Source organism: Poriferisphaera corsica, from assembly GCF_007747445.1.
Taxonomy (GTDB): Bacteria; Planctomycetota; Phycisphaerae; order Phycisphaerales; family Phycisphaeraceae; genus Poriferisphaera; species Poriferisphaera corsica.
In genome coordinates, this window is record NZ_CP036425.1 from 692,058 (window position 1) to 749,728 (window position 57,671).

Consider the following 57,671-nt stretch of genomic DNA (forward strand, 5'->3'; position numbering starts at 1 on the left):
TCGCTGTCGGCGTCGCCACCGGCATCGTCATGGAATTCGAGTTCGGCACCAACTGGGCCAACTACTCCCGGTTTGTCGGCGATGTTTTCGGCTCAGCACTCGCCGCCGAGGGCATCTTCGCCTTCTTCCTCGAATCCGGCTTCCTCGCCGTCCTCGTCTTCGGCCGCGACCGCGTCGGCAAAAAATTCTACTACTTCGCCGCTTGGATGGTCTTCATCGGCTCCGTCTTCTCTTCCGTCTGGATCGTTGTCGCCAACTCCTGGCAGCAAACACCCAACGGCTCACTCATCCAGCAAATGACCAACCCCGCCACCGGCGAACCCTGGTTCATCGACGGTATCCCCCAGATGCGGGCCCAGATGCAAAACTTCTGGCAAGTTGTCTTTAACCCCTCATCCATCGACCGCATCACCCACGTCTGGGCCGGCTGCGCCGTCACCGGCGGCTTCTTCGTCCTCTCCATCTGCTCCTGGTACATCCTCCGCAACAAACACCTCGAATTCGCCCAGCGATGCTTCAAAGTCGCCCTCATTTTCTCCCTTCTCGGCATCCTCGGCTCCGTCCTCACCGGCGACTCAAACGCCCGTATGGTTGCCCAACAACAGCCCGCCAAGCTCGCCGCGATGGAAGGCATCTACAAAACCGGCGACGGCCCCACCCCCATCCACCTTTTCGGCATCCCCAATTCCGAAACCGGCGAAGTCGATTACTCCATCGAAATCCCCGGCGCACTCTCTATCCTCGTCTACCGCGAGTTCCCACCCAAAACCCCCGTCATCGGCCTCGACCAGTTCAAACCCGAAAACCATCCCCCAGTCTTCATCCCCTTCACCTCATTCCACATTATGGTCGGACTCGGCTTCGCCCTCCTCGGACTCATCATCATCGCCTTCTTCTTTTGGTGGCGACGGACTCTCTTCCAGCAGCGCTGGCTCATGTATCTTTTTGTTGTATCCATACTTGCAGCCATCACCGCGAATGAACTCGGCTGGGTTTCCGCCGAGGTCGGCCGTCAACCCTGGATTGTCTATCCGCCGATGCAACGCACCGAAGCTGGCGAACCATTGCGTGATGCAGACGGCATCATCCAGTTCCAGCAGGCTGAATGGCCGACCGAGTCAGGTAGCGTCAATCTTAAACCGGCTGGCCTGCGAACACGGGACGGCCACTCCCAAGCTGTCGTTCAAGGTGAAGTGCTTTTCTCCATCGTCATGTTCGGCCTCATCTATACTCTGCTCTTCTTTGTCTGGATTTTCGTCCTCAATGAGAAGATTCGTAAAGGCCCAGCTCCCGCTTCAGAAGCCGCAACAGCCCCCGAAGGTTTCCTGCGAACCGCTGGCGAGCATGCTCATGACTCCATGACCTCCATGCGGGAAGGCGATCAAGATGAAGAGGGAAACGAAGATGAAGATAACAACAAGAAAGATTCATCGTCCTAATCGATGGTTAGATGCGCATGCAATGATCGCTTGCGCTTTATCTAGCTTAAACACTAGTCCCAATCACTTTTTTCATAACAGCGAACATTTGACTGGAAAACGATATGGACCTTAACCTGCTCTGGTTCCTGCTCATCGGCGTCCTCATGACCGGCTACGCCATCCTCGACGGCTTCGATCTTGGGGTCGGCATCCTTCACCTCACCGTTAAGGACGATACCGATCGCCGGTTGCAGCTGAACTCTATCGGCCCTCTGTGGGACGGAAACGAAGTCTGGCTCGTCACCTTTGGCGGAGCTTTGTTCGCAGCGTTTCCCGAAACGTATGCCACGATCTTTGAAGCTTTTTACATACCCTTCATGTTGTTGCTTTTTGCTCTGATTTTCAGGGCTGTTTCCATCGAGTTTCGCAGTAAACAAAAGCTTTCATTGTGGCGACATTTCTGGGACTTTTGCTTCTCTGCTTCATCCGCACTCGCCACCTTCCTCTTCGGTGTCGCGGTCGGTATCTCCATGATCGGCATCCCCCTCAATGAACGATTTATCTTCACCGGCAACATCTTTCATCTGCTGCATCCATACGCTTTATGTGTCGGCGTTTTAGCGGTCGCGGTCTTTGCAATGCATGGATCGATTTATCTTTATCTGAAGACTGAAGGTGAATTGCAGAAGCACGCCCGTCGAAATTTTTGGCGAGCATTCTTCTTTTTCCTTGCGATGTACCTTGTCGTATCTATCTTTACATTAGTCTCAGTCCCTCGCGCGATTGAGAACTTCACGAACTATCCTTGGCTTTGGATTGTTGTCATCCTGAACATACTTGCCGTGGCTAATATCCCAAGAGCAATGTCTCAGGGCAGGCCACTCTATGCGTTTATTAGTAGTTGTTGTACGATTGCCGCGTTTGTGTTCTTGTTCAGTACCGCTCTGTATCCGAATCTTGTGACGAGTAGTGTGGATGAAAAGATGAACAGCCTGAATATTTATAATGCTTCATCGACACCGCTGACGTTGACGATTATGACGGTGATTGCCGTGATCGGCATGCCGATTGTGCTGTTGTATACCGCGATTGTGTACTGGACATTCAGAGGCAAAGTCGTGCTTGATGAGCACAGTTATTAAATGAATTGCCAAGTCTAATTGATAGATAGGTTCAGCCCGTGGTGATGGACGTGGGCTGTTTTAGTATGCGCATTTGTGCGCAAAAACGCGAAGGGTCCGCGCGCGCAAACGCGCATTTTTACTGCGCGCACAGAATTTCCTCAAAGCGCGCATGACGTTTGTAAATCGTTGATTGAAGTCAGCTTGCAGAGACGGATCAATGGATTCTCAGTTTTGCGAGAATTGTGCGTTTTGATGGGTTTGGGCGAAGAACAGATCAACTTTGGCAGGTAATTATGAGAAATGGTTAAGTTTTGAAACAAAAAACCTATTCACACGTCTAAGAATTAAACAATTTGTGTACGCTGGTGCTTTTCAGGTCTTAGTAGATTTAATCAATTGTCATGGGCTAACGCGCATGTCGTGAATGATGAAGATTCAATGTTTCAGTTTCCGGGAGATGATGATGCATCGATTTGCAAAAATATTCTGCTTGGGTTTATTTATTTTTTTTGGTGTGTGTAGTCAGGTTGTTTCGGAGAATGAAAAGCAAAAAGGCCGATTGAATGTTTCGGAGATGAGTTTTAGGGAGTTGGCGGATTGGATTGATACCGATGCGTCATCCTATTTTTATTACCTAGAGCAGAAGCTGATTTGGCAACGAACACATGAGGGTTCGTTTGATGATGAGATTGAGCAGTATCGCGAAAAGATGCAGGCGGGTGAGGTTGGTTCTGCTGTGGGTGTTGAGCGGTTGAAGATGTTGATTGGCTATGAGGAATATGCGTGGCTTGAAGATCTGAAAGGTATTCTTTGGCAGGTGCATGAATTTCCGGTGGCAAAGTTGAAGCAGATGGGCGGGTTGGATGAGATTGATGAGTTGATTAGGGTGCTGAATGATCTGGAAATTCAGGCCCGGTCGAAGGTGGATTGGGCATATCAGGTGGGTAAAATGGATGCTGACAAGATTCAGGATGCTTATACGTTTGTGCTTGGAAGCCGGTCGATTGCGGAATTGATCAAGAAGACGTTGCGCGTAGAGCAGGGGGTTGATGTTGACACGATGTCGGCGCGGTTTATTGCTTGGGTGAAGGGGTACGATGAGTATCGTGCTGGGATGAGGCGAGCTCATCAGAGGATGCCGGGGAGCACAATATCGTTTGGGCCTTATGATGAACTTGATTTGAAGCTGGATTTATTGGGGGAGATGAGTGGTGAGGCGATGTTGGAGCGAGGTGTTGACGAGCAATTGACGGCGATATTACGGTTTGTTTTGGATAGAAAAGAAGAGATGCCATGGCAGGCGGATTTTATGTGCTATGACATGGAGGGGCTGCTGCTGAAAATGGGGGGTGAACGCTTTAAGGATCTGTTGGCGAAGCGGATTTATGATGCTGAATATCCGATCGCAACGCGGATGACGATGTTAATGGGTGGATCGTTGGGGGCTGAAGAGATGAAGTCTTGCCTGGAGAAGAAGGAAACGGATGAGGGGTATCAAAACCAATTGTTAAAGGCTGCGGATGAGTACCGTGAGCTAAGGGATTTGATTTGGGGGCATGATGACGCATCGATTGATGTTGATTTGCGGTGTGAATGGGATCAGGTGAAGCAACAACTCGTTGTTGAGGTTGAGGCGAAGAATGTGGGGGATGAAGTGTTGAGTATTGAGGAGCGATTGGATCGGACTGTGATGCGACTGTTCATGGTGAGTGAGGATGGGGGGCAGCTTTTAGAGGGGAGCTTGGGATTGATCATTGGGGATTATGGTGTGAAGCGATTGGAGGTGGGGGATTCGGTACGAGAGCGGATAGTTTTTCAGTTGAGTGAGTTGGCTTATCGTGTGGCTGGAGAGAATCGTGTTGTGAAGTTGTTGGGTGGGAATGATAGGCAGAGTATGAGCGGAGTGGTGATGAGGCGGCCGGGCCGGTTTGGTGTATATGCGTTGCTTGCTCATGAGTATTGTGGCGTTGGTGTGGATATGCCGAATCGGCTTGGGGAGGCATATCGGGGCGATGCGTGGGTTGGCTGGGCGGTGAGTGAGCCAGTGATGGTGGAGGTGGATTGGGAGTGAGTTGTGGGGTAGGGCAAGGGGAATTCTGGATGTGGGTTGGGAGAGGTGCGTGGCCGATAAGGGGGGTGAGGGTGTGTCTGGTGGGTGGTCATTGAAAAGTTGCGAATCGATGAGATTTGGGTGCGAATTGTGAGGGAATGGGGAAAAGTGCGGGTGTCGAATGGTGTTTGAGTATGGTATTGATGTGTCGTAGCTATGTTTTAGGGGCGATTGAGTGGGCTTGAACAAAAATATGGGCGATCCTGAGTAGCTGAGAGACAAGAGGCGGGCGGCGGATTGGTATCAAAAGAGAGATGGGTATAAAATTGGTGTGCTGTCACGGTTGTCTTGAAGTGATGGCTCGCGCGGCAGAGATGGTGGTGGATTGGGGTGGCTGTGGATGAAGGGTGTGGAAGTGCTCCCAATTCCGGGGGTGGGGATGATTCTTGATATGAAAAATGAGCCTGTTCGTGGCGATATGTACGGCTGCAGTTCGGGAAAAACAGACGCTTGTCGGGGTGATCGTACAGACGCAGGCGGCTAGACTGGCTGGGGAAAGGATGTGGAAGGTTAGGGGTGAGAGGATCGGATATGCAGGGCGGGAGGCTGATGGGGGTGTGAAAGTTTGGGGAGATGGGATAGGGGGGATTGAATGTGTTGTTTGTAGGTACTTGTAAAATATTGATTTAGAGGTACTTAGGGGAATATGTCAGAAGCAGACATAACAATCAGGGGAGGGCGAGGTGGGAGCCACGATTCTGCAGGTTTGCAGAGGATGGTTGTATGTGTCAGAATAGAAGGCTCGTATCACGAGCTAGAAATACCGAAAAGGAAGATATTCAATGGCGATTCGTATCAAAGCACGCAGCGGCGAGACCGCAGAACAAATGCTTCGTCGTTTCAAAAAGCTGTGCGAAAAAGAAGGTCTGACCAAAGACATCAAGAAGCGAGCATACTTCGAGAAGCCAAGCGAGCGCAAACAGCGTGCGATGCGCAAGAACCAGAAGCGAGTGCAGCCTGCACCACGCGGCGGTCGTCGCTAAGCATTGAGCGCTTGTGTGGTACGAGGCGGGATGACTCATTCAGTGGTTCCCTCCTGTCCCGCCTGACACGGCGAGTTCATCGCTGTGTGGACAATATTGATAAATGGTTGAAGACCTGTGTTGTGCTGAACGACCTGAAGGGGGCGGTTGGTGTACGCAGGTCTTTTCGAATGTCTGTAGAGGCTGATGGTCTGGCGAAGCTGGGCGATTGGTTATGGGCATTTGGGATTGATAAATGGACTAATCCGGTTAGCGCGGGCGACAGGAGTGCTGTTGAGCCGCGCTGGTCACGTTTAGGCATGGGCTTGTTTTGTTGTGATCGTTGTGAGAGAGGATCACAAGCGAGCTGACATGCATTTTAATGGAGACGCTTGAGATGAGGGTGAAACTCCCCCAATTAATGCTTGGTGCAGCGATAACCGCAGCGCTTAGCGGGCAGGCGATGGCTCAGGATGGCAGTGCAGCCCTTCCGATGCCGTACTATTTGGCGCCGGCAGGTGCTGTTTTGGCTTTGATCATGGCATTCTTCTTCTACAAGGGCTTCATGGCTCAAGATGAAGGCGATGAAAACATGGTCCGTATCGCTCAGGCGGTGCGTGATGGTGCTTATGCCTATCTGAAGCGTCAAGCTAAAGTTGTTTATGCTGTTGTTGCAGTCTTGGTTGTGATCCTGGTGGTCATGGGCTTGGCAGGTCTTCAGTCGGAACTGACTTGGGCTGGTGTTGCGATCGCTTCACTGTTCAGTGGCCTTTGTGGTTACTTGGGCATGAAGACAGCGACCAACGCATCTGCTCGTACTGCATGTGCAGCTAAGAACAGTCTTAATGACGGTTTGAAAGTTGCTTTCCGTGCAGGTGCTGTGATGGGCATGTGTGTGACCGGCTTCGCGCTGCTTGACATTTCAATCTGGTTTGTTGTTCTGACGAAGATCTTCGGCATGGCAACTGAAACGCTGACTGAAATCACAACAATCACATTAAGCTTCGCAATGGGTGCATCACTGCAAGCATTGTTCGCTCGCGTTGGCGGTGGTATCTACACCAAGGCTGCTGACGTTGGTGCTGACCTTGTTGGTAAGGTTGAAGCAGGTATCCCGGAAGACGACGCACGTAACCCAGCAACGATCGCGGACAACGTTGGTGACAACGTTGGTGACGTAGCAGGTATGGGTGCTGACCTTTACGAGTCCTACTACGGTTCGATTCTTGCTGCGATGGCGTTGGCTGCTGCGGCTGCTTACAGCCTTGGCTTGGAATCAACTGATGCGATCAAGCTTGTCATTGCTCCTGCAGCGCTGGCGGGTCTTGGCATCATCACTTCGATCTTCTCCATCTTTATGGTGAAGGCGAAAGACAATGCAAGCTTTAATCAGCTACTCAAGTCATTGCACTTTGGTGTGTGGGTAAGCTCAGGTTTGATCATTCTTGGTTCATTCTTCTTGCTGAAAACACTGATCGGCGGGGAAGCATTCTCGGCTGTGGGTATCAGCTCACTGGGTATCTTTGGTTCGATCGTTTCCGGTCTGGTGGCTGGTCTTGTGATCGCTTGGGGTACTGAGTACTACACTTCATACGAGCATGCACCGACAAAGCGTATTTGCGAACAATCAGAAACTGGTGCTGCGACCGTTATTATTGCGGGTATCGCTGAAGGCATGATTTCAACTTGGATCCCACTGATCACGGTTGTTGTTGCCATCATGTGTGCATTTACTTTTGCGGGTGGTAGCGAACACTTCCTGATGGGTGTGTTTGGCATCGGCATCGCTGCTGTTGGTATGCTTTCAACTTTGGGTATCACGCTCGCAACTGACGCATACGGCCCGATCGCTGACAACGCTGGTGGCAACGCTGAGATGACTCATCAGCCTCCACACGTCCGCGAACGTACTGACATGCTTGATTCATTGGGTAACACGACTGCTGCGACCGGTAAGGGTTTTGCAATCGGTTCTGCTGCTTTGACCGCGATGGCTTTGCTTGCTGCATACGTCACCACCGTTCAAACGAATCTGGACAACCAGATTGTTGAGGGCAACCTGACTGTTCAAGAAGAAATTGCTTATGCAGGTAGCGGCGGCACCTTTACCATCAAGAACGGCGAAGATGTCTTCGGCGGTATTCTTGTCAGTGGTAATAACAAGCAGATCGTGAATGCGATTGAAAGTGGTGAAGCTGTTGCTTACGACGTGAACGCTGAAGTAGTTAAGGGTCATGTTGCTGGCAAAAGCTTTGAAATTGTTAAGGTTAAAGAAGCATCACTTCCAGAGCTGCTTAACTTCTACAACGTGACATTGATGAACCCACGCGTATTGTGTGGTCTGTTCATCGGTGTGATGATGGTGATGGTCTTCTGTGCGATGACGATGAATGCTGTTGGTCGTGCTGCTTACGCGATGATGCGTGAGTGCCGCCGTCAGTTCGTGATCATGAAGAGCCAGTTCAAGAAGGACGGTATGAGCGATGAAGATATCGCTGATCCAATGAAGTGGCCTTTCGAAGTGAAGGCTGATGGCCATGATTATCCTGACTACGCTAGCTGTGTGAATATCTCCACAGGTAGTGCACTCAAGGAAATGGTTATCCCTTCAGTGATGGCAGTTTTGCTTCCGATCGCTGTCGGCCTGATCCTCGGTGTTCCTGGCACAATGGGTTTGCTTGCAGGTACATTGGTTTGCGGCTTCGGCATGGCGATCTTCATGGCTAACGCTGGTGGTGCATGGGACAATGCTAAGAAGTACATCGAAACCGGTGCACATGGCGGCAAGGGTTCTGACAACCACAAAGCAACTGTCGTTGGTGACACAGTTGGTGACCCATTCAAGGACACCTCTGGTCCTTCACTGAACATTCTCATCAAGCTCGTCAGCATCGTGTCTGTCGTGTTTGCTGGTCTTGTCGTGAAGTTCTCACCATTGGTTGCTGAATGGCTGCACCTCGGCTAATTGAGCATCATCTGGTAAGATGAAAAAATCAAAGCTCGGAAGTTTTGGCTTCCGAGCTTTTTTATATTCGTTTTTCACGTTTTGAATTCAGTCATCGTGTATTACTGAAGATCGTGAAGTGAATCGCGTATAGTATAAAAAGGATCGTAATAGGGAGCAGATGACGGGGATGAAAAGCACTATTGTTCTTATTATTAAAAGCGTATATTCTTTGTACGATTCGTGATTTAAGGTGGGTGTTTTGGTTATTATCTTGAGAATTAATTGAGAACGGATTACACTTTGTCGATGTATCTCAGATAGGTTAGCTTGTTTGCAGTTTATGTAAGAGTTTATAGAGCTGCGGGACTGAGTTATTCTGAGAGGTTTGGGGATTGTTAAGAGCTGATTTAACAAAGTGTGTAATTAAAAATATATCGCTAAAATAGATTTTCGCATGTGTTGTTACTTAAATACGTTTGGATAACCAGTAAGTCTAGTGGATAGGGCTTGCGAAAAGAAAACAGATAGAAATATGTCAGATAAAGCTGTTGGATCGCCTGAAGGGGTGAAAGATAACGTGGAAAAATCAGAATCAGAAGACGTGAAGAAATTTGTCATTGAGTCTGCACGTATGCTGAAAGATACACACTGCGAAGATGTGGTGGTGTTGGATGTTTGTGGTGTGAGTCAACTGACGGATTATGTGGTTTTGGCGTCTGGCACATCGGACAGGCAGATGCGTTCGGTGGGTGATGACATTGAGCAACTTGCGAAGAAGAAATATGGGATGACGCGTTTGGGTAGTGAGCGTGATCCTTCGATTACATGGTTGGTATTGGATTTTAGTTCGGTGATGGTGCATTTGTTTGAGCCTGCGACACGGGCTCATTATGATCTTGAGTTGATGTGGGGTGATGGGAAGCGTGTTGCGTGGGAGCGTGATGCGTAGGTGTGATGTGAGTTAAATAACGATATTCTAGCGAATGCTTTGCCCAATCAATCACGTCTGTGGAGCAAAGCGAAGCAAAATATTGGGGGCTGAAAGGAAAGATAATGCCAAATATTCAGCAAATTTTGAAGGAAGAGATTTCGCGTTTAGCGAGAAAAGAAATCAAAGCTCAGATGAGCGGTACGGTCAAGCAGGTTGCTTTGTACCGTAAGGAGATCGTGGCGTTGAAGCGTGAGGTTGCTGGGTTGCAGCGACAGATCGCTTCACTTGAGAAGAGCAATAAGCGTATGAGTACGGCAAAGGTTGAGACTGCTGCCGATGGTCAAGCTGCGATGAAAGGGATTAGCGGCAAGCGTATTGCATCGAAGCGTAAAGCATTGGAAATCAGTGCTGCGGATTTTGCAAAGCTTGTGGGTGCGTCAATGCAATCCGTGTATTTCTGGGAGCAGGGGCGTACAAAGCCTCGTAATGCTCAACTGGTTAAGCTGCATGAGATTATGGGGATCGGCAAACGCGAAGCTAATCGACGATTAGAAGAGATTGGCTAGTCAGTTAATCAATCGGTCAATAAATAAACGAATAAAAAACCCGTGAGTGATCATGGGTTTTTTTGTTATCTCGTGCTGAGTAGAAAAGATGTTGCTGAGTTGCTGGCGATTATTTGCGATTTGGCTGATAGCATTAAGGAATGCATGAGGATGGTACAGAGTAAGGGAAATCTGGGGGTAAGGATTGGTTGGGAATCGGGGGTTATGTGAGAAGATTTGTGATATGATTGTGTGTTGTTTGAGAGCATCAGCCAGGCAATATAAAGACAGGGCATAGAGGCATGATCGAGCGCGTACATCCACCGATTACTGAGAAAGGGCTGCGGCCTGCGCTGCTGTGGGCGGCGTTTTTAGGGAGTAGTTGGACGTGGATTATTGGGATGGTATTGCCGGTGTTGTTGGTGGCGGATTATGGTTTTTGGGGTTGGGCGGTGTTTGCTGTGCCGAATATTTTGGGTGCGGGAGCGATGGGATTTGTGCTGTCGAATGAGGAGATGAGCCGGAAGGTAAGCGGGAAGCATCGGGATATGTGTTTGAGGTTTAGTGAAATCACGGTGGTGTTCCACTTTTTTGTGATCGGCTGGTTGTATCAGTTATTGTTTGGTTGGTGGGGTGTTGGTGCGGCATGCGGGTTTGGTGTGGTGTGTTGGTTGATGGCACAGAAACGTGCGGGAACAATGATCGCGACAGTTTTGGTGACGGCAGCGAGTTTTGTGATGGCTGGGATTGGTTTTGGTTTGAATGGTGCGTGGGAAGGATTGGTTGGTATCGGTGGTGAGGGGCTGAGGTTATCGAGTGAATCGCTGTGGTTTTTCTTGCCTGCAAGTGTGTTGGGGTTTTTGCTTTGCCCGTATTTGGATTTAACGTTTCATAGAGCGAGGCAGTCGACTTCGCCTGGCGTTGGGAAGGCGGCATTCGCGCTTGGTTTTGGTGTTGTGTTCTGCACGATGATCGTATTTACGTTGGCCTATTCGGGGCTGCTTCGGCCGGTGGTTTTGGAAAATAAAGCGATTGAATTGCCGCGGATTTGGTTGGCGATTTTAGCGGTTCATATGACACTTCAGGCAGGGTACACGATCGGGTTGCATGGGCGAGAGATGAATCTGCGGATGGGTAAAGCGGGCGTGATGCGGATGATTTTTCTTGGAGTGGTCGGCGTGTTGTTAGGGTACATGTCGATCGATAGTGGTTGGACGTTGAATGGTCTGACGAGTTCGGAGGTCGCGTATCGAACGTTCTTGATGTGTTACGGTTTAGCGTTTCCGGCTTATGTGTGGCTGTGCATGATCCCGACGTTGCGGAAAGATGTGAGTGGCAAAGGTAGGGCAGTTATTTGGCTGATCGCGACATTGGCGGGCGCGCCGCTAGTGTTCGGATTCTTTGTGATGGGTTATTTGTGGTGGATGGTATACCTTTTGGGTGTATTGGTGCTGGCAAGGGTTGTGGTGGAATTGTTGCCGATGGGGAAAGCTGTTGAAGTGGAATAATGAGATGGGGGTGATTAGTATTTTTGGCGCCTAATCAAGGGTTAGGTGTTTGTTGAATCTGAAATAGAAGTCGGCTTAAGGGCTGATTGATGATCAAGGGACGTTGGATATGGGTTTTAAGTCAGGGCGAGTGACGTATTGCCGGTTTAAAGTGATGGGCGATGGGCCGAGCAGTGTGGATGAGGCTGCGTTGTCGATTTTAAATGAGCATCGGTTCAGAGAGGTGGAGATTGGTGCGCCGGACGAGGTGGAGGTTGGGTTTGTGACGGGGGATCATATTCTTGATACTCAGTTTTCGTATGAGAAAAATGGGTTTGGGAATCTGCTCATGTTTGCGATTCGGATCGACACGCATAAGGTGCCGAGCGAGATGAAGCAGGCGTACAAGATGATGAACGAGCAGGCAGCTGCGTCGGGGAACCCGAGCGGTTTTGCGAGCAAGGCCGATAAGCGCGATGCGAAGGAGTTGGCGGAACGTCAGATCCATGAGGATTTGGCGAGCGGGAAGTATCGTAAGTCGAAGATGGTGCCTGTGCTTTGGGATTTGAAGGCGGGGTATATGTACTTGGGCGGCGCGTCTAATGCAATCATCGAGGAACTGTGTCGTGTGATGCGGCACGCGTTTGCTGTTGATCTTGAGTATGTGAGTGGTGGAACGTATGCAGGGCATAGCTTGCGGGAGAAACATTCGGGTCGGGATTTTGATGATTTTCGGCCGACGAAGTATACGAAGCCGCCTGCGGCTGCGGCGCTGATTCATGATGAAGATGATGCCAGTGGGGATGCGGCATATGGGGGATCGCAAGGGGGCGGCGAGCCGATTGTACCTTGGGTGGCGAAATCAACGGACTTGAAAGATTTTCTCGGTAATGAGTGGTTGATGTGGTTATGGTTTGTGTGCGAAAAGTTTGATGGTCTAATCAGCGCTAAGGTGGATGGGGTTGATGAAGAGATTTTTGTGGCGATTACAAAGTCGTTGCAAATGGAATGCGCGTGGGATGCGGGTGGAAAGGTGTCATTGAGCGGTGATGGGGTGCGTGTATATAAAGAGGCGGGGGAAGCGCTAGTGCAGGGAAAATGGGCGCGTAAGTTTGGGATGATTTTGTCGTCGGGTGAGGACACGTTTGAGCTTAATTTGCAGGGTGATAAATATGTGATTGGTTCAGCGTTACTGCCTGAGATCATGGAGGCAGAGACGCCGCGTGAGATTGTTGAGGCAAGGCTACTGAAGATTATGGTGTTAAGCCAATTGCTTGATGCGGTTTATGATGTGTTTTTGGAACAACGATCAAATACGGGTAAGTGGGCGAATATCAAGAATGAGATGAGTAAGTGGATCAAGGAGCGGAGGCTGGAGAAGGTGGCGGTTGCTATGAAAGAGGAAGTTGTAGCGGCGGGATGATTTGAGTACTCATTAAGAGATAGATGCCCATGATGAAGATCGTGGGTTTTTATTTGAATATTTTGTTAATAATTTTGGTGCGGTAGTTGAAGATTTTGATGAGGTCGTTTTGGATGAAGAGGTGGTTAATGAGTGGGGCGAGTAAGCCGCCGGGTGGGTAGTAGGTGACGCGGTCGTGGCAGATGCAGCCTTGTGGCGAATCCTCGAACCAGTGTTCGTGTCGCCAAAGTTTGTAGGGGCCTTTGAGTTGCTCGTCATGGATTGGCATGTCAAAAAAACAACCCCGTACCAGCGGTACGGGGCTTGAGGTTTGTTGTTCTATCTATCGTTGCGCTGCAATCCAGTTTGGAATTGCAGGTGTTTGTGACGAAGCAGGGGGGGGAGGGGGGATTTAGCGGATGTTGTGTTCTCTTAGGAGGTCTTCGAGGATGGCGCGGGAGGCGGTGGGCATTTCGCAGAGTGGGAGTCGGAGTTCACCGGTGTCGCGGCCGCAGATGGCCATGGCGGTTTTGATAGTGATGGGGTTGGTGGCGAGGGTGAGGCATGCTTTGCAGAGTGGGAAAATGTCGTTGTGGTGCTGGAGCGCTTCAGCGAAGTCGCCATTGAGTGCGGCGGCGGTGAGAGATTTGATTTTTGCGGGGATGATGTTTGAGAGAACGGAGATGACGCCGGAGGCGCCGATGGACATGAGAGGGAGGGTGAGTGAGTCGTCGCCTGAGACGATGGTGAGATCGGTGAGCTGACGGATTTCGGAGGTCATGTCGCATGAGCCGGTGGCTTCTTTGATGGCGACGATGTTGGTGTGCTTGGCGAGACGCGCGACGGTTGGCGCTTCCATGGTGATGCCGGTGCGGCCGGGGATGTTGTAGAGGATGATGGGGATATCGACATTGTCAGCGAGGTGCATGAAGTGGCGATAGAGGCCCTGCTGGTTAGGCTTGTTGTAGTATGGGTTGACGATGAGGGCGGCGTCAGCGCCGACGTCTTTGGCGTGCTTGGTGAGGTTGAGCGCTTCGGTGGTGGAGTTTGATCCAGTGCCGGCAATGATTTTGACGCGGCCGTTGGCTTGTTCGACGACGGTTTTGATGACGTCGCGGTGTTCTTCGTGTGAGAGTGTTGGGCATTCGCCGGTGGTTCCGACGGGGACGAGGCCATCAATCCCTTGGTCGATCTGGTCGTCGACGTTGGCGCGTAGGCGATCGAAATCGACTTCACCTGCACGGAAGGGGGTAATCATGGCGGTATATGCACCTTGCAGTTGCATGGCTTGGCTCCTGTGTGAGCGAGGTTAGGCGGTTACTAAGTGTCCAATCTCCGCGAAGTGAGCCAGAACAGCCGTTGCAGGCACACCACTCATTCCCATCTGTTGAAATGCGGAGAGTGATATTTTAGTCGTTGAAAGGGGGGGAGGACAAATTTTGGTGAAGCGGGAGCAGATATTGAGAGATGGGGGGTTACACGGAGCGGCGGAGGGCGAGGATGAGTTCGATTTTTCCGATGTGCTCGCCGAGGGTTTGGGCGATTTGTGCAGCAGTCTGGCCGGTATCGGCGAGCTGGTAGATGTGCGTGTGGTGGTCGGCTTCGGGTGTGGATTGAGGTTTGGCGGGCGGTTGTGGTTTGGTTGATTGTGCTGGGGTTTCAGGAGGTTGGGGCGGTGTGTGTTTGATTGCAGATGGCGTGGGGCTTGGCGTAGCAGGAGGGGGTGTGGGGGAGGAATTGAGTTGGTTGAGTTGAGCGATGCGGATTTCAGCTTCGTCGAGGAGGCGCTCGAGGGCGATGGTTTTGGCGTCGATCTGGTGGGAAAGACGTTTGCCAAGCTCTTCGATTTCGACCATGAGTGATTCGAGGTCGTTCTTGACGGCGTGTTTGTTTTTCAGACGCTCGAGGTGTTCTTGTGCGGTGACCTGGTCTGTTGTGTGGCGGGTTTTACGTTTGCGGATACTCATCATGAGTGAGGCGATGATGAGGAGTAGGCCGAGGACGAGTACGGCATTCATGACGGTTTCGGGGAGTTCGGCAAGCATGTACAGCGGCTGAATAGATAAGGTGGATATAGGGTTCATGATGGGTCACCTCCATTGGATGAATCGGAGGTGAGTGTGGACAGCAACTCGTTAGCGGCAGCATTGGCGATTTGCTGAACGCGGTTGAGCGGCATGTTGTGTTGTTTGGCAAGCTTGGCGAGTGTGTCGTGTTCGGGTTTGGCTGAGAGGGGTAAGTTATTAAGTGATGCGACTTTGATAGGGATTTGGCCGAGGGGTGAGGGGGCGTGGTGGATGACGCGGTCTAATGTAATGCGGTCACGTGTGTGATAGCGGAGGCCGATGGCGCCGGTTTCGGTGAGCAATGCGATGGCGAGGCGATCACGGTCTTGCGGTGCGCAGAGGAGGGAGAGTTGATGGGCTGGGCGGGATTTTTTCATGACGATGGGGGTTGCCCAGACATCAAGGGCGCCGAGCTCGAGAAGTTTATCGATGGTGTGGCCGAGGAGCTCGGGGGTAGCATCGTCGAGATTGACGGTGATTTCGATGACTTGCTGCGCAGGCTGATCCGCGAGGTGGGATGAATTTGTAGCGGATTGTGCTTGGCTGCTGCCCAATGGATGCTCCGTCATCGTATACTTGGGTGAGTTGTTGGAAATGAAACGTGTGGTTGTGAAAGAGGCTGAGTGAATGAAGTGGCTCAGCTTGAAGGGCATTTTAACGTAAATGCGTGAGGATGTGAGGCTTGGATTTTAAGAAGCGTGCGAAAATCTCGTATCACCCAGTTGTGAAAGCGATCGCGCGCAGTTTGAAAGCTGCTGAAGTTATTAAACCGCGAGGTGAGGTGGCGGTTGTAGTGGGGGTTAGCGGTGGCGCGGATTCGGTGGCTTTGCTATTGGGGATGCATGCGTTGAGCCAGCGGCGCGGCTGGGGAATGCGGCTTGTCGTGGGACATGTACAGCATCACTTGCGGGGTGATGAGGCAGAAGCGGATGCGTTGTTCGTTGAGGATTTGGCGAAGCATTTAGGGCTGGCGTATGAGCGACGTGATCTTGATCTACGTGAGGCAAAGAATATTGAGGAGGCGGCAAGGCGGGGGCGGTATGAAGCCTTAGGTGAGATTGCTGTGCAGGCTGATTGTGTGTGGGTTGCGACAGCCCATCATGCGGACGATCAACTAGAGACGGTATTGATGCGATTGTTGCGTGGGGCAGGGGCGCGGGGACTGCGGGGGGTGGCGAAGGTGCGGTCGTTGGTTGAGGGAGTGAAAATTGTGCGGCCGCTTTTGGGGGTAGGGAAGGAACAGATTGAGAAGTTTTTGTGTGAAACGGAGCAAGATTGGCGAGAGGATCATACTAATGCGGATGTGGAGCGGTGGCGTGCGAAGTTGCGGCATGAGGTGTTGCCGGTGCTGAAGGAAATTCGGGGTGATGCGGCGATCAAGGCGGTGCAGCTTGGTGATCGGATGCGCGGATTGGAAGGTGTACTGCAAGATGCAGTGGCTGAGGTTATCGAGAATGATGCCCGGGAGGTGGATGGTGTATTTCATCTACCACGTGATCGGGCTAGGCAATGTCGAGAGATTGTGTTGATGGGTGTTTTGCGATCGCTTGCAATGTTAAAAGGTGTGGATTCGGATCGGTGTGGTGAGCGGGAACTTGGGCCGATTACAAAATCTGTGAGAGATCAGCAAGGCGGTATGCGGCAGTTTGAACTGTATGGGGGTGTGAGAGTTGTGGTAACGCGCGACAGCGTTTTAATTTCTAATAACTAATTAGAGTGTACAGGTGTTGATTTGATAGGTGCTTTGTGTGATGCCGGTGTTGAAAGATTCGGTGTGTTTGTGTGTGAGCGAGTAGTGTTGGGAAAGGCTTGAAAACAAGGGGATACCTGATCCGAGGATAATGGGGATGCGAGTGATAATGATTTCACTGAGCAGATTGGCTTGTAGGAACCGTGAGATCGTAATGCCGCCATCAATATAAAGGTGATGGAAACCACGTTGTGCTAGAGTGTCTATGATTTGATTAGGCTCTAGTCCACACAATGTTTCGACAGTTTTTGGCAATTTTGGAGCGATTTCATAATCTGAATGTGAAGTTAGAATGATGACGGGTTTCTCGCCGTATGGCCACTGGTCGATGAGCGGAGTAATCACATCAAGGGTTTTTCTTCCCATGACCAAAGCGTCTATGCTGTTGATAAATTTATGAAAGCCGTAAATATCGGGGTCGGATGGTTGTTCAGTGATATCAGGATTGGTTGTTGAAAGAAAATCGACGCCATGTTTTGCATCTGCGATATAGTTATCGATTGAGGTTGCGATATAAGCGGTTGTTTTCATGTTAAGATTGTACGGTGCATGTTTTATTTTGGAATAAAAAAACACTGAGTTTTTAGGCTTAGTGTTTATGTTTTATATTGTTATCGTTTATTTATTTCTTCGCAGCATTCGCCCGTTTCATCCAGACATCGCGACGTTTGCGGTAGTGAGATTTTGGTGTGATGTGGAAGTGAGCGGTTGACCTACCTACGCGGCGTTGCCGTTTGTTCGATGGGTTCACCATCTGCACGATATTCATCTTGACGGTCAGATTGAACTCGTTGCCTGTTTCGATCAGTGCATCAAGGTCTTCTTCCGTGGTGATCCGATAAACCGCTGGGCCGTAGCATGGGCGGAGGAAGTCATACGAGAGGTGCTTGCATACAACCGTGTAGTCTGCGCCGCATTTCTGGAATACGTACATCCCGCCAGCGACTTCAGAGTTGGCCAACAAGGCGCCGCCAGCCATTGCCGAGTACCAGTTACGATTGTGTCGACGAAACGGCAAGATGGCTGAGAATGTGCCCACATCGCCGTGATGAATCTTGATTCCAGATCGGAATGCTAATGGTAAAAAGATCCAAGACGTCAGCCTGTGCCAAAAATTGTTCTTCGTCGAAAGCTCGGAAAGTTTGCGTTCACCTTTGGTGATCATGCGTGAGAGCCATGACCTTGAATCTTCTTCCGCACCTGGGATCTTGATTTCTGTGACGCGGTTTTGTTCTTTTTCAGCAGGCTGTTCTTCTTCTGCTTGCTTGTCGGTAGCTGCTTCGTTGTCAGTATTCGCGCAACTGCAGCAGCATGAACCTTTCTGTTCACTGTCTTGTGATTCAGCCGAACCAATCGCCTCGTTGTTTTCACTAACACAGGCTTGATCGACGGCTTGGGCTGTTGCTTCGGCTGGCTTCATGCGGCTCACTTCGTTGTACTAATCTAGGTATGAACTTCGGTTGATCGCATTTGCGATCGATACTGCTTGTGTGGTGCGTTGTCGCTGTGTGGACAGGTTTATTATCTGTATGGCATATTGGGCGAATACGATTCCTTGTCGTCATCATTTTCGCCGTCAGCTTCTTGTTTTTCCTCGTACCATCCAACCTGGATCGCTTCCAAAATCTGCTCATTGACAGATTGCCCGGGGTCAGGCTCGAATCCTTCAAGATTCTCTACCATTTCGCGTAGTTCTGGAAACGTCACCTTTAGGGGTTCAACGTCGGGAAATTTTTCATATAAGCCGAGACAGATGTCATCAATGTCTGTCCAGCTAAATGTATCAGGGGAAGGCATGGGCTGATCCCTTTGATCATTGTTCTTTGTTTACGGGTGCTCCTGCAATTTGTTCACGTAGGTATACACCTTGGCTCTATTGTAGCGAATTGGGCAGGATGGCCCAATTGTGATCTTATATCAGATCCAATTCCTTGATGAGATTGCCAAACTCCTGCTATATAAAAAAAGCTGCAGCGTAAACTGCAGCTTTCTCATGATTTGTTTATATTTTTTGCGCTACTGGAGGTTCACAGGCATGATCACGTATAAAAACTGTGGCCCAGTACGCAAAACACCCGGCTTGTTAGGGGCTTTCATGTCGATATGGACTTGAGATTCGTCCGCGACTTTAAGTGCGTCTAGTAAATACTGCGGGTTGAACCCAATCTCGACCTCATCGCCCACATATTCATCGATCTCGACCTTGATCTCGGCTTCGCCCATCTCGGGTGCTCTTGATGACAGTGTCAGGCCAGCCTGATCGAATGCCATGCGAACACCCTTGGATTCCTCATTTGTCAGCAAAGCTGCTCGGCGAACCGCGGATACAAGCACGTCCGTTGCAATCGTCACCTTCTTATCGCCATCCTTCGGAATGACATCTGCATATGGCGGGAAGTTGCCTTCGACCAGATTTGTTGACAGCGTTGCTTCCTCTGTCGCAAACATGATTTGGCCATCCTTCATCTTCACAGACACTGTCTGCTCTGCATCATCAAACAAGCGTAGCAGCAGGTTCAACGCCTTTGTCGGCACGATCGCGGACTGCGGTGTGTCGTTATGTGACGTGCACATCCCTTTTGCTAACGCCAGGCGGTGGCCGTCTGTTGCGACAACTGTTAGTTTGTTTTTTTCTCGTTCAACCAAAACCCCATTGATTGCATACCGTGAGTTTTCACGGGCAGTTGCAAAAATCGTCATCGCGATCAATCGGTGCAATTCTTCCGCAGAGACTTCAAAATCCGGGTCGCCGTCATACTCTGGGATTGGCGGATAGTCTTCGATATTGTGCCCATAAATCGTGAACTTTGAGTCTTGCCCCGTGATCTTTGCAGCTTCGTCATTCGCTTCGATCGTCAGCGTTGCATCAATTGATTCACGCACAATGGCTAACAACTTATCAGAAGGCACGAGCATGTCGCCAGACTCCGCAACCTCAACACGAGGTGTCGTCAGCTTCACAGCTACTTCCATATCTGTGCCCGACAACGTTAATGCGCCATCATTCGCGGTCACCTTAATGCAGCTCAGCACAGGCTTCGGGGTTCGGCTAACGATAACGCCGCCGACTAGATTCAGTGACTCGACAAGCGCTCCGCGATCGCAAATGACTTTCATTATGGTTGCACCTTTTATGGTCTCTGTTGGTCGTGTAAATTGCGTGAGTACTTCGCTCAGGTTTTAGTCCAGTCGTCAGACGCAGACTGATGCCATGACATACTTTTTACTTCATGACCTGCTGGTCAACGGTTCAAGTAATTTCGCAAAACACGCTAAATGCAGAGAAATTGCGTAATACTTCGTATGCTAAAAGTACCGCCTAGGGGGCCAGTGGGCAAGAAATTCGAGCTTATTCCAAGGCAACCCCCCAGCGGGTGGATTGGTTGTCCAAAACTTGGGGATAGAGATGGGGTACGCTCCGTAAATCGTGTTAAGTTAGGGTGAATATGAGGTTTGTGATGTTTTTTTGATAGCGCGACGATAGATTTCAATGATGACCAAGATCGATAGCGAATCCATCAATATCAGGCTCTATCAGCCTCAGGACGCCGATGCCTTGGCAGGCATTCTGGTTGGTGCATTCCGCGGCAAGTTCCAGCGGCTTGCGAATCTCGACGAACCCTCGATGAGGCAAATGCTCCTTGATGCCGGTTTTGTCGGCCCGCACGGACATCCCGGTTTATGGGTTGCTGAAAAAGATAATACCGTTCTTGCCGCCATGTCACTCAAGTGGCAGCAGCAAAAACGCGGTTCTGAAGGCAGCCTACGCGGTATTCTCCGTGTTTGTCTGCGTCACGGTTTCACCCGCATTGGTCGTTTTATGATCGGGATGTGGCTACTCGAAGAACAAATCCAAAAACAAGACTGCTACATCGAATACCTTGCTGTCAGCGAATCAGCACAAGGCCTCGGCCTCGGCACGCAATTACTCAAAAAAGCCCAAACTGAAGCATCAGCTCTCCGCGCACAACTTGGCTTTGAGCGAATTTCGCTCCATGTTGCGGGCGGTAACACGGGCGCTCAGCGTCTCTATCAACGATTTGGCTTCACTGTAGAACGAACGATCCAAAGCCATCTCTCGCGCCGCATCCTTGGCGAATCAATATGGCATTTTATGTCAAAATCCCTTGATTAAACTGCTAATTACTTTCAACATAACTGTTTATAATGCGAAGAAATGATGTAATAGGGACCTGTTTATCAGGAAATTCGTGTCAATAAAGTGCCGATAAATTGTACTATGAGGAGTCGAGGTCTAAAGTATGTCATATCTCGCAAACAAGGCATGATTGCTTTAACAGTCATTGCATGGTCAGCGTTGATCGCGCCGAAGATGGTGGCTGCAGATCCGCTGGCCTTTTTTCATGATTTCACGCCACTCGTCCAATCTAATGAAGCATGGTCGCTCCAAAAAGGTTCTGTTATCGCCAGCAGCGACGGCAAGCATGCCGCCGGCATCGTCGGTGAAATGTTGCACTCTGGCGTCATGATGGCTGTGATGTGCGATCAGAAAATCCTTGGTCGGCCCGCCCCGCGACCACTGATCGCCTTCGCTCCGAAAACCGATCAGCTATTTCGCTTGTACGGACAGCTCAATTATTTTCGTATCAACTTCCCAGGCATCCCGGTCAACACACGCGTTCCTGAACCGATCAGTTCTGTGCTATTCTCACCCGAAGGCAAACAGTTTGCTTACGTCGGTAAAGATGCAAACAAGCGAATGATTGTTCATAACGGTGTTGTCGGCCCCCCTATGCGACGAATAGATCATCATTCGATTCAATTTGGAAAAGACACGATCGCTTATGCCGCAAGTGACGGTTCCACATGGCGCATGATTATCGATCGTTTTGTCGACACAGATTATACCGCGGTTCGCGATAGCCTCGCCGTTTCGCCTCAAGGCAACACCGCAGCCTATCTTGCCATTAGAGATGGCAAATGGCATGTCATCAGAGATTTAGGTTTAAGCAAGGATGGCAAGCGAAATAGACTTGTTTCTCAGGGTTTTATGCTTGCCAAATCTCCGGTCATTGTTTCCGATGACGGCTCAGTCACGGCCGCATGGGTGCAAATACAAGGCGGCATATGGCAGCTTGCAATCAACGGTAAAATCAATGAGGCCTATGCAACGACCAAACCCGGCAACATCGCTATTCGTCAAGACGGTAAACAAATCGCAGCTGCGATTAAAAGCGCCGATGGCCGTTGGCAGCTCATTGTTGACGGAAAACTCATAGCTACGTGTGATGGCATCGGTGAGAACTCACTCCGATATACCCAATCTCAAAAACACCTCATCGCCGGCATGAAGTGGAACGGACTCTGGTATCTCTGCGTCGATGGTAAGCTCGGCGAACCCAGCACCGCAATGATGACCGACGCCTATCAAGAATCCCCCAACGACACCTTCCTCTATGCCGGGCGAACCTCGCTCGGCCGCTGGCGTGTCATGCAGGTCGACCTTGCCAAAAACAACCAAACCGTTTGGCGATCCAGTGAGTACGACGGTATCCAGCCAGGCAGCCTCGTTATCTCACCTGATCAGCAGCGCGTCGCTTTCGTCGGCCGCTACGACAGTCGCGCGTGCCTCGTTGTCGGCAATCAGATGCTCGCCCTTCGCCGATGGATGGGGACACCTGTTTTCTCTCCTGATTCTCAGCACGTCGCAGTTCTCGCCTCAAAAGGCCAACAATTCGAGCTGCTCATCGATGGTAAATCCGTCGGGGAGCCATTCTTTGCCGTTCTGCCCAGCGCCCAGCCTGCTTGGGATGGTGCTGACGAGGTTAATGTCGTCATTGAACGCCAACAGCACCGTTTCGCACGCCTCCGTGTCGGCGCGGCCCATCAATCTGAAGAGACCACCGTTTCAGGTAGCGAGTAATTGGCGTAAAATCTTTTTATATAACAAATTAAGGCAATATATGCCTTGTGTTTTGTTAACGCATTCCACAGTCGATACACACCTTTCTGCGTTGTATTCAGCACCCAATCCCCTTAAGTTGCATAGCAGAGTAGGGCGGGTACAATATTTGGCTCGATTGAGCTTCAGGAAAGGTACGTTATGCCCAAGCTGAAATCCCATAAAGGTTTACTTAAGCGCGTCAAGATCACTGCCAAGGGCAAAGTGAAGTGGCGTAAGCCGTTTAAGGGTCACCTCAACTCGCACATGAGTGGCGACAAGCTTCGTAAGCTTCGTGGCACCGCATTGGCGACCAAAGGCGACATTAAGCGTTTGAAGATTATGCTTCATCGTCCGCTCAAAGCAGGCGACGCTGAGTAAAGAAACCGTTTCATGAATCAGGCAGAGTGGCCCAATTTGGCCATGTCTGCGTTTCTGCGAGCCGGGAAACAAGCATCTGACATCAAGTTCAGATCTCCGTCATCGCGAAAAGGAGTACACCATGCCACGCACACAAAAAGGTGCAGCACGCCGTCAGGCGAAAGTACGTGTTTTTAAGAAGGCAAAGGGTTATCGCGGATCGCGCCGTACACAATGGCGTCGCGTCCAAGAGGCCGTTGTCCGAGCAGGCGTCATGGCCTACCGTGACCGCCGTCAAGTAAAACGCGAGTACCGTAAACTTTGGATTGTCCGTATCAACGCAGCTTGCAAGATGCGCGACATCAATTACAGCCGATTTGTTCAAGGCCTCAAAGCCGCGAATATCGTGCTCAACCGCAAAATGCTCAGTGAGATCGCTATCCACGACGAGGCCGCATTCGACGCAATCGTCGAAAAAGCCAAAGCCGCTCTGGCAGCTTAATCCACAACGCATAAAAAACTGCTGACTTTTCAGTTGTTTATACGTACAATGATACGCCGGGTCTTTGAGAATCGAAGGCCCGGTTTTTACGCGCCGAATCAAAATCGGTATGCGTAAATTCCATGTGAGTTGGGTTGTTTTTCCCTGTAAAACAAGGGAATATGTGAGAATTGCCGGAGGTTTGTTTCCGTGCCTGTGCGGTATTGAAATTAAGTGAATTGATTTATTTTTTTGTTTCTTTTTAGATCGAAGGAGTGATCTCATGCCATTAGATAGAGATGTGGCCCTGAATCGCGAGACCTGGAGACTCTTTCGAATCATCTCCGAATTTGTCGACGGCTTCGAAGTCATGTCAGAAGTCGGCCCAGCGGTATCGGTATTTGGTTCGGCACGCACAAAACCAGACGACCCCGTCTATCAACGAGCTGTGGAATGTGGCAAGAAAATCGTTGATAAGGACTTTGCCGTCATTACCGGCGGCGGCCCCGGTGTCATGGAAGCTGCTAATAAAGGCGCATTCGACGCCGGCGGTAAATCAATCGGGTTGAACATCAACCTCCCAATGGAGCAAGATCCAAACCCATTCCAAAACTACGAACTTTCTTTCCGTTACTTCTTTGTGCGCAAAGTCATGTTCGTTAAGTACGCATGCGGTTTCATCATCTTCCCAGGCGGCTTCGGCACCATGGATGAAGTTTTTGAAGCCCTCACCCTTATCCAGACTCTTAAGATCGAGCCTTTCCCTGTTGTGCTCGTTGGTACGGATTTCTGGAGCGGTCTCCTCGACTGGATCAAAGACACCATGCGTGATCGTTACAAAACAATCTCGCCTGAGGACATTGATCTTTTTCATGTTACCGATGATGTGGATGAAGCCATCGAGTATGTTACGAGCCGCTTCAGCCAGGATCAGTGGGATCAACGCACCGAACCCACCATCCCGGAGCCAATTATTCAGCAAGTTAAAAAAGGCGCAACTGGCCGCGTGGCACCTGAAGTGTCGCAACTGGTTGATCAGCCAAACGAAAGTTGATGATATGCATCCATGTGGGGGGAGTTTAAAATTGCTGTTGCTGTTGTGCGTCTGGCTAACACACAGTTAGTCGGTCGCATGACTGATTGTTGCGAAGTGCCCGTCGATGGTTTCGACGGGCCGCTTTTTTATAGGCTTTTTATTCATCGATTTGATCGTTCTCAGGCAAGATCTTCATCTGTTGATCATTCCCCGCTTCAACATGATCCGTCACCGAGCTGGGAATCACCTTCACCTCACGTGGCAGCGCATCAATCTGATCCATTTGATCCGGCAGTGCCTTCTTCGGTTCGGCCGCCTCTAAATCCTCGAACTTCCTTGCCTGTGTCACGACCCTTGATTCAAATGAACTCGTAAACTGGTTGAAGTGCTTTACTGTATTCCCCACAGCCTTCCCAAGCTTCTCCAAGTGACCTGTACACGTTGAGATGCGTTTGTGGAGCTCCTTCCCAGCCTCACTAATCTTTCTTGCATTTTCAGCCAGCGCTTCTTCACGCCAGCCCACCGCAACAGTCTTCAGCAACGCGATCAATGTTGAAGGCGTCGCAATCACAATCCCCTTACTGAACGCATCCTCCAACAGCGTTGGCCGCTCTTGGACTGCGGGCTGCAAGAAGCTTTCAGCCGGGATAAACATCACCACAAATTCCGGCGTCCGCTCAAACTGTGCTTGGTAATCTTTCTTATGCAAGCTATCCACTTGCGTCAGAATATTCTTTGTATGGCGCCTTAAATGCCCATCTTGATCTGCTTTTGATACCGCCTCAATCGCTGATAAGTAAGCATCTAATGGCGTCTTCACGTCAATCACAATATCCCGATTGCTCGTCAGGTGCACCACTGTATCCGGCCTCAACTTCCCGCCTGCTGTTGAAACCTGCTTGTCATAATTCAACCCTTCTCTGAATCCTGCCATCTCAAGCAATTTCTCGAGATGCATCTCGCCCCACTGTCCCCGCACCTCTGGTCGCTTTAACGCAGTCACCAACTTCTGCGTTTCATCCTTCAGCATTCGCTGATCTTCGATCATCTTTTTGATCGTTGCCGACAACTCGCCATGTGATTGCTTCCGATCTCTTTCTAATACATGAATAGTCTCGTCGTAAGCCTTCAGCTTCTCTTTGATCGGATCAACCAGATTCTTGATCGCGTCTTTGCGTTTCTCAAGTTGCGCTTTCGCATCCTTCTGCTCGCCCTTGAATTGCTCCTTTGCAAGCTGTAAAAATGCTTTGTTCGATTTCTCTAACGTTTGGCCTGCGATCGACTCAAACGATTCTTTAGCCTGCTTCTGCAGCTTCTCAAATTGATCCTTTAGCTGCGCCTCTCGCTTCGCCGCTTCCTCACGCAGCGTCTGCTCATGCTTTTTCGTCGATTCTTCTTTTTCTAGCATCAACTCATCAAATTGCCGCCGTTGCTTTTCAATTTCCTCACCCATCCGTTCGCTTAACGACTCATTATCGCGCATGAGCTGTTTCTGTTTCTCTTCTGCCAAGGCCAACGACGTCTTCGTATCAGCAATCTGCTGCTCGAACGTCTTCAGCTCCGCTGCTTGGTTTTCGGTGATCTGAGTTTGCTCAGCCAGCTGCGCGGCTGCCGCCTGCTTCTCGCCAAGGCTTATTTCCGACTGCTTTTTTGCCCCCATCAGCTTGGCGTATAGCACCCCCGCCGCACCTAAAGCCACCAAAAACAACACCAGCATTATGATTGTAATAGGATCATTCATGCCGCCGATTGTACCAGCCTGCAGCATAAAATGAGAGAGGCAAAACCATCACGCTGACAGCTACCTGTCACCGCAATATCGCTTCAATATCCAACTGATTCCTCCACCGTCCGCCTAACTTACCCCTTCTCAACGCGACTTTTCTTCCTGCCCCCGTACTCCTGAAACAGATTTGCCAGCCGGCGCGCTTCCTGCATCGCATTATGCTTCTCCGCCACCATTTTTCTGCCTTGTCTGCCCATCTCTTCTAGTTTCTGATCGTCCGATCCAAATGCCTCGCGCATTGCTTTTGCCAATTCACCCACATCGCCCGCCGGGATCAGCCAGCCATTCTGTTCGTTGACCAATTCAGGTATCCCCGCCACGTACGTACTGATCACCGGTCTGCCCAGCGCCAGCGCCTCCATGATCACCACCGGCAGCCCCTCACCAAAACTCGGCAGCACCATCACGCGGCTCATCTCAATCAGCTCAACAATCTCTCCCGTACTCTGCCACCCCGTAATCGTCACGTGTTCTTCCAACCGATACCGTTTAATCAGTTGCTCGACCTCATGCCGCATCTCCCCATCGCCTGCAAGAATCAATTCAAAATCTAATCGCTCATCACGCAGTCTTTTAGCCGCTTGCATTAACAGCAACTGCCCCTTTTGCTCGCACAACCTGCCCACGCAAACCATTTTCCTGCTCGTTTCGATTGGTCGTAGCGGAGTCTCTAGAAAATTCGCATTCACCCCGCAATGAATCACCTTGATCTTCGGCCACTCATCGTGATGACACCAACGATACAACTGACTCTTTCCAAAACTACTAATCGCAACCACAAATTCCGCTTCAACAATTTTTCGATTCAGGTGAATCCCAGTCGGTTTATCAAACTCTTCAGGCCCGTGTACCGTGAAACTAAACGTTGGCCCGCCCAACAACTTGCACAGCATCGCTACGGTCGTCGGATTCGTTCCGAAATGCACATGCACATGCTGAACTTTATCCTTCTTCGTCCACCGATATAGCACCGTCGCTTCCATCAAATAAACTAGATGGATTAGCAATCCCCGCTCACTCCGCCAGCCAATCCGAAAGACTTCCAAGCAAGCCTTTAGCCAACCAATCGGATGTCGCATTTTCACACACGCCACCGCCCACAGCATCGCCAGCCCCCCGGACGCCAAAATGATCTTAGTCTTCGGCAACTCTGCCGTATCTAACGGATCAACTAAATTATCTGGCGTTTTACGAATCGAATAACGCATCACCTCAAAACCCTGTGCTTCCAATGAAGTAATCTCTCGTCTGATAAACGAGTGACTCACCTTCGGGTATTGATTTGTTAAATAAGCAATTCTCATACGTTATTCGTTTCCCATGGGTCATCGCTGACGCGTCTTACATCGACCACTCTCTCTCATGACTCAATCCACCCTCAATCTTAGCCGCAATTTCTTATCCCATACCCAACACTCGATGTTACCCTTGTGATTCGCCAGTGTTCTTCATACCAATAAGCAATGGTGGATCTTGTCTTCTGGCATTGGCCAGCAATAACAATGTTGCCCATCAAGGATATTGATTCATCAGCCCCATTGCTTGTATGAAATGGCTTCCCATCCCTCAGTTTTTACATGCAGTCAAATCATGTCTCTAACGCAAGCACGTCCAGCTACGCCTGAATATCCAAATGTTTATACAGCCTCTCATCTTGTGTCTGCTCTGTAGGTAAAGCAGCTTTTGCTTTTTCTTCTATTGGCAAGGCAGGGGTTGTGGTGTGGGGCTTGGGAGCGATCGCCGTTTGAGAATCAGGGGGGAGGGGGGATAGCGGGGGGGATTGCTGTTGGATAATTTGCTTGGCTTCCTCGCTCAATTCCGCGATATCACTTGCCGCCGATTTGTTTTCTTCTCGGATCTGACGCACCAGCTTATCCGGCGCATCATCAATCAGATCTTCATGATCGCGTAGCTGCGCTTCAACATGCAGCCGTGCCGAGCTGTTTTCATCACCATCGTTTTCTTCCAACCCTTTGATGTGCGCTTCGAAAACCTCCAGCACTTTTTCCGCGCTGTGCTGCTCCTCACGCACCTTCTTATCACGTTTACGTGCCTGTTGCTGGCTTTGTAGCGCGGTCCCCGCCACACCTGCCGCAACACCTGTTCCCATGACACTCATCTGGCTCACTCCCAAATTAAGGGCACCAAATACAACATAAAACATACTACGGACGACATCTTATATATCGGCAACCCCTAGCCGATTACTCAAAACTCCCTTTTAACTCCCTCTCTGTCAAATATTTATTTGAAGATCCTGGCCCCTCCCCCTCCTCCCCCTTCCCCTTCCACTCCCCCTCTCTTTTCCTACCTCGCCGCACATACGCCTATCCCCCGATCTCACTTCACAACTCAAGTTCATCAATATTGCATACTTTTGTTCTACAACGACAACCCAGCCTATCCCACCTCACGCAACCTCGCGCTCCCAGTCATGTTCACGGTGTTCGATGCTCTCAAGCCCGTCACCGCCGGTGGCGGGATGTTGCCCCAGCGATCTACAAGATTTTCTACCCATTCAATTCATCACAGAATACTTCAGCAGAAGGCGTGACCGCCGTTCCAAATTTCAACCACTTCCGAGATATTACTAATATCTGCTGTGTTTCATGTGCAGGCATATTTATACGAATTCCGCCCATAATCCCACATAGAATCACAAAATTAGGCTCATGATCCCTTTTCCACACCGCAATTCGAATAATTTTTTAAAAAAAAATATAAAGGAAAACCCCGCCTATCCAATTTAAACCTTACTTTTAAATTTTCTCTCAAATTCCTTGCCGATACGCCTTGAATTGGATCAGTTTTATAGACATATTATGCGTTAATTATATAAGACACAGCAAGATCCTTAGTTTCAAGTTTTCTTGACTGGAAATGCCGTAACTAGATAAATGGAAAGGGTTTACAATGACGACGCAAACAACTTCATTGCCCGGGCCAAAATCCCAACAAGTTCTCGATGAGCTCCAGAAGTACATCATTGTCGATCCGCACCCTTATGCCGTTGATCTAGCCGCTTCCAAGGGCATGTATATGGCCACTGTGGATGGCGACATGCTTTTTGATTGGGGTGGCTACTACGGCGCGAAACTCCTCTCACATAACCATCCAGGCCTCTTCGAGGAAGACTACCTCAAAGAGCTCACCATGGTGGCCAACCACAAAATCGCTAATCCCGATTTTCTCACCCCGCAGTGTCTCGCTTACTACCGACTGATGCGAGGTATGGCTCCCAAGTGCATGGAGAACCCGAACCTCGAACTTTATGTCGTGAACTCCGGCGCTGAAGCCGTTGAGAACATGCTCAAATACCTCATCAACATGCACGACGCGAAGCGCAAAGCTCAAGGCCGCACGCCCGGCATCCGCCGCTTTGTTTACTTTGATTGCGCCTTCCACGGCCGCACCGTCTTTGCACTCAATATCACACAGCTCCGTCACGACCCTGTCATGACCAAGGGCTTCAAAGGCATGGTTCCCGCTAACATCGAGATCCCATTCCCCGCAATCGACAACTCGCAGCCTGAGGAAGAGAACATCCAAAAAACAGAGCAGGCGCTCAACTTCCTTGAAGCGCAACTCAAACTCTTCGGTGACGAAATCGTCGGCATCATCTTCGAGCCTATCCAAGGCGCAGGTGGCCACCGTATCGCACTCCCCGATTTCTATCGCAAACTAAGTGAATTGGCTCACAAGTACGATACCTATCTCGGCGTTGATGAAGTCCAGACCGCGGGCGGCCAAACGGGCTCCATGTTCTGTATGGATCATTTTGATTTGCCATACCCACCGCAAGCGATCGCGGTTGCTAAGAAGTTCGGCAACGGCGTCCTGTACATGAAAGAATCCATGACCGATGAAGGCGTGCTCGACTCCACATGGGGCGGCTCACTCGTCGATATGGTTCGCTTCTCACAAGAGATGAAAATCATCGAACGTGAAGGCTTAGTCGAACAGGTCCCTGAAAAGGAAAAACACTTTGTAGCCCTTCTTAACGATCTGTGCGACAAATACCCGGACATCATTTACAACGTCCGTGGCATGGGCGTCTATCAAGGGATTAGTTTCCATAACGTTGCGGACAAAGGTAAATTTGTCGGCCGCATGTTGCACGAACAACAAACAATCTTGATCGGTGCAGGCACGGACACGATCCGTTTCCGTCCGCCGATTGATGTGACGATTGAAGATATGGATTTGCTGCACGAGAAGTTTGAAGCAGTCCTGTCAACATTTTGAAAGAACATATCAGTGTGAATCTGGAACATGTTTTAGATACACACTGAAAATATAAGCCACACTTTGTGCGGAATCTCGCGTTTCATTTCTACCAAACCAAAACCAAACACAACGCACCGCATTTAGTCGTAAAGAGGACATCAATAAAATTGGTGTCCTCTTTTTTTGTGATTGAATCATTGGTGATGAATGATCGTGCGCGCGTTTTGAATCGGCTTTGGTTTTTAGGATGGTTGAAAAAGTACGGTTTGAAAATATGTCTATGCGCGTGTTAGTTAAGTCGGTGAGTGATTTTGTTAAGTCGGTATGAATAAATAAGGGGTTATGAAAATTAGAAGGCGCTTTTGTGCGCGCGTGTTCGTGTGGGGATTGATTTTCGATGATTTTCCCTAATCGAGAATGGACGGGATTGGTGTGAAATGTGTTGGTTTGGGTGAGAAATGAGGTGGAAATGATTTAAAATAGGCAGGTTTTAAATGTGGGAATGCGCGTTTGTGCGCGCGGTTTGTTTAGTAGTTGGTTTTGGTATGCGATTTGCAGCGGGGATGGTTATGTGAAGCGCTTTAAGTTGTTGTTTTGCGGGATAAGATGCAGGTAGTGGGTTGAAATTTTAGGTGTGCGGTTGTGTTTTTGGTTCGCATTGGCTTAAGTAATTCGCAATACTCGGAATTGAGAATTCATTGCTGGTTGGAGTGGATTTTTGGGGTATGGATTATGGCGTGTGCGCGTGGGTGTGCGTGTGGGGTGTGTGGGATTGGGGGCGTGTGTGTGGTAGTAGCGTGATCGGTATGTGGGTGGGATGAGGGGAACGGCGAGGGAGATAGAAATGGCGTGTATGAAGCAGTTGAATTGTGTTACTTAAGTGTATTGTTGTTCGAGTGAATGTGCGTTTGAGTTGCTTTACTTAAGTGTGTCGTTGGAAGGAAGATGATAGTGATGGGAGAGGTGTGTGGACGGGAACGTGGAGGAGAGGGATTGTTTCACTAAAGCGTATCGTAGGTAGGTTTAACATTCCCGCACCAGCGGTGCGGGGCTTGAGTAGATGAGTTGTTTCACTAAAGCGTATCGTTGGTAGGTTTAACACCTCCGCACCAGCGGTGCGGGCTTGAGTAGATGAGTTGTTGCACTAAAGCGTATTGTTGGCAGGTTTCACACCCTCGCACCAGCGGTGCGGGGCTTGAGTAGATGAGTTGTTTCACTAAAGCGTGTCGTTGGTAGGTTTAACATCCCCGCACCAGCGGTGCGGGGCTTGAGTAGATGAGTTGTTTCACTAAAGCATATCGTTGGTAGGTTTAACATCCCCGCACCAGCGGTGCGAGCTTGAGAAGATGAGTTGTTGCTTGAAAGCGTGTCGTTGGTTGTGGGGTGGGGGCGGGATTGTTTTGTGTGAGGGGTCAGGTGATTGGTTGGAGATGATAGATGTTGAGTTTGACGAGGATGAGAGAGAAGGATGAGGTGATGAGCCAAAGGAGTGAGGCCATGAGTAGGAGTTTGCCGCGGATGATTTTGAGAGATTGCCGGGTTAGGCCGGCGCCGATGAAGAAGAGTGAGAGGATCATGAGTTGTTGGCCGAGTGCGTTGAGTGGTTGCCAGAAGTCGGCTTGGTTTGGGAAGTATGATCGGAGTGAAGCGGCGGCGATGAAGCCGAGGAGGAAGAGCGGGAAGTTGGTTTGGGTGTTTTGGTTTTTAACGAGTTTGGAGCAGGTGATGGAGAGAGGCATAATCCAGAGTGCTCTGGTGAGTTTGACGGTTGTGGCGATGGCGAGTGCGGGTGGGCCGTAGGCAGAGGCGGCGCCGATGACGCTGCTGGTATCGTGAATGGCGAGTGCGGACCAGAGGCCGAATTGGGTTTGTGTGAGGCCGACGAGTTTTCCGATGGGAGGGAAGATGAAGAGCGCGATGGCGTTGAGTAGGAAGACGACGGCGAGTGAGACGCCGATGGCGTGCTGATTGGCTTTGATGGAAGGGCCCATGGCGGCGATGGCGGATCCGCCACAGATTGCGGTGCCGCTGCTCGTGAGTAGAGCGATATGTGTGTCGATTTTGAGGGATCTTGCGAGGAGTAAGCCGAGGGCGAGGGTGGTGGTGATGCTGATTGCGGTGATGGAGAAGGATTGAAGGCCGACGTGGAGGATGGTGTTGAGCTGGAGGCCGAATCCGAGGAAGACGACGGCGGCTTGAAGGAGGTATTTAGCGAGATTGGCTGTGAATTGGGAGTGCGAGTTGCCGACGATGAGGCTGATGGCGACGCCAGTGCAGAGTGCGATTGCGGGGGAGTGGATGAAGATGAGTACGGCAAGGCCGAGGCAGATCCAGAGGGTGGGGGTTTTATGATTCATGGGTAGGTGCTGGGTTTGAGGTTGGTCATTTATGTTTGTGTTGCAGGCGATTGATTGTGTATTGGCTACACATCCCCGCACCGGCGGTATGGGGCTTGGAGTTAGGCGATGGGTGCTCCTCACTTCCGTGGGAGGTGCTAATATAGGGGATGTTTAAGCATGATTCTAATTGATTAAATATATGTATATAATCAGAAATAATGATGAATCAAGATGTCACAATTCGGCAACTGGAAGTGTTTGTGGTGATTGCGAGGGAGGGGAATCTGACGCGGGCTGCGGAACTGTTGGGGATGACGCAGTCGGCGGCGAGTATGTCGTTGAAGCAGTTTGAGAATTTGTTGGGGTATCCGGTTTTTAGTCGGGTGGGCAGGGGGCTGGTGCTGAATGATTTGGGGAGGCAGCTATTGCCGAAGTCGCAGCAGATCCTTGGGCAGTTAGAGGCGATGGTGAGTGAGGTTTATGATCAGGAGCATGTGCCGACGGGGCATGTGGTGATTGGTTGCAGTACGACGATTGGGAACTACCTTTTACCATCGTATTTGAAAGAGTTTTTGGATGAGCATGATGGGATTACGGTTTCGGTGCATGTTGGTAACACGAATGAGATTGCAAGGATGGTGCGACGGGGGGATGTGGATCTGGGATTGATTGAAGGCGAGTTGGTGGTTCATGATTTGTATGAGGAAGATTGGATGCGAGATCATCTGGTTGTGATCGTATCGCCTAATCATCGATTAGCAGGGAAGAAAAGGGTGAGTCAAGCGATGCTGTCGCGCGAGTCGTGGGTGATGCGAGAGATGGGTTCGGGGACACGGTCGACGGTATCGCAAGCGGCTGCGCGTCAGGGTTTGCAGATGGGACAGGTTGTAGAGATCGGGCATACAGAGGCGATCAAACGAGCGGTGGAGACGGGATTAGGTTTGAGTTGCTTGTCTGAGTTGGCGGTGAAGCGGGAATTGGAGGATGGGCGGTTAGCGGCGTTGCCGATGGATATGGGGGTGGATCGTTGGTTTCGTATGATCTGTGTGGATGGAGCGTCGGTGACGCCTTTGGTTGGGTATGTGATGCAGTGGATGCGTGATCTTGCGATGGAGTTGGGAGAGAAGCGAGTGTGAAGTTTTCAGTTGAGAGCGTCGTTGTTGGTTGGGATGGCTTGTGGGGGAAGTCACAAGAAAAATGGCAGCAGTTGTCGGGACACCCCGCCACCGGCGGTGGCGGGCTTGTGATGTGAGTGATATTACAAAAATGTGTCGTTGGTTGAGAGGGTAAGGCGAGATGGGCAATAAAAAACCTGCTGAAATGCAGCAGGTTTTGGGTGGTTTTTTGATGTGAGTTGGAAGTTTGATGACTTCCGGGGGTACTACTCTTCGAATTTTTCGATGAGCCAGTATTCGAGTTCGACGGGGGTTGCGCGGCCGAAGATGGTGACGACGACGCGAACTTTGCCCTGGTCTGGGAGGAGTTCGTCGACGGTTGCTTCCATGTTTTCGAAAGGGCCGCCGGTGATCTTGACGTGGTCGCCGGGTGAGAATTCCATCTTGACGGTTGGCTGTTCTTCGGCAGGCTTCGAGGCGGCTTGCATCTTTTCAATCTCGGGGATTGACATAGGTGATGGGCGGCCTGCGGTGCCGATGAAGTCGCCGACGCCGGTGGTTTCTTTGATGAGGAAGAAGACGTCCTGCGGGATACGGCCATCGTTTTCGAGACGCATCTCGACGAAGACGTAGCCGGGGTAGAGTTTCTTCTCGATGATTTTTTGCTTGCCAGCCTTGATGGTCTTTTCTTTCTCGGTTGGGACGAGAATACGATTGACCAGATGGACGAAGCCTTCGATCTTGAGTTTCGAGAGAAGGGTTTGGCGAACGTAGTCTTCTTTATTGGAGGCGACACGCAGGACGAACCAGTTCATGCCGGGATAGACCATGGGTTCGTCTTCGGGTGCGATATCATCACCGGGTTTCGGGCCGTCGGGTAGAGCGGGCGCGTTGCTATCGGTGGTCGCGTCTTCGGAGACGATTTCTTCAGGAGAATCGGTTGTGGGGTTGTCTTGCTCGCTCATGGAGCCGACCTCTCAGTATGGCGTCTAATGGTTAGTTAGTACGGAGTTGCGGGTAGGTGGCGGTTAGCTTTGCAGCACACCGATTTGCGTGAAGATCCAGGCGAAGCTGATGTTGATGAGGAAGAGGATGGCAGCGAGTAGGAAGGTTCCGCCGATGACGACGATGGTGGAGCCGTAGACTTCCATTCTGCTGGGCCAATTGACCTTTTTCATTTCGGCTTCGGTGGCGATCATGAATTCGGCCACGTTGGGTTTGTTCATGATCCAGAAGAGCAGGATCCCCCAGAATGCGACCATGGCCAGAGCCATACCGCCTTGCCAGTAGATGGTGTTCTGCTGGATGATGTCCATCTGTTTCCAGATGTAGAGGATGCCAGAAAGGACAAGCGTGCCAGCACCGATCCATGTCAGTGTGCGCGTCCAGTACCCCTCGCCGGGTTTGTATATTTTAAAAGCCATGTTTTTCTTACCGAATCTTTGACTTGATTGAGAGGCGGATCAAATGTTTAGTTAAACCCCCGCATACTCACGAATCTAAACCTTTAAGCCGCAATCTCTTAGTAAAAAGAGAGAAACACGGGTGAGAGGACTTGAACCCCTAACCTGCTGATTTGGAATCAGCTGCTCTGCCAATTGAGCTACACCCGTATGTCAGTCGTATCCTGATCGGCTGTGGGTGACTCGAAAGCCTCACTTCCGGGGGATATGACAAGCCCTCCGAAATTGGAGGGCAGAGACATATATTACCGGTGTAGGGGGGGATACGTCAAGTATCAACCAATTCCCCACAGGACTGTCTTTTGTGACAGGATGCTGTCGAAAGGGCTTTGTTTTTTTCTGTACGAGTGGAGTGGACGCGGGGTATGATAGCGGGCCGTTTTGAGGGGCACAGTCACAATAGCCGGAGATGAATGGTATGGAAGAGAACACTTATGATTTGGCGACGGAGCCGGATGAGGTGGTGAGTGATGAGGTTGAGTTGGAACCTTTGGATTTCGATTTGATCTGTGTGCATTGTGAATACAATTTGCGTGGTGTGTTGCCAGATGGTGATTGCCCGGAATGTGGTGCAGCGATTGCGGATTCATTAGGTGAGCGGACCTTGCGTTTTGCGCCGAATGAGTATTTAGAAGTGCTGAAGTCGGGCTTGTACTTTTTGCTTCTTTCGTTTGTCCTTTCGCTGTTTTTGATGGTGATGGGTTTTGCTGGCGGGCTTGCATCGGCGGGGATGGGGGTAGGACCAAAATCAATTCAGCTTATCATGTCGGTTGCTATGGTGCTGCCGCTAGCTGCACATGTTTTTGGCGCTTTAAAAACAGTAACAGTACACCAATACAATGCTGATGCTCCTCGGGCGCAGAAAACCGCAAAAGTTGGAACGATAATCTATGCAGCGACTGCATTGTTCTCAATGGTGTTAGGTGTTGTTTTAGTCGCAAGCAGTACCATGCCGACAGCAGGCGTTGCGATCGTTAGTGGTGTGGTTGATGTCGTTAGCGGGATTGCGAGTGTCGTAGCGTATTACAGTTTGATTTATTACATATGCAAATTCCAGACGGGTATGCCGTTTTCGCCGCATATGAAATATCCATGGCTTCCGAAGTTTGTTTTAATAACATACATCGTGCCAATTGTCATTGGCTTATTGGCGCTGTTGTTTTTAGGCGTATCTGCTGCGACAGGTAGTGGTGGGCTGTTTATTGGTCTCGGCGTAGTCATGGGTATCTTGGGACTCGCGGCAGGTGTCTTATTCCTTCTCTCGGCAATCTTCTCGATCATGTTGTATATTCGTTTGCGAAGAACAATCGCAGATATCCAATCGGTGCAAGGGGCGTTTTGATTATTAAGTGATGACATATTAAAAGCCGCATGTTTAAAAGCATGCGGCTTTTTTGCATTTATCGGGGGCCGTTTAAGAGGACGGCTTTGCGGAAGGTCATGCCAGAAACATTGCCGGTAAGCATGAAGCCGGAGTCGGACATCTCATAAATTTCGATGTCGCTCAATACTTCATTACCTGAACCTACCGTACCTTCTTTGTCTTTTTCTTTGAAGACTGCAGAGCCGCCAGCTCCGAAGGTCCAGCCGCCATATTGGATGTCGTCGAGGATGTCTACGTTATTAAAGATCATGACCATGTTGTATTCACGTTGGCCGACACCGATACCGCCGCCGTAGCGCTCGACACGCATGAAGCGGTCGGTGTCTTTCGTGTTGTCGTGGATGACACCGTAGCCATTGCCGAAGTTAGCGATGATGATACTAGTGCCGACACTGGAAAAGACGCCGTAGCCTGAAGCGTTTTGAATTTGCTCACGCGTCTCAGGGTACTGCTCGTAGAGGCGGCTGAGCGTTTCCTGCTGCATCTGAAGGATAGATTCACGCTGTTGCTCAGGGGTATCGCCTTTGGGGTGCATCGTGCATCCGGCAATCGAAACGAAGAGAGCGAGCGTGAAGAGGTATTGGGCTTTCAGTTGGGAGAGTCGCATGAATGGATTCCTTTTGCAAAGTACTCCAACTCGTGGATTAGATCGGTGAGATTGCATGTGCGCAATCGTATGCATCATGTGTATGCGGAAATCCAGGATAGGCATAAAAAAACCGTGAACTTTTTAGGGTTCACGGCATGGTTTTTATATTTCGCCGCCAAGGGTGTTGGCGATGATGTGATACGGGAATTTCTATGCAATACCGCGGCGAAGAAACGCCGTGATGCTGAAAGTGTTTACCCGTGAAGCACGGATCAATTACTTACGTTTGATCTTGTGGAGGATGTGCTTGCGTTCACGAGGGCAGTACTTTTTAAAGCCTGCTTTGACTTTATCGTCGATGCCGCCCTTGACGTTCACAGGCGTACGATAGTTCAAATCTTTGCATTCAGTACACTGAAGCCACACGTATTCGACTGCACCAGCTTTTTTAGCCATGATTCTTAACCCCATCTTACTAAGGGTGAAATTCGTCAGTTTCGTCTCATTTGGAGGCTGGATAGATCGAGGATCTGTGGCCCTGAGACGGTCGTACTCCCAGCTGCGGTGTTGTTCATCTTGCGGATGAAGGGGCAGGGGGGAGTTCGGTTGTATTGGCTCGGGGAGAGCCGAAAAACTGGGCCTTGGGCTTTCACCCAAGGCCAGTGAAAAATCAATTTCGTCGCTAAGCAAGCTTAGCTTGGCGTCATTGGCAGTGAAGACTACTCAATGACTTTGGTGATAACACCAGCGCCGACGGTGCGGCCGCCTTCGCGAACAGCGAAGCGGAGGCCTTCTTCCATAGCGATTGGTTTTTCGCCGAGGTCGACCTTCATGTTGATGTTGTCGCCAGGCATACACATTTCTGCGCCGCCTTGGAGTTCAATACCACCGGTGACGTCAGTCGTGCGGAAGTAGAACTGTGGTTTGTAGCCGTTGAAGAATGGGCTGTGACGGCCGCCTTCTTCTTTGGTGAGTACGTAGACTTCGCCTTCGAAGACCTTGTGAGGTGTGATGGTCTTCGGAGCAGCGAGGACCTGACCGCGTTCGATTTCGGTCTTCTCGATACCACGGAGGAGGCAGCCAACGTTATCGCCAGCTTGACCTTCTTCCATCTGCTTGTTGAACATTTCAACACCAGTAACGGTTGTTTCTTTAGTCTCGCCGAGACCAACGATTTCAACCTTGTCACCGATCTTAACCATACCACGGTCGATACGGCCAGTTGCGACGGTACCACGACCCTTGATGGAGAAGACGTCCTCGATGGACATGAGGAATGGCTTGTCAGTTTCGCGTTCTGGTTCTGGGATCCAGGTGTCGATCGCGTTCATCAGGTCGCCGATGCATGCAGAAGCAGCTTCGTCTGATGGGTTCTGAAGTGCTGGGAAAGCAGCACCGCGAACGATTGGGGTGTCTTCTTCGAAGTCGTACTTAGCGAGAAGCTCTTGGACTTCAAGCTCGACGAGGTCGAGAAGTTCTTCGTCGTCGACAAGGTCAACCTTGTTAAGGAAGACAACGAGTTTAGGCACATTCACCTGACGAGCGAGAAGGACGTGTTCGCGAGTCTGTGGCATTGGGCCGTCGTCTGCAGCCACAACGAGAATCGCACCGTCCATCTGAGCGGCACCGGTAATCATGTTCTTAACGAAGTCGGCGTGACCTGGGCAGTCAACGTGAGCATAGTGACGGTTGTCAGATTCATACTCAACGTGTGAAGTTGCGATGGTCACGATCTTAGTAGCATCACGGCGACCGTCTGATGCAGATGCTTTAGCAACTTCATCGTATGGCTTGTGCTCAGCGAGGCCTTTGGCTCCCTGAACTGCTGTGATTGCTGCGGTCAGTGTCGTTTTACCATGGTCAATGTGACCGATGGTGCCGACGTTGACGTGTGGTTTAGTACGTTCGTATACGCCCTTTGCCATTGTTTGCGAACCTCCGCCAAATTGATCATTTCAATTTGGACTCATCTAGATGAAATACGGGCTATTCACATCTCGAATAAGCCCAAACGCGTTTCGGGAACCAGTCCGGGAAACGCCCCGGACGACGATCTTACACGTAGATCATTTGATTCATAAGACTGAATCTGAGATCAGTCAGCTCGGCCATTATAGCCTGTTGCGTTACTAATATCAGATAAAGCCACCCATGGGACTTGAACCCACGACCTCACCCTTACCAAGGGTGTGCTCTACCAACTGAGCTAGGGTGGCACAACTGAGTGCTGCCGAGACAGCATAGCTATCTACTGCTATAAAACGCCTCTTTCTGCGTTTTGAAGCAGCATAAACTGCTATAGCCACATCGTGGCTTGCCGCAGGTTATTTACTCGCCTCGTCCAGCTAAATGCATTGCACTGAGCCAGATTAACCCGCCACCCGATCACAGCACGTTGACTTGCAGACCACCGTCCCGCTGCGCAAAGTCAAACTAAGCCATATCGTCATACGCTTGGCTGTAGCTGGAAAAAGTAACACTCCCATCACATCAAGTCAAACTGATCACTCGAGTTTGGGGGAAAAATCTTGATTATTTCAGCCTCAAACGGAATGTGCGAGCCAAACCTGCCAGTAGAAGGAATTCCTCCCGATTTCGTACCAATGTACAGAGCGAGAATCATATCAATTTAACAGGGAAGTTCAGGCTGCGTAAGCGGAGGTCGGGCCTGCAGGGAATTAATTCTTGTTCAGCGAGGTTAGATCTTGAAGCTCAGAATCAATATATAGAAGCGATGAGCGAAGATCATGCACGCTTAGTTCAAATATGGCACGATCAGGGCGCGGCGATGTTATCCCCAAGTTGTAGCAGCGTATGGAAACTATGTGCAGCAGATGTGGATACCAATAATCGATCTAAATTGTTACTATTTTATGATTTAGAGCGATAATACCGATTGCATGGATTGTCATGACTTTACCGGTTAGATTTAGCTGGAACATGATATTCGTGACAGATTGAGCATTGTTCCAGACCCCATCTGGGCCTATCATAAAGATAACAGCAAGTATTCAACTCGCGGTAATGCCGCGATGAGTGGGTTGAAATCAATCAACTCATTCAACATTGGAACTGAGGGAAGTATGAGTCAGCAAGCCCCCGAAAGCGCAAGCGGTGACGCTCGCAGCGTGCATGATCGGGTAGAAGAAATTATCGAACGCATCCGTCCTGCGATCCAAATGGATGGTGGTGACGTCGAGTTAGTTCGTATTACCGATGAAAATGTCGTGTTGGTTCGCCTGCACGGTGCTTGTGTCGGTTGCCCATCAGCAAACATGACGCTGCAGATGGGGATAGAACGCAATGTGCGTGAAAAAGTGCCCGAAATCGTTGGCGTTGAACAGGTGCCCTAAAGCGATTGCGGACATTTTGGGTTTTTCGTTCTGAGACAGCTCCGGTTCTGCTATGGCAGATCACCATTGTTCAGGGATGAGTTTTTATCAGGCGGAGCCCTGAATGCTGTCACACGAACTTAGCGAAGGACTGCCACGGTCAGCCAGGAGGCACAACCATGCTTGCTCTCACACGAAGAATCGGCGAAGAAGTTGTTATCGGGGATCCGAAAAATCCGCAGGGTGTTATCCGGGTTGTGGATATTCACGGCGATAAAGTGCGATTGGCTTTTGATTTCCCAAGGGAAACGCAAATCAATCGGCGTGAGTTAGCTGACCAGAAAGCGGCGGGGATTAACCATAAGCCCAGAGATTAGTGGTGCAGGGTTTCATTCCCTCCCCCTCCCGCCCACACCATCTTCCAGCGGCCCTACCTCCTTTCACTTCTTACTCTAAATCACAATGTATTAACGAAGCATGAAGCCGTTTAGAGACAGCTTTGTCGCTATCCGTTTACGCTTTGAATTTAGAAATCAGATATTGTCTGCTTGATTATCAGTATCACTTGGTTTGCTTGTTTTGTTTGGGCGTCTTAACCAATCAAAACGTTTCTCATGGCTCGTTGTGGGCCGGCCGGGGATCGGGTCTCTGGGGCCCGGCTTTGTCGCTGCATAAAAATGATGTCTGCGAGGGATGAGCAGCCCGCCAATAATCGTACATGTCAGACAGATAAGCATTAAGAAGAGGATGGTCGATTGATAGGCTGAATTAATGATGGAAAGTGTGATCTCGCGCAAGGCATCGAATTGATCTGGAGCATACTGTTGCAATGCATCAAAATCATCCTTATTGCCGCCGATGATTTTACGCATGATATAGCGGGTTTCGTGCCCATGATCAGCAGCTAATTCGTTGAGTAATCGATCCGCATGATGTTGATATACAGACCCTGCAATGGCGATACCTATCGCTGCGCCGATCATCGATGATGCTTTGAATAGGCCCGCAGCTCTGCCAGCATCATCATGAGAACTTGCCGCAAGTGCCGCCGCCGTGATTGGAGACGCGAACAGGCCAATCCCGAGTCCAATGAGAACAAATGGGCCGAGTAATCCAGCATAGCCCGCACTTTCTGATTTCATCGAGATAACAAGTAGTCCAATGGTGAGCATGATCATACCGATTGTCGTCGGCGCTTTTGCGCCGATGCGATTATAGATAACCGAACCAATATTAAGTGTGATCAGAATCGAAAGTGTCGCAGGTAGTAGGAGTAAACCCGTTGATAAGGCGCTGTAGTTGCCGACGATTTCGAGATAAATTGCGGAGAAAAATAGGATCGAAGCAAAAGTGATGTTGGAAACTGCATTAACAAGATTGGCACCCAAAAACGTGCGATCACAAAGCAGGTCGATTGCGAGGACAGGATTGCTGACCCGTTTTTCAATGATGATAAAAATGATCGCAAGAAGCAGACCGAAACAGAGCATTGAAAGGGTTAATGGAGAAAGCCATCCCGTGACGCCAGACTCAATTGCCGCATACGTGATGCCAAACATACTCAGCATGACGATGAGTGAGCCGATGTAATCGATGCGCGGGAGTTCGGTGCTGTTTTTCGATTCTTTCAGAAAGGTTGTTGAGAGGAAAAGAATGATGCCGCCAAACGGGACCAGGATCCACATGATCCATCGCCAATCTGCAATCTCCAGAACGAGCCCGCCGATCGCAGGGCCAATAGCCATCGCGAACCATGCGAGGCCAATCCATAGACCGATGGCAATGGTGCGTTGTGGCGGGTGGAAGTTCACCTCGACAAGTGCAAGTGATGGAGGGAGTATGAGCGCACCGCCTATCCCCTGGATAGCCCGCGCGATAATGAGGATTGTGATGTGATTTGTGAATCCGCCGATAAATGATCCGAGAATAAATAGAAGCAGACCAATATTCAGAACTCGCTTTCTGCCAAACACATCTGCAAGCCGTCCTGAAACAATGATAAGCCCGCCGCAAAGTGTGAAAACATTAACTGCCCATTGAAGCTCGTTAAGCGTGGCATTGAGCTGGTATTCAATGGGCGGTAAAGCAACGTTAAGAATCGTGGCTGATAACCAGACGAGCATGGCGCTAGCAATCAGAATTGATAAAACAATCACGCCACTTAATGTGTAGAAAAATGGTTTTTTGGGTCCCATTTGATTTTGCATGCAGCATCCCTACCCCTATCCATCGGCGAAATGTATCGCTTACTGATCAAGAGAGGGTATCTGCTAAGCGATGGCGCTTAGCCCGGACCAGATGAGCTTAATACTGGTCAGGATGGCAACAATGACGACAAAAGTGAAGACCGATTTAGCACCTTTTTTAATCGCGAATTTAGCGCCGATGACAGCACCGGTCATGGTTCCCAGTGCTAATAATAAGCCGTATCCCCAGACGATTTGACCGTGCCATGCAAAGATAGCGATAGGCGGGAACGTTTGCAGGAATGCGATCGTAACCTTTACCGCATTTGATTTCGCGAGGTCCTTGGGATGAAACATCGTAAGGCCGACCAATAACAAAAGGCCAACGCCAGCTTGAAGGAAGCCGCCATAAATCCCAATGAGAAAGAAGGTGAAAAACTCGCCCGCCGGATTCTGCATCGGATGCCGATCTGTCGCAAGTAGCAGGCGAGGCTTAAAAAATAACACGATCGCCATCGTGAGCATAGCGCCGCCAAAGACGAGTGAGAACCAATCCGCGGGCAGGATTTCAGTAATATATCCACCCAGTGTTGAGCCGCACAAAGCAGGGAGCAGGAGTTTAAAAGCGAGCCGTATATCGGTAAAACCGTGCTTGTGAAACATCGCCGTGCTGGTACCCGTTTGAAGCAAAACAGAGAGGCGATTCGTAGCGTTGGCAGCCTTGGGAGAGAGATCGAAGAAAAACATGAGTGCAGGGAGCGTAAGAAACGATCCGCCGCCAGCCATTGTATTGACAAAGCCAGCAATGACGCCGATCAGGGGCAAAGCAATATAAGCCGTCCAGATAGGCATGCCGTCGAAGAATTGATTCAACCAGATACTCATGCGAAGAGTTTAGAGGATTACAAAGTGGGCAACAAATAGGTTGATACCGCGCTACATCATCTGCGTGAAGCTTTTATAAATCATGTTGCAGCCGGTAATGATGGCAATAATAACAACGAAATAGTAAATGAACTGCGTCCCTTTTTTAATCGCGGTCTTAGCGCCGATTAGAGCGCCGGTAACAGCTCCGACTGCGAGCAGTGAGCCCTCCGCGACTTGTATCTGCCCGTAATAAGCGAAAATGGCGACAGAGAAAATGGCATAGCCGAGTGCGAGGCTGACTTTTACGCCGTTTGAATGCAGTAAATCACGTCCATGCGTCATCGCAAGCCCGATGAGCAAGAGCAAGCCAACGCCCGCCTGCAAGAATCCGCCATAGAACCCAATCAGATAGAACACCAGCCATTCAAGCCATTTTTTTTCGATCTTGCGGTGTCCCACATCAAGTAGCATCTTTGGTTTTGTGACGAGCATCATTGCCATGCCAATCATGGCAATGCCAAAGATAAACATGAACGCTTGAGTTGGAAAAACTGCTGCTGCCCAAGCACCACTGCCCGCGCCAAAAAGCGATGGCAACATCAATCTTTTCGTTAGACGTAGATCGCCAAAACCATGCGCATGATAAACCGTCGTGGACGTGGTCGTATAAAAGACCACAGAGAAGCGGTTCGTCGCATTGGCAATCTGAGGGGGCAGCCCGCAAAGATAGATCAATACGGGTAATGTTAGAAACGAGCCGCCACCGGCGACCGTGTTGATAAAGCCCGCAGCAAAGCCGACGATGGGGAGTAAAACATAAATGATCCATTCAGGCATGGCACAAGTATAGATAAACTGTTTGATTCGTTCATTAATGGGTATAAAAAAAGAATCGGCTGCTTGCCGATTCTTCTGGTTTGATCCAATCATTTGAAGTTACTTTATACCGTATGGATGATAGAAAGCAGGGCCTCGTTCACGCTTGATGTGAACTTCGCTCGAAATTTCTTTTGCCTTTTTGTAGTACTCGATTGCCTTTTCAATATTGCCGAGTTCTTCGTGAGCCGCCGCGAGCGTCTGTAGGAAATCAATGTCGCGGAATTTGGTTTGCCGGTTCAACTCAAGCGCGATTTGTAATGCTTTCTGCCCATCGCGAAGCGACTTATCTTCACATTTTGAGAGGAATTTAGCATAGTAATCCATAATCATCGGATCGCTAAAGCTGTTGGCGTATGCATCTGCAATATCTTGCTTCGCCTCCGCATACTTGTTCTCGTTTAGCAGGGCAACATGACGCATCAGCAATGCATTGGGGTGTGAAGGATTGGCGCGGACCAGACGATCATACCAATCCACAGGTGATACGGGGCGTCTTGGATTGAGAAGTTGTGCGGGTTGCGTTCTAATCGCGTAATAGGCTTCTGCAAGACAATCCGTACACAGCTCTTTGCCCGGTTTAAGGACTTGTGCGCCATACATGTCATCCTGCTGAGAGAAGGTTGGATGCAAAATACAGTGTACGCGTGTGCAGTTGCTGTTTGCAAAGCTATGGTTTGACCGGTGGGGCAAGCCAAGGCCGCGGCATAGTTCTTTGTAAATGGCATATTCCCATGCCTCTGTCTCATTAAGATATTCGATCTTGCGACCGTAGTACTGAATATTGCCTGCATAAAGCACCACGCGATTCGTGCCGGTCTTAATCCCATCAGCATCACGGGTCACAACCGTCGGCTCGTACGTGCTAAGCTCACGTACACCATCAACATCCGCAACGACAAACAAAAGAATGGTCGCAGGGCCGACACCGTCGACTTCCCCGCCAGCTTTGATCATTGCAGCTTCAAGTTTATCGCGATTAAGCCGCCCGAGGTTGTCGCGATCAACATAGATACGTTTGCCTTTGTTGAGTTTGACGCGGCCTGGGATGTGGCGCACAAATCTCTGAATCGCTGTATTCAGCGCAGTTTCAGGCAGATATGCTTCATTCACTCCAATTAACTCAATAACCACTTCTGCAGAATAACTCATTGGCAGATTGAGTGGTGAATTAAGTGTCGTGTCCGATTTTACAGAGCGCGGCTCACGTTTACGGATTGCGCCTGAACCCATGATGCAACCAGTCATCAGCAGACTGATTGTTATAAGTGCCATGATTGCAAGGTGATTGCGCGCAGCATTGGGCTGCACGAAGAGATTCAAAACCGATTTCATAACTCAAACCTTCCCAGATATTTGCCCGCCACCGGATGCTAACACTCACATCCTGTTGAGAATCTGCTCACTTCAACCCGCAGATTTTGAAGACTGATTATAGCGTTTTCGTTCGTGCCTCACATCATTCAAAGCGTTATATATTCGAAGCTTAGAGAAACATTTTTGATTACGAAAGTTGATTGATTTCAAAAACGCTAGAGCGACTATACGATTAAAGACGTAATGGCGCGTGGATTAGTTCGCTTGAGATCAGATAAAAAGTGAATTATCCAGTGGACGCGTTTTTGTGCGCGGATCATGTGGTATTGGCTATTTAAAATATTTGCCCCAGAGGACTTGGAGTTTATTGATCTCGTCGGCGGGGATCTTGTCTTTGTGCGACCAGATGCCCATGGCGAGCGCGGCGTGAGCGGGGCAGGGTTCGGATTCGAGGATGGTGAGATCGCGGAGTGCGGCTTTGATTAGGGCGATGTTGTTGGTGGTGGCGCGGTTGAGGTTGCCGATGATTTCTTCCAGAAGTGCTTGTTTGGAAGAGACTTCGTGCGGACGCCAACAGTCGTAGTCGGTGGGCATGGCGATCATGGCGTAGGCGATTTCGGCTTCACGGGCGAGTTTGGCTTCGGGCATGGCGGTCATGCCGATGAGGTCGCCGCCCCAGGCGCGGTGCATGTGTGATTCGGCGCGGGTGGAGAAGGCGGGGCCTTCCATGACAACGTAAGTACCTTTTGCGTGTACGGTTATGTTTTGGGGTTTGGGTGCATCGTTATTTTCTAATGCTTGATTAGAGGGCAGATATTTGGTTGCGTTGAGGAGCCAATTACGCATGGTGCTGCAGAAAGGGTCGGCGAATTCGACGTGTACTGCGGCGCGTTCGAAGAACGTGTTTGTGCGCTTGTAGGTTTTGTCGATGATCTGATCGACGATGACGAGATCGCCGGGGCGGTATTCTTCGCGAAGTGAGCCGGTGGCGCCGGAGGCGAGGATGTGGGTGACGCCGAGCTGTTTGAGGGCGAAGATGTTGGCGCGGTATGGGACGGCAGAGGGGTTGTGGATGTGGCCGATGCCGTGGCGCTGGAGGAGGTAAATGTCGACGCCTTCCCAAGTTGTATGGATGATTGGAGATGATGGCTTGCCGAAGGGTGTGTCGGGGTTGACGGTTTGGCCGGTTTCGAGGCCGAGTTTATCGCCGAGACCTGTGCCGCCGATGATGCCGATTTTGATGTTGGAATTGCTCATGAGGTGAGTGTAACGGCGCGGGGTTTGTGGGTCTAGGGAGCTGGATGGGTCGTTGAAAAGCTACGCGATGGGTTTTGTTGAGGTGGGCGAGATGTGCGCACAAAAGCGCGCTTTGCGATGATGATTTTTGTTGAAGACAGAGAAATGCTGTGCGCATGAAATGTTGCAGCTGGGGGTTTTTACTTATCGAAGAATCGTCAGAAACAGCGAGAAATGGCCAAAGAACGGCCAACTTTGATGCGTTTTAGGCAAGGAATGGCGCGTTTTGGTGTGGGCAAGGTGTGGAAAAGGCGGTTTTGTGCGCACAGTTGCGCTGCTTCACGGGTTAGTTAGACGGCGAAGCTGAGGTTATCTCTCGGATGTGAAATGTGGGTCATGTTGACTTGCGAGCTGGCCGTTATGAGAAGGTGCGATGCACCGAAAGGAGCGGCGGCATGAGGCAGGATATAAGCGTGAACTATTCGGTGATTAGAGATGTGCTGAGGACAGGTGATCTGGTGTTGTTTTCAGGGAAAGGGGGGATGAGTGCGGGGATCAAGTGGGGGACGATGAGTCAGTGGTCGCATGTCGGGATGGTGGTGCGGCTGGATGGTTTTGATTTTGTGGGTTTGTGGGAGAGCACAACCTTGAGTGATGTGGCGGATGTTGAGAGCGGGGAGAAGCGAAAGGGGGTGCAGTTGGTTGCATTGCGTGAACGGCTGAACCGGTATCAGGGCGAGGTGGCTATTCGGCGCTTAGAAGGTATAGAGATTGGTGAAAAGGAGTTGGCGGGGTTAATGGCGTTTAAAGGTGAGATGAATGGGCGGGGGTATGAATCGAATTTGTTTGAGTTGGTGAGGTCGGCGTATGACGGGCCGATGGGGCGGAATGAAGAGGATCTGTCGAGCGTGTTTTGTAGTGAGCTTGTGGCGGAGGCCTATCAGCGGATGGGATTATTGGGAGAAGAAAAGGCGTCGAATGAGTATACGCCCGCGGATTTTGGACAGGACCGGTTTTTAACGCTTTTGGCGGGGAGGCTGAGTGATGAGATTTTGATTGGGCGGGAATGAGTGTTTTTTTGAAACATAAGAGGTGTGTTGGGTATTAAAAAAAGGCTGCAGAAATGCAGCCTTTTTCGTTTGGTTATGTTTGGGGTATGAGGAAGAGCGAAAACAGGGGGTTATTTGCGACGGCGGAGCAGGGCGAGTGAGCTGAGCGCGATGAGTGAGAGTGAAGCGGGCTCGGGGATTGGTGTGATTGTGAATGCTTCGGTGTTGAGGACGATGCTGCTGTTTGAGCCGACCCAGTTGTCTGTGTTTGCGATGGCGGCCATGAGTTCATCGGCTGTGCCGGTGCGTGTGCCGATGTATTGTGCGTTATCCCATTCGTCTTTTGAACCGGCGTCTTTGCCGGCTGCGACGGCGTTGGTGCCTTCGATGAGGCCGGGGGCGAGTGCTGAGACGTTTGAATTTGAGGCGCTGCTTTGGAATTGTGTTGAATTGGTTTGTGCGAGGAAGAGGAATTCTTTGGTGTCGCCGCTCATGGTGTAGGCGAGAACCTGATCGCCGCCGGTTGAGAGGGCGAATGATTTGTTGTTGGCTTTGGTGAATTCGTTGTTGTTATCGAAGCTGACGACTTGGCCGACTTCGACGGTGGTTGAGGCTGTCCAGAGGAGGATACCTTCGCCGTCGTAGATGGTGCCATCGGTGTTGGCGCCGTTATCGGTGAAGTAGATTTCGGTGCCTGCTTCGAGTGTTTGGAGGGCAACGAACGTGAAGTTGTCTGATGTATCAGTGTGGATGCCGGTGATCGCGATTTTTGCTGCGGAAGCAGAGGCTGTAATGCTGAGTGCTGCGATGATGATTGTGATGAAGTTTTTCATGATTGTGACTCTTGAATTTTTTAGTTGTTGCGTTTTATTTTGGTTTTAAAAGCGGGCTAATGGTTGATTAGCCCGCTTGTTGTTGTAACGAAAGGATTAGCGGTTACGCTTGCGGCTGGCGAGGATGACGCCGGCGAGGCCGAATAGAGCGAGTGATGCTGGCTCTGGGACGGCGCTGATGACGTTGGCTTTTACGGTGAGGAAGAGTGAGTGCTCGTTGGCAGAGCCAGGGAGATCTTCGTTTGAGAAGTTGAGAATGTATTGAGCTTCAAGTTCGCCGATCTGGTCGGTGTCGAGTGCGGCTGTGAAGGTGTTGCTGTTGTCGGCTTCGAGATTTTTGAAGGTCGCGAGGTCGATGTCGAACATGTCACTGTCGCCACCAGAGAGGATTGAGTCGAGATCGAGGTGAGCGGTGAAGGCTGATGCGGTGTAGTTGTAGATCTCGAAGGATTGTTGGGCGAGTATGTTTTGCTTGATGTCGCCGAAGTCGATGACAAGTCCCTGCTGTTCATCACGGGCGTCGAAGGATGCGGTTGCATTTTCGACAACGGTGAGTTCGAGGTTGACTGAGTCGTTGCCATCGTTCGCACCGCGACCGTTACCGCCTTGGGTGGTGACGTCGAGGTTGTCGACGACGAGTGAGCCGCGGTACTTGCCGGCGGTATTGGTGTCGGCGTCAAGTGAGACGTTGATGGACTTGTTGCCATTTTTGTTCATGGCGAATGCGTTGTAGCGGCCATTGACAGATGATTGGACGTTGGCGTCGGCTTTGACTTCGTAGTATGTGCCGTCGTTGCCTTTTTTGTTGAGCAGTGCGGCGTAAGAGGTGTTGACGCCGGTTGCGCCTTTGATGACGCGGCCGAAGTTGACGTCGAGTGTGGATGAGCCGTTTGATTGAGCGGAAGAGCCGAAGTAGAGCTGGGTGTCGTTTTGCTGATCCATGTAGACGGACCATGCATATTCGGGCCGATCGATGTAGGCGTTGCGGTTGTTTTGGGCTTCGGGGTTGATGTAGGTTCCGCCGCGGTAGTTGTCGACGGCGCCGCCGTAGACGGCGTGGTTGCGACGGAGTTCGAATTCGTCTGGTGTGTCGAGGTAGTGCCATTGGATGAGGTCGGAGAGTTTGCCCATTTTGTTTGAGCCGGAGGACTCGCCGAGGGAGAGGTGTGAGTAGCGTGTTGCGGAGTAGAAGAGTGAACGAGCGACGTCACCTGCATCGGCGTCGCCGGTGTACCAGTAGCTGCCGTGCCTGCCCATGGATGAGCCGTAGGTTCCGCCGAAGGTGAGGTTGCCGCGTGAGGAGTTTAGGCCGGGGTTGCATGGCCTGAGTGCGTGCTGGTCGGATTTGTTTGAGCCGGAGGATTGTTTGGATTGAGGCCAAATGTGCTCGCGGTTCCAGGTTTTGGCGGAGTCCCAGCTGGATTTGTTTGATGCGCGGTTGTAGATGAGGAGCATGTTGTTGGGGTTGTTGGGATCGGTATCCGTGTACCTGGCTGAGTATTTGAGATCGTCGTATGAGGTGGGACGGTGTCCGCTGGTCATGATTTGGCGGAGCTGACTTTTGAGGGTTGAGCCGGTGCTTGTTGCGTTGTTGTAATAGTTTGAAGGTGCGTCATAAGAGACGGCAAATGAGGAGGTTGTGAGCAGTAGGGCGGTGAGTAGGGATGCAGTAGAAAATTTGATGGTGTCCATCAGTTTAGATCTTTCAATTAATGGTGTTAGTTGTGCAGCTGCCGAGGCATGGGCGCATAAAAAGAATTGAAGCCATGCAAATAACGATTGGCAATAGATGAGGTATAAGTGTGTTGAGGTTTCGTGCGTCAAGTGCAAGGCGCGTTGATCAGACGTGCAACTCTTACGGTGCGGCGCGAAGAAGAGCCGCGATGAAGTGAGAGCCGTCATGCGAGACGCTATGAATTTTAATTCGGCGGTGATTGAAAGCCGAACCCTGAATGAGCGTTCACTATAAATCGTGCAACTGATACGTCAAGGATAAGCAGGAGATTTGGGTATTTTTTTCGGGTTTTAATGTGTGTATTGAATGAGCGCGTGTTAGGGTTTGATGAGTAGAGTGTTAAGTTGGGGGGCTTTGCGAGGGTGCAGTGGATAGTTAGATTAGGGGGAGGAGATTTAATTGATTTTGTATTGAGAAGCATCATACTGAGGGGCAGGGTATTGCATATCGAGCGATTGAAGTTTTTGGTTGATGATCTGGATGATGGCGAGATTTCGGTATTCACGGTTTTCGGCAGGTATGACATACCATGGGGCATCAGTGTTTACTGAGCAAGTGTTGAATGCTTGTGCGTAGGCTTGCATGTAGTCATCCCAGTGATTTCTGGCAACGAGGTCGGAGGGGTCGAATTTCCAGTGCTTGTCGGGGCGGTCGAGTCGGCGTTGGAGGCGATGCTTCTGGTAGTCTTTGGAGATGTGTAGGAAAAACTTGAGGATGTGGGTGCCTTCGTCGGTTAGGAGCTGTTCGAAGGCATTGATGTGGTTGTAGCGTTTTTGCCAAATGTGCTTTGGCGCGAAGTCGTTAACGGAGACGGTGACGACATCTTCGTAATGCGAGCGGTTAAAAACAGTGAAGCAGCCTTTGGGTGGGACGTGTTGGTGTATGCGCCAGAGGTAATCACGTTCACGTTCGTACGCAGAGGGGGCTTTGAAGTTGAGGACTCGGCAGCCTTGAGGGTTGATGGGGGTCATGATGTGGCGAATGGTGGAATCTTTGCCGCCTGCGTCCATGGCTTGGAAGACGATTAAGACGGCGTGTTTGGATTGTGCGTACATGAGTTCTTGTAGATGTGTGAGTGCTTTGGATTCTGTTTTGAATTGTTCCTTGAGCGCTTTTTTTGAATGCTCAAAATCGGTGGGTGGGGTGGTGAGTGATGTGTGTAGATTGATGGGAGTTTGAGGGGAGACGCGGTGAATTTGGGTGTTGATAGCGATAGTCATGTTGGGACTTTATCAGAGTAGGATGCGGGAAGTCGAGAAAAATCTATTTATAGGGATAATTGTCTTATTCGTCAGAGTTTTGACTGGAGGATGTGGCTATCATTGATTTGGAATAGACGGGGTGCCGAAACAGTTAAGTAAGGTGTGTGATGGGTCTAGTGGTCGTAGGTTTTTTGCAAAGATTGAGATTGTGAATGAAAGGAAGTGTATGGTTGGACGGATCGCAAAGTTGATGGTTTGTGCTGTGGCTACAGTTGGATTTTTGTTTGTTAGTGGTTGCTATAAAGATGATGTGCCACAAGAGCGAGTTGAGATGCCGATGCCCGGAGGCCGCGGCGAAGTTAAGCCTAATCAAAAGATAGAGATGTTGGCGAAGCATGAGCGGGATGCAAGAGTCAAAGAATTGGAGGGCAAGGAGTTGATGAGTTGCGGTGAGGTGATGCCTGTTGCTAATGGTGGCGAAGTGGTTGGGGATGGAGAAGGTGTGCGGCGGGTTGAAAAGAGTGATGAAGAATGGCGATCGCTGCTTAGTCATGACGAATACCGGGTAATGAGAGAGAAAGGGACGGAACGGGCGTTTACGGGGCAATGGTTGAAGAATAAGGAAAAGGGGCAGTATGTGTGTGCGGCGTGTGGGTCGGTATTGTTTGAGAGTGATGATAAGTTTGAATCGCGAACGGGTTGGCCATCATTTTCTGAGGTTGCGGAAAAGGGGAATGTTGTTTTGAAAGAAGATCGGAGCTATGGGATGGTGAGGGCTGAGGTTGTGTGTGGGGTGTGTGATGGTCATCTGGGGCATGTGTTTAATGATGGGCCGCTACCGAGTGGCAAGAGATACTGTATTAATTCGGTGGCGTTGGATTTTAATAAGTATGCCAAGTAATCAATGGGTGGCGTGCTGGAAATGAATAATGAAGAGCTGAGAGATAATCTCAGCTCTTTTTGTAGTGTAGGAATTGAATGTTAAATGATTCAGATACCCTGCCAATGGTGGTGACGGGTTTGAGAGAGGGTAAATGAGATCATACGTGATATATGTTAGTAGCTAAATGAGAGGATGCGGTTGGTGGTGAATGCGGTGAGTGAGGATTTGCTGGCGATTTGTATGCCGGGGATGAGGTCGCTTGGGATTTTCTTGTGAGATTTGAGGCAGGAAGGGCATGCGTAGATGGGGACGTTTTGTGAGAGAAGTTTCTCGATAAGTTCTTGGGAGTTAAGAAAGTTGGATGTGCTGAGTGGTGGTGCGTCTTTTAAGAGGATGTCGATGCTCTGGACGTCGCAATACACGATGACGGGATTGGTGCTTGCGAAGTTGTCGGCCATTTTGAGAGCCATGAGAACGGCGTGGGGGTTGCTTTTGCCGGATGAGAGGTGGATGAAGATACCATCGGTGTTGGAGGTCTTGCTAACTGATGACGAGTTGGAGGTGGCTACGCAGGCGGGGAGTAGTAGGGCGGTGATGATGAGAAGAAGAAGTGAGGCTGTTTGTGGGCAGTGTTTTTTCATGATGTGCTTTCGTAAAAGGCTGTATGAGTCTTTTTATAGGTCGGGAATATTGCGGAGATGGCATGAATTTGTGTGTATGTGAAGAGATAAAGCTCTTGAGAACTAGGGGGCGGGGAAAAGCGTAAAGTTGGGATAAAGTTAGGTGGTTATAAGCATGTTGGGTATGATATGTCAGTGAGAAACGCAGTGATGTTGGTTTGTCCCGGTTTGATGGGCTGACATGACACATGAATGGGAATTTGGTTTTGGAAAGTCAAACTTTCAGAGAATTGGCTCTTGCGGAGATGGATTCGGTGTATCGAATGGCGATGCACTTATCGCGTCATCCTGATGAAGCATCGGATCTGGTGCAAGAGACGTATTTGAAGGCGCTGAAGGCTGAGGGCCGTTTTGAATTACGGGAGCAGGGGGTTCGGCCGTGGCTCTTTAAGATACTGCATAACAATTTTTATACGCGCGTGGGCAAGCGGAAACGCGAGCCGACATTGGGCGATGATATGCCTGAGCAGGCGGTGTATGGGGAGGTTGATGAGGAGCCGCCGGCGTGGGATTTAGCGAGTTTGGATTGGGAGATGGTGGACGATCGTTTGAAAAAAGCGATTGAAGAGTTGCCGGAGCATTACCGGGAGGTGTTGTTGCTTTGGGCTGTTGAAGGCTTGAAGTATCGTGAAGTGGCTGAGGTGGTGGGTGTGCCGTTGGGAACGGTGATGAGCCGCTTGTATCGCGCACGCGCGATTTTGAGTGAACGATTGGCTGACCTTGCTGCAGAGAGTGGCATTAAGGTTGGTAACGCTGGCGGGAAGAATGCTGGCGGTTGATCGTGCTGGGTTGTGGGAGATGGGGTTGTACGGGTTAGGGGATGTTGGATTCTAAATAAGACGCCATTTTTCTAAAAAAGCGCGGTAAGTGCATAAAAAATGGTGATTTATAAAAATATTGGGAGTAAAAGTTAGGTGGGTGACGTTTTAGGTAGTGCGTAGTCTAGGTTGATAGATTGCGTCCTGCGAAATGCTGAGATACTTGCGCTCAAGGAAAAATGAGTATCTGGCATGGAGAGCCTGGGATTGAATTGGGTTATGTATGGGTTGAAATTTGTTGGCTAAGTACAGGGCTGATGATTGATGAAAGATAAGCAAGATAAGACAGGTTGTTGCCGCGAAGAGACGATGTGCTTTGCGGATGGTGAAGCGTGTGAAGAAGTTCGCATGCGTGTGCTAGGCCGAATGGCTGAGGATAGCGATGTGGTGCGTCAGGTGATGCATCAATCGAAGTTGAAAGAGGGGGTGACAGATGCGATGGGGCTGGATGCGGCATATGAATGTCCGGCAGATTTGAAAGCGAAGTTGACGGGGATGTTTGAAGATGCGGCGACGGTTGAGCAGGTGGGAGCAAGTCTTAGTTCGGGTGGGCAACAGAATATAGAGCAAGAGATTAATGATCGGCCGGCAGTTGTTGGGCGTATTGGTAAGTGGCTGCCAACGGCGGTGGCTGCGGGGTTGTTGCTTGCTGCGACAGTCGTGTTCAACTCGTATGTTGGTGGTGGATCGGGTGATGGAGCGAGTGTGGCGGGGCTATTGCCTAGTCGTATGGTGAACTTGTTTGAGAAGCGGCATGTGAGTTGTTCGAAAGAGTTGGCGCAGTTGCCACAGGATCCGAAGTTGCCGAGCAAGATCGAGGCGCTTCCAGGCGCGTTGAACGATCGGTTTGGTGCGAGTACGAGTGGCTTGGATTTATCAGGCATTGGTTATGTGTTTGATCGCGTTGGCAAGTGTACTGTGCCGGGCGAGATCAGTGTGCATCTGATTTATAAGCCAGTGGATGGTAGCGGGCATACGGATTCGATTAGTTTGTGGTTGTCGCCTGATGATGGGCGGCTTGAGGCTGAGCCGAATCAGATTTATACGATTAATGATGCTTCCAAGGCGCACCCGATTTTGATGTGGAAGAATGGTGGGATGGTTTACTATCTGGTTGGTGATTCGATGGAAGTGACGCGGCAAGCGGTTGAGTCGTTGCGAAAGCAAGGCGATCGCTAATACACGATTAGATTATTTGAGTTAACGATCAGACTGTCGATAGGGCAGTCTGTTTTTATTTGGTTGTGGTGATATGCGGTGGTGTGGGTGCTTTGATTGCGTGATTTGTGGGGTGGATGTGAGGCTGGTTAGCTGAGGTTGCGTGGAGTACGGTGTGTGTGGATGGATTACGTATGGCGTGATGGTTGCTGGTGAGGTGTTGTTAGCGGGATGAGGGGTGTTATATGACGAGGTATGTGATGTAGGTGGTTGTTTGAAGCTGTTGTATATAAGGTCATAAAAAAACCCCGCGGAAGCGCGGGGTTCAGTGGGTTCGTTACCAAGCTATTCGCTAAGGTAATTTAGTTGTCTTAAGAGAGGGTGTCGTGGATTACTTGCGACGACGAGCGAGAGCGACGAGACCGCCGAGGCCGAGCAATGCGAGTGATGCAGGCTCTGGGACTGGGATTGAGGCGACATTGAAGTAGTTGACAGTGCCTTCATGAAGGTTTGATACGAAGAGAACACCGTCTTTGTATTCAATACCGTTGATGTTTGACCAGCCATCACCGACGTTAGCGACAACGTTGCCATCAAGGTCGACGAGGTAAACACCGCGTGATTTGTTAGGTGCGGTTTCGCCGCCGATTGAGAATGTGTCTTTTTCTTCCATGACGGAGAAAGCGATGAGTGGTGAGTTGCCGTCACCCATTTCGACGAGTTCGATATCGTAGTAGTCGTTGAATGCATTCCATTTGGTATTATCAAAGCTAGTGACGACTTTCGAGGTGAATGAGCCGTCATCGTTACGCTCAGAGAAAAGAATGTTCTTTTGTGAACCGTCACTTGTTACTGAGATAGCGGCCATGTTGCCAGCTGAATCCATGTCTGTTGCCATGAATGTTCCGAGATTGGTGATGAGGCCAGTCGCGGTGTTCTTGGTGACTGTGCCTGAGTCATTGACACTGAAGATGGAGTCGCCGAAACCGTGTGAGAAGTAAACCATTTCGCCTGAGATTGGATCGTAGCTAAGGTTACTTGCTTGTGGTGTATTCGCTGTGTCTGGATGGTTGGTGACAGTTTTATAGTTTTCTGCCAAGTTGTTAGTGGTGTCGTAGGAAGCTACGAAAGCATTTTCATTGCCGAAGGTCCAGTGGTTTGCACGGTAGCTTACGTACAGATTGCCGTTTGCTGCTTCGAGGCGAGGAGCTTTCCAGCCGACAACACCAGGAACAGTTACAGAAGTTGTGGACTTGGTGTCACCGCCAAATACCATTGCGTTTTCGATCTTGGCGATGGTCATATCTGTTGGTGTGCCGCCAGCCCATGCAGGATTAAAGCCTGCGATAAATAATGTGCCATTATCGAAAGCCATGTCGTATGCACGGTTCCCGCCGAGAATACCGCCAACGTATAGGCCGCCAGCAGACTCGATAGTGTAGTTAGCAGTGCCGAAATCAGTCATGTTGATAGCCGGTGCTGCGGAAGCTGTGCCAGCGATCATGGCAGATGCTGCGATTGCGAGTGCTGCGGTTGAAAAAAGTTTCATATTCCTCTCCTATGCATGTGTGATGCTATATTGAATGGATGCATGCGATCGCCGTGGGCATCGAATGATGCTTAATGTCGATCATTAAAGTGTTCACGATTCGATCTGACCAGATTGGGAAAGGAGCGTCTCTCCGATCTTTGGTCTGTTCAGATATCTACATGGCGTATGCCGTTGTTTTAAGCTGCATTCGATCGGCATACAGATCGAATAGCCTTCTTTCTATGATCAAGATTGTGTTGTCGTCCTGAGGCCGGAGTGTGGGGGCCAATTTGAGTTGGCTGCTTATAAGAGTGAAACAATCTTGACAGTGGTAAATATATGCCGAAATTGAAAGGAGGGTATATCATTTCTGATGGGGTCTTTTAACAAAAACGATGGTGTGGTGATTGGGCTGGTGGAATCCTGTAGTAATATGGCTTTAAAGGATTTAAATGGCGATTTTGTCGATGTGTTTGGGTTGAATCAAACCATATTTTTATGTTATTTGGAGGTTAGGATAGGAAGTTTGTAGCTTCTGAAC

Annotated in this window: 54 protein-coding genes and 2 tRNA genes (1 of these 56 only partly in view); 27 read left to right on the forward strand and 29 right to left on the reverse strand. The window is 50.1% G+C overall.

The window, feature by feature from the left end; genetic code table 11:
- The 11 genes from KS4_RS02710 to KS4_RS02755 all read left to right on the forward strand — a co-directional run.
- Positions 1–1,439, forward strand: the 3' portion of a protein-coding gene (locus tag KS4_RS02710; protein ID WP_200761495.1) for a cytochrome ubiquinol oxidase subunit I. It extends 190 nt beyond the left edge of the window; the window shows 1,439 of its 1,629 coding nt (coding positions 191–1,629); the start codon falls outside the window, past its left edge; it ends in the stop codon at positions 1,437–1,439.
- A gap of 104 nt (positions 1,440–1,543) precedes the next feature.
- Positions 1,544–2,563 carry a cytochrome d ubiquinol oxidase subunit II gene (gene cydB / locus KS4_RS02715; RefSeq protein ID WP_200761496.1) on the forward strand — a complete coding sequence of 340 codons (1,020 nt, stop codon included), beginning with the start codon at positions 1,544–1,546 and terminating at the stop codon, positions 2,561–2,563.
- 445 nt (positions 2,564–3,008) lie between these two features.
- The gene (locus tag KS4_RS02720) at positions 3,009–4,616 is read left to right on the forward strand and encodes a hypothetical protein (RefSeq protein ID WP_145074281.1); all 1,608 of its coding nucleotides are present in this window, start codon (positions 3,009–3,011) and stop codon (positions 4,614–4,616) included.
- Between the two features lie 388 nt (positions 4,617–5,004).
- Complete coding sequence (locus KS4_RS17995; protein ID WP_261341881.1) at positions 5,005–5,139, forward strand: hypothetical protein; 135 nt, start codon at positions 5,005–5,007, stop codon at positions 5,137–5,139.
- 298 nt (positions 5,140–5,437) lie between these two features.
- Positions 5,438–5,638, forward strand: a complete 201-nt coding sequence (gene rpsU / locus KS4_RS02725) for a 30S ribosomal protein S21 (protein WP_145074284.1) — start codon at positions 5,438–5,440, stop codon at positions 5,636–5,638.
- A gap of 86 nt (positions 5,639–5,724) precedes the next feature.
- Positions 5,725–5,988 (forward strand): hypothetical protein, encoded by a 264-nt coding sequence (locus KS4_RS02730; RefSeq protein ID WP_145074287.1) that lies wholly within the window; start codon positions 5,725–5,727, stop codon positions 5,986–5,988.
- Positions 5,989–6,080: 92 nt separating this feature from the next.
- Positions 6,081–8,582 (forward strand): sodium-translocating pyrophosphatase, encoded by a 2,502-nt coding sequence (locus tag KS4_RS02735; protein WP_449301132.1) that lies wholly within the window; start codon positions 6,081–6,083, stop codon positions 8,580–8,582.
- Between the two features lie 514 nt (positions 8,583–9,096).
- Complete coding sequence (rsfS, locus tag KS4_RS02740; RefSeq protein ID WP_145074290.1) at positions 9,097–9,513, forward strand: ribosome silencing factor; 417 nt, start codon at positions 9,097–9,099, stop codon at positions 9,511–9,513.
- A gap of 104 nt (positions 9,514–9,617) precedes the next feature.
- On the forward strand, positions 9,618–10,061 hold the full coding sequence (locus tag KS4_RS02745; RefSeq protein ID WP_145074293.1) for a helix-turn-helix domain-containing protein: 444 nt from the start codon (positions 9,618–9,620) through the stop codon (positions 10,059–10,061).
- Between the two features lie 281 nt (positions 10,062–10,342).
- The gene (locus KS4_RS02750) at positions 10,343–11,548 is read left to right on the forward strand and encodes a hypothetical protein (protein ID WP_145074296.1); all 1,206 of its coding nucleotides are present in this window, start codon (positions 10,343–10,345) and stop codon (positions 11,546–11,548) included.
- Between the two features lie 109 nt (positions 11,549–11,657).
- A complete protein-coding gene (locus KS4_RS02755) occupies positions 11,658–12,950 on the forward strand; it encodes a hypothetical protein (RefSeq protein ID WP_145074299.1) in 1,293 nt (430 codons plus the stop codon).
- Between the two features lie 49 nt (positions 12,951–12,999).
- Here the strand turns inward: KS4_RS02755 and KS4_RS02760 are convergent, their stop codons facing one another.
- From KS4_RS02760 to larC, 4 genes are all read right to left on the reverse strand, one after another.
- Positions 13,000–13,218 (reverse strand): SRPBCC family protein, encoded by a 219-nt coding sequence (locus KS4_RS02760; protein WP_145074303.1) that lies wholly within the window; start codon positions 13,216–13,218, stop codon positions 13,000–13,002.
- Between the two features lie 123 nt (positions 13,219–13,341).
- The gene (dapA, locus tag KS4_RS02765) at positions 13,342–14,214 is read right to left on the reverse strand and encodes a 4-hydroxy-tetrahydrodipicolinate synthase (protein WP_145074306.1); all 873 of its coding nucleotides are present in this window, start codon (positions 14,212–14,214) and stop codon (positions 13,342–13,344) included.
- Positions 14,215–14,404: 190 nt separating this feature from the next.
- Entirely contained in the window at positions 14,405–15,013 is a 609-nt protein-coding gene (locus KS4_RS02770) for a hypothetical protein (RefSeq protein ID WP_145074309.1), read from the reverse strand.
- Positions 15,010–15,564 (reverse strand): nickel insertion protein, encoded by a 555-nt coding sequence (larC, locus tag KS4_RS02775; protein WP_200761498.1) that lies wholly within the window; start codon positions 15,562–15,564, stop codon positions 15,010–15,012. The genes KS4_RS02770 and larC overlap by 4 nt, the downstream gene beginning before the upstream one ends.
- Before the next feature lie 113 nt (positions 15,565–15,677).
- Between larC and tilS the strand changes: the two genes are divergently transcribed.
- The gene (tilS, locus tag KS4_RS02780; protein ID WP_145074315.1) at positions 15,678–16,706 is read left to right on the forward strand and encodes a tRNA lysidine(34) synthetase TilS; all 1,029 of its coding nucleotides are present in this window, start codon (positions 15,678–15,680) and stop codon (positions 16,704–16,706) included.
- Here the strand turns inward: tilS and KS4_RS02785 are convergent, their stop codons facing one another.
- From KS4_RS02785 to dnaN, 4 genes are all read right to left on the reverse strand, one after another.
- Positions 16,707–17,276, reverse strand: a complete 570-nt coding sequence (locus KS4_RS02785) for a dihydrofolate reductase family protein (protein ID WP_145074319.1) — start codon at positions 17,274–17,276, stop codon at positions 16,707–16,709.
- A 91-nt stretch (positions 17,277–17,367) separates the two neighbouring features.
- The gene (locus KS4_RS02790) at positions 17,368–18,165 is read right to left on the reverse strand and encodes a PaaI family thioesterase (protein WP_145074322.1); all 798 of its coding nucleotides are present in this window, start codon (positions 18,163–18,165) and stop codon (positions 17,368–17,370) included.
- Between the two features lie 101 nt (positions 18,166–18,266).
- The gene (gene iscX, locus KS4_RS02795) at positions 18,267–18,542 is read right to left on the reverse strand and encodes a Fe-S cluster assembly protein IscX (protein ID WP_145074325.1); all 276 of its coding nucleotides are present in this window, start codon (positions 18,540–18,542) and stop codon (positions 18,267–18,269) included.
- Positions 18,543–18,761: 219 nt separating this feature from the next.
- Positions 18,762–19,862, reverse strand: coding sequence for a DNA polymerase III subunit beta (gene dnaN, locus KS4_RS02800; RefSeq protein ID WP_145074328.1), 1,101 nt, complete (start codon positions 19,860–19,862; stop codon positions 18,762–18,764).
- A gap of 376 nt (positions 19,863–20,238) precedes the next feature.
- Here dnaN and KS4_RS02805 point away from each other — a divergent pair, with 376 nt between their 5' ends.
- The 5 genes from KS4_RS02805 to KS4_RS02825 all read left to right on the forward strand — a co-directional run bounded on the left by KS4_RS02805 (position 20,239) and on the right by KS4_RS02825 (position 24,542).
- Entirely contained in the window at positions 20,239–20,880 is a 642-nt protein-coding gene (locus tag KS4_RS02805; protein WP_200761499.1) for a GNAT family N-acetyltransferase, read from the forward strand.
- Positions 20,881–21,030: 150 nt separating this feature from the next.
- On the forward strand, positions 21,031–22,629 hold the full coding sequence (locus tag KS4_RS02810; protein WP_145074334.1) for a hypothetical protein: 1,599 nt from the start codon (positions 21,031–21,033) through the stop codon (positions 22,627–22,629).
- A gap of 180 nt (positions 22,630–22,809) precedes the next feature.
- The gene (rpmI, locus tag KS4_RS02815) at positions 22,810–23,028 is read left to right on the forward strand and encodes a 50S ribosomal protein L35 (protein WP_145074338.1); all 219 of its coding nucleotides are present in this window, start codon (positions 22,810–22,812) and stop codon (positions 23,026–23,028) included.
- 121 nt (positions 23,029–23,149) lie between these two features.
- The gene (gene rplT, locus KS4_RS02820; RefSeq protein ID WP_145074341.1) at positions 23,150–23,509 is read left to right on the forward strand and encodes a 50S ribosomal protein L20; all 360 of its coding nucleotides are present in this window, start codon (positions 23,150–23,152) and stop codon (positions 23,507–23,509) included.
- Between the two features lie 262 nt (positions 23,510–23,771).
- Positions 23,772–24,542 (forward strand): LOG family protein, encoded by a 771-nt coding sequence (locus KS4_RS02825; protein ID WP_145074344.1) that lies wholly within the window; start codon positions 23,772–23,774, stop codon positions 24,540–24,542.
- A gap of 139 nt (positions 24,543–24,681) precedes the next feature.
- Here the strand turns inward: KS4_RS02825 and rmuC are convergent, their stop codons facing one another.
- The 3 genes from rmuC to KS4_RS02840 form a co-directional block, all read right to left on the reverse strand.
- Positions 24,682–26,265, reverse strand: coding sequence for a DNA recombination protein RmuC (gene rmuC, locus KS4_RS02830; protein WP_200761500.1), 1,584 nt, complete (start codon positions 26,263–26,265; stop codon positions 24,682–24,684).
- A 119-nt stretch (positions 26,266–26,384) separates the two neighbouring features.
- The gene (locus KS4_RS02835; protein WP_145074351.1) at positions 26,385–27,614 is read right to left on the reverse strand and encodes a glycosyltransferase; all 1,230 of its coding nucleotides are present in this window, start codon (positions 27,612–27,614) and stop codon (positions 26,385–26,387) included.
- Positions 27,615–27,925: 311 nt separating this feature from the next.
- On the reverse strand, positions 27,926–28,429 hold the full coding sequence (locus KS4_RS02840) for a hypothetical protein (protein WP_145074354.1): 504 nt from the start codon (positions 28,427–28,429) through the stop codon (positions 27,926–27,928).
- 794 nt (positions 28,430–29,223) lie between these two features.
- Between KS4_RS02840 and KS4_RS02845 the strand changes: the two genes are divergently transcribed.
- Positions 29,224–30,555 carry an aspartate aminotransferase family protein gene (locus KS4_RS02845; RefSeq protein WP_145074357.1) on the forward strand — a complete coding sequence of 444 codons (1,332 nt, stop codon included), beginning with the start codon at positions 29,224–29,226 and terminating at the stop codon, positions 30,553–30,555.
- A gap of 1,394 nt (positions 30,556–31,949) precedes the next feature.
- Here the strand turns inward: KS4_RS02845 and KS4_RS02850 are convergent.
- The gene (locus KS4_RS02850) at positions 31,950–32,894 is read right to left on the reverse strand and encodes a YeiH family protein (RefSeq protein WP_145074359.1); all 945 of its coding nucleotides are present in this window, start codon (positions 32,892–32,894) and stop codon (positions 31,950–31,952) included.
- A gap of 203 nt (positions 32,895–33,097) precedes the next feature.
- On the opposite strand from KS4_RS02850, the gene KS4_RS02855 reads away from it, so the two are divergent.
- Entirely contained in the window at positions 33,098–34,012 is a 915-nt protein-coding gene (locus KS4_RS02855) for a LysR family transcriptional regulator (RefSeq protein WP_200761501.1), read from the forward strand.
- Positions 34,013–34,257: 245 nt separating this feature from the next.
- On the opposite strand, the gene nusG is transcribed toward KS4_RS02855, so the two are convergent.
- The 3 genes from nusG to KS4_RS02870 all read right to left on the reverse strand — a co-directional run bounded on the left by nusG (position 34,258) and on the right by KS4_RS02870 (position 35,604).
- A complete protein-coding gene (nusG, locus tag KS4_RS02860; protein WP_145074365.1) occupies positions 34,258–34,956 on the reverse strand; it encodes a transcription termination/antitermination protein NusG in 699 nt (232 codons plus the stop codon).
- 63 nt (positions 34,957–35,019) lie between these two features.
- Entirely contained in the window at positions 35,020–35,415 is a 396-nt protein-coding gene (gene secE, locus KS4_RS17450; RefSeq protein WP_200761502.1) for a preprotein translocase subunit SecE, read from the reverse strand.
- A 116-nt stretch (positions 35,416–35,531) separates the two neighbouring features.
- Positions 35,532–35,604: transfer RNA gene (locus KS4_RS02870), tRNA-Trp, on the reverse strand.
- Positions 35,605–35,872: 268 nt separating this feature from the next.
- Here KS4_RS02870 and KS4_RS02875 point away from each other — a divergent pair.
- Positions 35,873–36,796 carry a mechanosensitive ion channel family protein gene (locus KS4_RS02875; protein ID WP_145074367.1) on the forward strand — a complete coding sequence of 308 codons (924 nt, stop codon included), beginning with the start codon at positions 35,873–35,875 and terminating at the stop codon, positions 36,794–36,796.
- A gap of 58 nt (positions 36,797–36,854) precedes the next feature.
- Here KS4_RS02875 and KS4_RS02880 read toward each other — a convergent pair whose 3' ends face one another.
- Positions 36,855–37,445, reverse strand: coding sequence for a lipid-binding SYLF domain-containing protein (locus tag KS4_RS02880; RefSeq protein ID WP_145074370.1), 591 nt, complete (start codon positions 37,443–37,445; stop codon positions 36,855–36,857).
- A gap of 57 nt (positions 37,446–37,502) precedes the next feature.
- Here KS4_RS02880 and KS4_RS02885 point away from each other — a divergent pair, with 57 nt between their 5' ends.
- Complete coding sequence (locus KS4_RS02885; RefSeq protein WP_145074371.1) at positions 37,503–37,691, forward strand: hypothetical protein; 189 nt, start codon at positions 37,503–37,505, stop codon at positions 37,689–37,691.
- 12 nt (positions 37,692–37,703) lie between these two features.
- Here KS4_RS02885 and rpmG read toward each other — a convergent pair whose 3' ends face one another.
- The 3 genes from rpmG to KS4_RS02900 all read right to left on the reverse strand — a co-directional run bounded on the left by rpmG (position 37,704) and on the right by KS4_RS02900 (position 39,643).
- Positions 37,704–37,883: a 50S ribosomal protein L33 gene (rpmG, locus tag KS4_RS02890; RefSeq protein WP_145074374.1), complete on the reverse strand. Its 180-nt coding sequence runs from the start codon at positions 37,881–37,883 to the stop codon at positions 37,704–37,706.
- A 263-nt stretch (positions 37,884–38,146) separates the two neighbouring features.
- Positions 38,147–39,352 carry an elongation factor Tu gene (gene tuf / locus KS4_RS02895; protein ID WP_145074377.1) on the reverse strand — a complete coding sequence of 402 codons (1,206 nt, stop codon included), beginning with the start codon at positions 39,350–39,352 and terminating at the stop codon, positions 38,147–38,149.
- A 218-nt stretch (positions 39,353–39,570) separates the two neighbouring features.
- Positions 39,571–39,643: transfer RNA gene (locus tag KS4_RS02900), tRNA-Thr, on the reverse strand.
- A gap of 912 nt (positions 39,644–40,555) precedes the next feature.
- Here KS4_RS02900 and KS4_RS02905 point away from each other — a divergent pair.
- A complete protein-coding gene (locus KS4_RS02905; RefSeq protein WP_145081379.1) occupies positions 40,556–40,780 on the forward strand; it encodes a NifU family protein in 225 nt (74 codons plus the stop codon).
- Between the two features lie 158 nt (positions 40,781–40,938).
- Complete coding sequence (locus KS4_RS02910; RefSeq protein WP_145074380.1) at positions 40,939–41,136, forward strand: carbon storage regulator; 198 nt, start codon at positions 40,939–40,941, stop codon at positions 41,134–41,136.
- Positions 41,137–41,292: 156 nt separating this feature from the next.
- On the opposite strand, the gene KS4_RS02915 is transcribed toward KS4_RS02910, so the two are convergent.
- The 5 genes from KS4_RS02915 to mtnP all read right to left on the reverse strand — a co-directional run bounded on the left by KS4_RS02915 (position 41,293) and on the right by mtnP (position 47,262).
- Positions 41,293–42,966 (reverse strand): MFS transporter, encoded by a 1,674-nt coding sequence (locus tag KS4_RS02915; RefSeq protein WP_145074383.1) that lies wholly within the window; start codon positions 42,964–42,966, stop codon positions 41,293–41,295.
- Positions 42,967–43,029: 63 nt separating this feature from the next.
- Complete coding sequence (locus KS4_RS02920) at positions 43,030–43,818, reverse strand: sulfite exporter TauE/SafE family protein (protein WP_200761504.1); 789 nt, start codon at positions 43,816–43,818, stop codon at positions 43,030–43,032.
- Between the two features lie 63 nt (positions 43,819–43,881).
- Positions 43,882–44,742 (reverse strand): sulfite exporter TauE/SafE family protein, encoded by an 861-nt coding sequence (locus tag KS4_RS02925; protein WP_145074389.1) that lies wholly within the window; start codon positions 44,740–44,742, stop codon positions 43,882–43,884.
- 6 nt (positions 44,743–44,748) lie between these two features.
- Complete coding sequence (locus KS4_RS02930) at positions 44,749–45,936, reverse strand: tetratricopeptide repeat protein (protein WP_200761505.1); 1,188 nt, start codon at positions 45,934–45,936, stop codon at positions 44,749–44,751.
- Between the two features lie 399 nt (positions 45,937–46,335).
- Positions 46,336–47,262, reverse strand: a complete 927-nt coding sequence (gene mtnP / locus KS4_RS02935) for an S-methyl-5'-thioadenosine phosphorylase (RefSeq protein WP_145074395.1) — start codon at positions 47,260–47,262, stop codon at positions 46,336–46,338.
- A gap of 434 nt (positions 47,263–47,696) precedes the next feature.
- Between mtnP and KS4_RS02940 the strand changes: the two genes are divergently transcribed.
- Complete coding sequence (locus tag KS4_RS02940) at positions 47,697–48,311, forward strand: C40 family peptidase (RefSeq protein ID WP_145074398.1); 615 nt, start codon at positions 47,697–47,699, stop codon at positions 48,309–48,311.
- Positions 48,312–48,421: 110 nt separating this feature from the next.
- On the opposite strand, the gene KS4_RS02945 is transcribed toward KS4_RS02940, so the two are convergent.
- The 3 genes from KS4_RS02945 to KS4_RS02955 form a co-directional block, all read right to left on the reverse strand.
- Positions 48,422–49,123 carry a PEP-CTERM sorting domain-containing protein gene (locus KS4_RS02945; protein WP_145074401.1) on the reverse strand — a complete coding sequence of 234 codons (702 nt, stop codon included), beginning with the start codon at positions 49,121–49,123 and terminating at the stop codon, positions 48,422–48,424.
- 96 nt (positions 49,124–49,219) lie between these two features.
- Positions 49,220–50,815 (reverse strand): endonuclease, encoded by a 1,596-nt coding sequence (locus KS4_RS02950; protein ID WP_200761506.1) that lies wholly within the window; start codon positions 50,813–50,815, stop codon positions 49,220–49,222.
- A 438-nt stretch (positions 50,816–51,253) separates the two neighbouring features.
- On the reverse strand, positions 51,254–52,078 hold the full coding sequence (locus KS4_RS02955; protein ID WP_145074404.1) for a PPK2 family polyphosphate kinase: 825 nt from the start codon (positions 52,076–52,078) through the stop codon (positions 51,254–51,256).
- A 439-nt stretch (positions 52,079–52,517) separates the two neighbouring features.
- Here KS4_RS02955 and msrB point away from each other — a divergent pair, with 439 nt between their 5' ends.
- A complete protein-coding gene (gene msrB / locus KS4_RS02960) occupies positions 52,518–52,961 on the forward strand; it encodes a peptide-methionine (R)-S-oxide reductase MsrB (protein ID WP_145081385.1) in 444 nt (147 codons plus the stop codon).
- Between the two features lie 155 nt (positions 52,962–53,116).
- Here msrB and KS4_RS02965 read toward each other — a convergent pair whose 3' ends face one another.
- Positions 53,117–53,584: a DsrE family protein gene (locus KS4_RS02965; RefSeq protein WP_145074407.1), complete on the reverse strand. Its 468-nt coding sequence runs from the start codon at positions 53,582–53,584 to the stop codon at positions 53,117–53,119.
- 245 nt (positions 53,585–53,829) lie between these two features.
- Here KS4_RS02965 and KS4_RS02970 point away from each other — a divergent pair, with 245 nt between their 5' ends.
- Positions 53,830–54,402 carry a sigma-70 family RNA polymerase sigma factor gene (locus tag KS4_RS02970; RefSeq protein WP_200761507.1) on the forward strand — a complete coding sequence of 191 codons (573 nt, stop codon included), beginning with the start codon at positions 53,830–53,832 and terminating at the stop codon, positions 54,400–54,402.
- A 303-nt stretch (positions 54,403–54,705) separates the two neighbouring features.
- On the forward strand, positions 54,706–55,620 hold the full coding sequence (locus KS4_RS02975; protein WP_145074413.1) for a hypothetical protein: 915 nt from the start codon (positions 54,706–54,708) through the stop codon (positions 55,618–55,620).
- Between the two features lie 370 nt (positions 55,621–55,990).
- On the opposite strand, the gene KS4_RS02980 is transcribed toward KS4_RS02975, so the two are convergent.
- The gene (locus KS4_RS02980; RefSeq protein WP_145074416.1) at positions 55,991–57,148 is read right to left on the reverse strand and encodes a PEP-CTERM sorting domain-containing protein; all 1,158 of its coding nucleotides are present in this window, start codon (positions 57,146–57,148) and stop codon (positions 55,991–55,993) included.
- Positions 57,149–57,671 lie beyond the last annotated feature (523 nt).

Coding starts and splice junctions, on each gene's coding strand:
- cydB (WP_200761496.1), top strand. CDS start 1,544: ATGGACCTTAACCTGCTCTGGTTCCTGCTCATCGGCGTCCTCATGACC.
- KS4_RS02720 (WP_145074281.1), top strand. CDS start 3,009: ATGCATCGATTTGCAAAAATATTCTGCTTGGGTTTATTTATTTTTTTT.
- rpsU (WP_145074284.1), top strand. CDS start 5,438: ATGGCGATTCGTATCAAAGCACGCAGCGGCGAGACCGCAGAACAAATG.
- KS4_RS02735 (WP_449301132.1), top strand. CDS start 6,081: ATGGCTCAGGATGGCAGTGCAGCCCTTCCGATGCCGTACTATTTGGCG.
- rsfS (WP_145074290.1), top strand. CDS start 9,097: ATGTCAGATAAAGCTGTTGGATCGCCTGAAGGGGTGAAAGATAACGTG.
- KS4_RS02745 (WP_145074293.1), top strand. CDS start 9,618: ATGCCAAATATTCAGCAAATTTTGAAGGAAGAGATTTCGCGTTTAGCG.
- KS4_RS02750 (WP_145074296.1), top strand. CDS start 10,343: ATGATCGAGCGCGTACATCCACCGATTACTGAGAAAGGGCTGCGGCCT.
- KS4_RS02755 (WP_145074299.1), top strand. CDS start 11,658: ATGGGTTTTAAGTCAGGGCGAGTGACGTATTGCCGGTTTAAAGTGATG.
- KS4_RS02760 (WP_145074303.1), bottom strand. CDS start 13,218: ATGCCAATCCATGACGAGCAACTCAAAGGCCCCTACAAACTTTGGCGA.
- dapA (WP_145074306.1), bottom strand. CDS start 14,214: ATGCAACTGCAAGGTGCATATACCGCCATGATTACCCCCTTCCGTGCA.
- KS4_RS02770 (WP_145074309.1), bottom strand. CDS start 15,013: ATGAACCCTATATCCACCTTATCTATTCAGCCGCTGTACATGCTTGCC.
- larC (WP_200761498.1), bottom strand. CDS start 15,564: ATGACGGAGCATCCATTGGGCAGCAGCCAAGCACAATCCGCTACAAAT.
- KS4_RS02785 (WP_145074319.1), bottom strand. CDS start 17,276: ATGAAAACAACCGCTTATATCGCAACCTCAATCGATAACTATATCGCA.
- KS4_RS02790 (WP_145074322.1), bottom strand. CDS start 18,165: ATGAAGCCAGCCGAAGCAACAGCCCAAGCCGTCGATCAAGCCTGTGTT.
- iscX (WP_145074325.1), bottom strand. CDS start 18,542: ATGCCTTCCCCTGATACATTTAGCTGGACAGACATTGATGACATCTGT.
- dnaN (WP_145074328.1), bottom strand. CDS start 19,862: ATGAAAGTCATTTGCGATCGCGGAGCGCTTGTCGAGTCACTGAATCTA.
- KS4_RS02805 (WP_200761499.1), top strand. CDS start 20,239: ATGACCAAGATCGATAGCGAATCCATCAATATCAGGCTCTATCAGCCT.
- KS4_RS02810 (WP_145074334.1), top strand. CDS start 21,031: ATGATTGCTTTAACAGTCATTGCATGGTCAGCGTTGATCGCGCCGAAG.
- rpmI (WP_145074338.1), top strand. CDS start 22,810: ATGCCCAAGCTGAAATCCCATAAAGGTTTACTTAAGCGCGTCAAGATC.
- rplT (WP_145074341.1), top strand. CDS start 23,150: ATGCCACGCACACAAAAAGGTGCAGCACGCCGTCAGGCGAAAGTACGT.
- KS4_RS02825 (WP_145074344.1), top strand. CDS start 23,772: ATGCCATTAGATAGAGATGTGGCCCTGAATCGCGAGACCTGGAGACTC.
- rmuC (WP_200761500.1), bottom strand. CDS start 26,265: ATGAATGATCCTATTACAATCATAATGCTGGTGTTGTTTTTGGTGGCT.
- KS4_RS02835 (WP_145074351.1), bottom strand. CDS start 27,614: ATGAGAATTGCTTATTTAACAAATCAATACCCGAAGGTGAGTCACTCG.
- KS4_RS02840 (WP_145074354.1), bottom strand. CDS start 28,429: ATGAGTGTCATGGGAACAGGTGTTGCGGCAGGTGTGGCGGGGACCGCG.
- KS4_RS02845 (WP_145074357.1), top strand. CDS start 29,224: ATGACGACGCAAACAACTTCATTGCCCGGGCCAAAATCCCAACAAGTT.
- KS4_RS02850 (WP_145074359.1), bottom strand. CDS start 32,894: ATGAATCATAAAACCCCCACCCTCTGGATCTGCCTCGGCCTTGCCGTA.
- KS4_RS02855 (WP_200761501.1), top strand. CDS start 33,098: ATGAATCAAGATGTCACAATTCGGCAACTGGAAGTGTTTGTGGTGATT.
- nusG (WP_145074365.1), bottom strand. CDS start 34,956: ATGAGCGAGCAAGACAACCCCACAACCGATTCTCCTGAAGAAATCGTC.
- secE (WP_200761502.1), bottom strand. CDS start 35,415: ATGGCTTTTAAAATATACAAACCCGGCGAGGGGTACTGGACGCGCACA.
- KS4_RS02875 (WP_145074367.1), top strand. CDS start 35,873: ATGGAAGAGAACACTTATGATTTGGCGACGGAGCCGGATGAGGTGGTG.
- KS4_RS02880 (WP_145074370.1), bottom strand. CDS start 37,445: ATGCGACTCTCCCAACTGAAAGCCCAATACCTCTTCACGCTCGCTCTC.
- rpmG (WP_145074374.1), bottom strand. CDS start 37,883: ATGGCTAAAAAAGCTGGTGCAGTCGAATACGTGTGGCTTCAGTGTACT.
- tuf (WP_145074377.1), bottom strand. CDS start 39,352: ATGGCAAAGGGCGTATACGAACGTACTAAACCACACGTCAACGTCGGC.
- KS4_RS02910 (WP_145074380.1), top strand. CDS start 40,939: ATGCTTGCTCTCACACGAAGAATCGGCGAAGAAGTTGTTATCGGGGAT.
- KS4_RS02915 (WP_145074383.1), bottom strand. CDS start 42,966: ATGCAAAATCAAATGGGACCCAAAAAACCATTTTTCTACACATTAAGT.
- KS4_RS02925 (WP_145074389.1), bottom strand. CDS start 44,742: ATGATTGGATCAAACCAGAAGAATCGGCAAGCAGCCGATTCTTTTTTT.
- KS4_RS02930 (WP_200761505.1), bottom strand. CDS start 45,936: ATGACTGGTTGCATCATGGGTTCAGGCGCAATCCGTAAACGTGAGCCG.
- mtnP (WP_145074395.1), bottom strand. CDS start 47,262: ATGAGCAATTCCAACATCAAAATCGGCATCATCGGCGGCACAGGTCTC.
- KS4_RS02940 (WP_145074398.1), top strand. CDS start 47,697: ATGAGGCAGGATATAAGCGTGAACTATTCGGTGATTAGAGATGTGCTG.
- KS4_RS02945 (WP_145074401.1), bottom strand. CDS start 49,123: ATGAAAAACTTCATCACAATCATCATCGCAGCACTCAGCATTACAGCC.
- KS4_RS02950 (WP_200761506.1), bottom strand. CDS start 50,815: ATGGACACCATCAAATTTTCTACTGCATCCCTACTCACCGCCCTACTG.
- KS4_RS02955 (WP_145074404.1), bottom strand. CDS start 52,078: ATGACTATCGCTATCAACACCCAAATTCACCGCGTCTCCCCTCAAACT.
- msrB (WP_145081385.1), top strand. CDS start 52,518: ATGCCTGTTGCTAATGGTGGCGAAGTGGTTGGGGATGGAGAAGGTGTG.
- KS4_RS02965 (WP_145074407.1), bottom strand. CDS start 53,584: ATGAAAAAACACTGCCCACAAACAGCCTCACTTCTTCTTCTCATCATC.
- KS4_RS02975 (WP_145074413.1), top strand. CDS start 54,706: ATGAAAGATAAGCAAGATAAGACAGGTTGTTGCCGCGAAGAGACGATG.
- KS4_RS02980 (WP_145074416.1), bottom strand. CDS start 57,148: ATGAAACTTTTTTCAACCGCAGCACTCGCAATCGCAGCATCTGCCATG.